Here is a 57671-nt window from a genome sequence, read left to right as displayed (position 1 = left end):
CTGGAAGCGGTGGCACGCAGTGCGACCTTGTCGGTGAAGGCGTAGCGCGCCGACAGCTTGCCCGAGAAGCGATCACCGAAGTCCGAGTAATCCTCGTAGCGACCGGTGATGCCGGCCGAGAACTTGTCGGTCAGGTCTGCTTCCAGGCCGGCGTAGACCGCGTAGTTGTGGCGGTCGGCATGCACTTCATTGGTGGGGGTGAAGCCGCCGAAGCCCTGCGCGCCGCTGCCGGTGTAGGAGTTCAGCTCGCCCGGGTTCTGGTCCCACTTTTCCTTGCGGTACTCACCGCCGAAGGACAAGGTGACCGGATAGGCCAGGCCCCAGTCCAGCGACTTGGTGATATCGGCATTGAACACGTCCTGCTGGTACTTCAGCGTGCCGTCGTAGAACGAGCGCGGGCTGGTCGCACCGAGGCTGTAGTTGATGCTGTTGCGGGTGTGGAAGTCCAGGGTGTTCTCGCCGTGGTTCAGGCTGAGGTCCCAGGTCCAGCCACTGTCGGTGTTGCCCTTGACCCCGGCCACCACCGAGCGGTCCTTGGAATACTGGTTGATTTCCGGCACGAAGCCGTCCGGGTAGACCTGGGCCAGCAGCGCGCTCTGGCCGTTGTGGTTGCGCGAGCGGTAGAACGCGAACGAGGTGATGTCGCGGTTGCTGAGGATCGCGTTGGCGTAGCCGGTGATGTGGTCGCTGAAGTCGAAGCTGGCGTTGGCCGACACGGCGGTGGCGTCCACCTTCGGGTCGCCCACCACGAAGGTGGTTTCGCCGATGGACGGGTAGTTCACCGTGTTCGGGGTGGTGCCGCGGTACGGGCCGGCGCGGTTGCTTTCATCCTGCTGGCTGATCTGGCCGGCCACGTGCACGCGGCCACGGCCGCCGCCGAACTCCAGGCCGGTATCGCCGGAGAGCTGGTACTTGTTGCCGTCACCGGCCGAGTACTGGCCGTAGTCGACCGCCAGGCTGCCGCCACTGCCGCTGCCCTTCAGCACGATGTTGATGACGCCGGCGATGGCGTCCGAGCCGTACTGCGCCGACGCACCGTCGCGCAGCACTTCCACGCGCTCGATGGCGGCGATCGGAATGGCGTTGATATCCACCGCCGACGAACCGCGGCCGATGGTGCCGTTGACGTTGATCATGGCCGAGGTATGGCGGCGCTTGCCGTTCACCAGCACCAGGACCTGGTCGGGCGACAGGCCGCGCAGCTGCGCCGGGCGCACGCCGCTGGTGCCGTCGGTCAGGGCCGGGCGCGGGAAGTTCAGCGAGGGCAGGGCGCGCGACAGCGCCGTGGCCAGTTCACCGCTGCCGGTGGACTGCAGGATTTCCGGGGTGATGATGTCGATGGGCGACTGCGATTCGGCCACGGTACGGTCGGCCACGCGGGTACCGGTGACGATCACCGTGTCCAGGGTGTTGGCGGCGGTGCCGGTCTGCTGGGCCAGGGCGGCGAACGAGGAACCACCGAGGGCGACAGCGACGGCGGCGGCGATCAGGCTGGTCTTGCGGGTCATCGGGAGGGGGCTCCGGTTGGCGGGGGCGGGCACCGGAATCGACATCACAGGGTGAGGCGGACGACGGTTGTTGCGGTGCGCAATGCAGGAATTAACGGGATATTCAGTGCCTGTCAAATGGTGGTAACAGGAAAAAATGTTGCCGTGGCAACCATTTAGCTGTGACAGGCAGTGAAGCGGGGGGAGGGGCCGGGGGCTGCGCGGGGCCGACGCGGGAGAGAGTTGGCCTGCCACCGCGCATCCCGGGGCGCGTCAAGTATTCGTTAACGCTAGAATTGCGTCGCAGGAACAGTGCTCACCAGCACATTCCATTCGGTTATATGGACGCCTTCCCCCATGATTTCGCTTCGTAATTTCGCCTTGCGCCGCGGCGAGCGGCTGCTGTTGTCCAACGTCGACCTGACCCTGCACGCCGGTTACCGGGTGGGCGTGGTTGGCCGTAACGGGGCCGGCAAGTCCAGCCTGTTCGCTGCAGTGAAGGGCGAACTGGAAGCCGACAAGGGCGATGTGGACCTGCCCGGCAAGGTGCGCATCGCCAGCGTGGCCCAGGAAACCCCGTCGCTGCCCGACCCGGCGCTGAGCTTCGTGCTGGGTGGCGATACCGAAGTGGCCGCGGTGCTGGCCGCCGAGGCCGATGCCACCGCCCGCGAAGACTGGGAAGCGGTGGCCGAAGCGCATACGCGCATGGCTGAGCTGAACGCCTACGACGCCGAAGCGCGCGCCGGCAAGCTGCTGCACGGCCTGGGCTTCCCGGCCGAGACCCACCACCGCGCGGTGTCCTCGTTCTCCGGCGGCTGGCGCGTGCGCCTGAACCTGGCGCGCGCGCTGATGATGCCCAGCGACCTGCTGCTGCTGGACGAACCGACCAACCACCTGGATCTGGACGCGGTGTACTGGCTGGAACAGTGGCTGCTGAAGTACCCGGGCACCCTGCTGCTGATCTCGCACGACCGCGAGTTCCTGGACAACGTGGCCACCCACACCCTGCACCTGCACGGTGGCGGGGCCAAGCTGTACCCCGGTGGCTACACCGACTTCGAGCGCCAGCGCGCCGAACAGCTGCGCCAGCAGCAGATCGCGCACGAGAAGGAACAGGCCGAGCGCGCCCACCTGCAGAGCTTCATCGACCGCTTCAAGGCGCAGGCCAGCAAGGCGGCGCAGGCGCAGAGCCGCATGAAGCGACTGGCCAAGCTGGCCGGTACCGAAGCGGTGCGTGCCGAGCGTGAATTCCGCATCGAATTCGCACCGCCGGCCAGGCTGCCGTTCTCGCTGATCCGCCTGAACCATGTCGAGGCTGGTTATGGCAGCGACGCGGTGATCCTCAACAACGTGGGCTTCGGCCTGGAAGCGGGCCAGCGCATCGGCCTGCTGGGCCCCAACGGCGCCGGTAAGACCACCCTGGTGAAGACCCTGGTGGGTGAGCTGAAGCCGATTGCCGGCGAGCGCTCGGCGCACCCGGACCTGCGCATCGGCTACTTCGCCCAGCACACGGTGGAATCGCTGCACGAAGGGCAGTCGCCGATCGAGCATTTCCGCGAGATCGCCCCGGACGCGCCGAACCAGGCCTTCCGCGATTTCCTGGGTAAGTGGAATTTCCCCGGTGACCGCGCCTTCGAGCCGGTCGACGGTTTTTCCGGTGGCGAGCGCGCGCGCCTGGCGCTGGCCCTGATCGCCTGGCAGCAGCCGAACGTGCTGCTGCTGGACGAACCGACCAACCACCTGGATCTGGAGATGCGCGAGGCGCTGGCCGAAGCGCTGGCCACCTTCGAGGGCGCCATCGTGATGGTGTCGCATGACCGCCATCTGATCGGCCTGGTCTGCGATACCTACTGGCGCGTGGCCGATGGTGTGGTCGAGCCGTTCGATGGCGACCTGGATGCCTACGCCGCCTGGCTGCGCACCCGTCCGCAGGCACAGGGCACCAAGGCGCGCATGGAGCAGGTGGAAGAGCCGGTGGTGGTCAAGACCGCACCGGTGGCGCAAGTGGTGCAGAAGAAGCCGGCCAACCCGCACAAGCTGGCCAGCGCGGAAGCCAAGGTGGCCGAGCTGGAAGCCAGCCTGGCCGAGCTGGACCGCCAGCTGGCCGACCCGGCCAACTACGCCGATGCCACCCGCATGGCCGTGCTGGGGCGCGAGCGCGAGACTGCTGCCGCGCAGCTGGAAAAAGCCGAAGCGGCGTGGATGGAATTGCTGGAAGCCTGATGGCGTCCGCCGGGCACGGCCCGGCGGCTTTCCCCGATCCGCTGCGCTCGCCGGGCATGGCCCGGCGCTACCGAGGCACCGCGAACGCGGGTAGCGCCGGGCCGTGCCCGGCGGCATCAGCGGTATTCGCGATCCATCGGTAGCGCCGGGCCGTGCCCGGCGGCATCAGCGGCGTACGCGATCCATCGGTAGCGCCGGGCCATGCCCGGCGGCATCAGCGGTATTCGCGATCCATCGGTAGCGCCGGGCCATGCCCGGCGGCATCAGCGGCGTACGCGATCCATCGGTAGCGCCGGGCCGTGCCCGGCGGCATCAGCGGCGTACGCGATCCATCGGTAGCGCCGGGCCATGCCCGGCGGCATCGGCGTACGCGATCCATCGGTAGCGCCGGGCCATGCCCGGCGGCATCACCCGCCCTGCGCCTGCAACCATTCGCGGAATCGCTTGGCCGGTTCGCGTTCGCTGCGCGAGCGCAGCCGGGTCAACCAGTAGCGGCCCAGCTCCAGCGTGGTGGCAAACGGCTGCAGCAGGCGCCCTTCGGCCAGTTCCTGTTCGAACATGCGCAGCGGCAGCAGCGCCACGCCGGCGCCACCGGCTGCAGCGGCAGCCAGGGTCAGCGAAGAGTCGAACACCGGGCCTCTGGCCTCCACGCCGCTGGTGGCGGCCGCCTGCAGCCAGCGCGGCCATTCGTCGCTGCGGTACGAGCGCAGCAGCGTCACCGCGGCCAGATCGCGGGGGTGCTTCAACCGGCGCGCCAGCGCGGGCGCACACAGCGGCGCGAAGGGTGCCTCCAGGATGGCCGTGCAGTGTTGCCCCTGCCAGTCGCCCTCACCGAAGCGGATGGCCAGGTCCAGTCCTTCGCCGGCCAGATCGATACGGTTGTTGTGGGTCTGCAGGCGCAGCTCGATATCCGGGTGCGCTGCCTCGAAGGCCGCCATGCGCGGCAGCAGCCAACCGGTGGCGAACGTGCCCACCACCCCGATCGTCAGCACCTCGCGCGCTGGCCCACCGGTGTAGCGGGCGATGCTGGCCGAGATGCGCTCGAACGCTTCATGCAGCACCGGGAACAGTGCGGCGCCCTCGTCGGTGAGTGCTACCCCGCGTGGCAGGCGGTGGAACAGGCGGATGCCCAGCCGGTCTTCCAGCCCACGGATCTGGTGGCTCAACGCGGCTTGGCTGACGCACAGCTCCAGCGCCGCACGGGTGAAGTTCTGGTGGCGGGCCGCGGCCTCGAAGGCGCGCAGGGCGTTGAGCGGCAGGGTGGGGTGCAGCATCGGGAGGTGTGAGGCAGGCTGATGGGTGCATCCTAGCGTGTTAACCCATGCAGCCGTCAAATAAAGGGTTGAACACGTCAGGCATTAGATTTGTTTATGTCTTGCCCTGAAAACTCGCGTTGGTCACGTGTGCACCACGCTTTCAATAATCCGGGTTCGTTTCCCGGAGCCCGCCCATGCACGCCCGCCGTCGATTCCTGCAACTCAGTGGTGCCGCCATCGCATCGTCCCTGCTTGCGCCCGCCTTGGCGCGGGCCGCCGCGCCTGCCCCTGCCAGCCCGGCCATGTCCGCCGCCATTGCCGGTGCGGTGGATTTCGCCGCGCTGGAAAAAGCCAGCGGCGGCCGCCTTGGCGTGACCGTGCTGGATACCGGCAGCGGCCGTCGCCTGGGCGGGCACCGCCAGGACGAGCGCTTCCCGATGTGCAGTACGTTCAAATCGATGCTGGTGGCCCACATCCTGAGCCTGGCCGATGCCGGTCGCCTTTCGCTGGACACCCGCGTGCCGATCACCGAACGGGATCTGTTGTCCTACGCCCCGGTAGCCCGCCGCCATGTCGGCAAGGACCTGAGTGTGCGCGACCTGTGCCGGGGCACGCTGACCACCAGTGACAACACCGCCGCCAACCTGCTGCTGGGGGTGAACGGGGGGCCGGCGGCGCTGACCGCCTTCCTGCGCGCGCAGGGCGACACGGTCACCCGCAATGATCGCTACGAGCCGGACATGAACCGTTTCGCGAAGGGCGACCCGCGCGACACCACCAGCCCGGCGGCGATGGCAGCCAGTCTGGCCCGGTTCGCGGTGGGCGATGGCCTTCCTCCGCCCTCGCGGCTGCAGTTCGCCGATTGGCTGGTCGACAACCAGACCGGCGATGCCTGCCTGCGCGCGGGCCTGGGCCCGCGCTGGCGGGTGGGTGACAAGACCGGCAGCAATGGTGAGGACACGCGCAATGACATCGCCGTGCTGTGGCCACGTGCGGGCGGTACGCCGTGGGTCATCACCGCGTATCTGCAGGGCGCCAGCGTGGACGAGGCGCAGCGCGCTGCAGTGCTGGCGCGTGTCGGCGCACTGGCCGATGCACTGATCGGCTGAAGTGCAGCGGCGCGGTGCGGGGTCGGAGCCGCTTCCGGTGTAAACGGATTCGACCCCAGTGCGTCAGCTGGCTGGTGTGTCGCTGCCTTCTACCGCGGCCAGGAAATCACGGCCCCAGCGGTCCACGTCGTAGTACTCCACGATGCCCTGCAACTGGCGCAGGCGCGCGCTGGCCTCTTCTTCGGGCATGGACAGCGCCTGCAGCAGGCCGGCGGCCAGATCGGCCGGGTCGTGCGGATTGGTCAGCACCGCGCCCTTCAACTCGGCCGCCGCGCCGGCGAACTCGCTCAGCACCAGCACGCCGGGCGTGCCTTCAATGCCCTGGGTGGCGACGAATTCCTTGGCCACCAGGTTCAGGCCATCACGCAGCGGGGTGATCCACATCACCTGCGCGGCGGCGTAGTGCGCCACCACCTGTTCGAACGGCAGGGCCTGGGCGAAGAAGCGCACCGGCGTCCAGTCCAGCCGCGAGAAGCGGCCATTGATGCGGCCAACCGCCTGTTCGATCTGGTTCTGCAGCGTGCGGTAGACGGTCATCTCGCGCGCGGCTGGCACGCAGACCATCAGCAGGGTGACCTTGCCGCAGTGCTCGGGGTGCTGTTCCAGCACGCGTTCGAAGGCTTCCAGTTTGGCCAGGGTGCCCTTGGTGTAGTCCAGCCGTTCCACCGACAGCACCAGCTTGCGTGCGCCGATCTCGCGGCGCAGCTTGAACAGATCGTTGCGCACCTCGGCACGCGCCAGCAGGTTGCGGATGCGGCGCACGTCGGTGCCCACCGGGTGCGCGCCCAGCGCCACATCGCGGTCGCCCACGCGCAGGCGGGTGGTCATGGTGTCCAGGCCCACCGCGCAGCCATAGGTCAAAAAGCGCGGCGCGCAGCTTTCCCAGGCCAGGCGCTCGGCCGGCATGGCGCCACGCACCACGTCCACGAAGTTTTCCACCTGGCGCGGAATATGGAAGCCGATGTAGTCGCAGCACAGCAGGCTGCCGATGATCTCGCGCCGCCACGGCACCACGTTGAACACATCGGCGGAGGGGAAGTAGGTGTGGTGGAAGAAGGCGATCTTCAGGTCCGGGCGCAGTTCGCGCAGCGCGGCCGGCACCATCCACAGGTTGTAGTCGTGGATCCACACCGTGGCGCCGTGCGCGGCTTCGTCGGCCACGGCCTCGGCGAAACGGCGGTTCACCTTCAGGAACACCTGCCAATCGTCTTCGCGGAACCGCGCGCGTTCCCAGAACACGTGCAGCATCGGCCAGAACGCTTCCTTGGAAAACCGCTTGTAGAAGATGTCCACGTCCTGGCGACTGAGCGGTACGCGGGTGGCGCGCAGGGTCGGGTAGCGCTGCGCGTCCACCTGCACATGGCGCTGGAACGGGCGGTGCTTGGGGTCGTCGATGCCCCAGGCCACCCAGCTGCCGCGCTGGCCACCTTCGAAGAAGCTCAGCAGCGAGGGGATGATGCCGTTCGGCGAACGCGGCGGTCGCTGCACCAGCTTGCCGTCCTCGATGGCTTCATCGAAGGGCAGGCGGTGATAGACCATCACCAGTTCGGCGCCCTGCGCGCGTGCGGCGGCCGGCGCATGCAGGTACGGGTCATCGGCGGCCAGCAGGCCGAAGTGTTCGATGGCTTCCACAATGCCGCCGCAGCCGGGTTCGCGGGCGTGGTAGGTGTTGGCCAGATCAGCGGTGGCTGCAGTCAGCGCTGGCTCCGATTCGCCCACGCACACGCCACGGAAACCGGCCTGGTACATGGACAGGTCGTTCAAGGTATCGCCGGCCACCAGGATGCGCTCGCGCGGCAGTTCCAGCAGGCGCGCCAGCGCGGCCAGGGTGCGGCCCTTGTCGGTGTCCGGCGGCAGGATGTCCAGGTAGCGGTCGGCCGAATACAGCACGTCGCAGCCCAGTTCCGCCGCGGTCTGCTGGATCTGCGCGCGCAACGGGGCCAGCGTGGCCGGATCGCAGAAATAGGAGCAGCGGCGTTCCTGCGGAACATCCTGGCGCTGCAGTGCGGTGAACGGCCGCATCGCTTCGGCCACCACCTGTTCGCCGGGCCAGTGCGCGTCGATCATCGACTGCAGCGGCTGCAAGGGCTGCAGGGTGTGGCCATGCACCACGGTGGCGCCCACGTCGCAGACGATGTAATCGGGGCGGGGAATGGCCGGGTCGGACAACAGCGGCATCACCGCTTCCAGGCCGCGCCCGGTAATGAACACCAGGGCGATGCCCGGGTGCTGGTCCACCAGCCGGTACAGGCGGTGGCGCTGGGCGGCGCTGCCGGCCAGGAAGGTGCCATCCAGGTCGGTGGCCAGGATCAGCTGTGGCCCGGTGGCCGTGCTGCTGGAAAGAAGGGGGTTCGGAATCAGGGTCGGGGACTCGACAGTCAATGCACTTCCTTCGTGGGTACGGTGGGAGATTCGGTTTCCGGCATCAGCTCCAGGGCCGCAGGCGTGGTCCGCAGCATGGGACGGAACGGTGCCGGGTGGGTGCGCAGGCGCGCATGGCGCAGCAGGCGCAGGGCGGTGAAGGCGGCCAGCGCGGTCAGCACGGCGGTGAAGTACAGCGGCAGCGCTGGGGCGCCGTAGCGCTGCATCAGCGCACCGGCCAGCGCCGGCCCGATGGCGGCGCCGATGCCGTGTACCAGCAGCAGGCTGCTGCAGCCGGACAACAGGTCCGGCGTGGGCAGGTAGTCCAGCATATGCGCCACGGCGAACGGATAGAGCGCGAACGCCAGGCCGCCATAGCAGAACACCAGCACGAACATCAGGTGCACCTGCTGCGACAGCGGCGGCAATGCGGCCAGCGCGGCCACGGCGGCGGCCAGCACGCTCAGGCACAGCAGGCCCAGCCGACGGTCATGGCCATCGCTGATCCGGCCCAGCGGCCATTGCAGCAACGCACCGCCGGCAATTGCCGTCAGCATGAACAGCGGCACCTGCGCATCGCGCAGGCCGATCTGTTCGGCATACACCGGCAGCAGGCCCCAGAACGGCCCCATCGCCAGGCCGGACAGCGCGGCGGCGACGGTGGCCACCGGCGCCAGCGCGTACAGGCGCTGCAGCGTCAGCCGCGGCACGCTGGGCACCTCCGGCTGCTGCAGGCGGGTGGCGGTAACCGGCAGCATGGCCGCGCACACCAGCAGGGCAGTGAGCGAAAACATGGTGGCCGCGCCGGTATCGCCGGCCAGCAGCAGCACCTGGCCCAGCGCCAGCGCCGACAGGTTCACCATCATGTAGACCGAAAACACCCGGCTGCGCCGCTGCGGGTCGGGCTCGGCGTTGAGCCAGCTTTCGATCACCGTGTACAGGCCCACCAGTGCTATGCCGGTCACCACGCGCAGCACGATCCAGCCGGCGGCGCTGATCCACAATGGGTGCAGCAGCACGGCCATGGTGGCCAGCGCGGCGTGGAAGGCAAATGCCCGGCTGTGGCCGATGCGGCGGATCAACGGCGGGGCGGTGAAGGTGCCGATGAAATAGCCGGCGAAGTAGGCCGACATGATCCAGCCCAAGGTGCCGGCACTGAAGCCTTCCTGCCCACCGCGAACGGCCAGCAGGGTGCCCAGCAGCCCGCTGCCAGTCAGCAGCAGCGCCACGCCGAGTAACAGGGCCGTCAGCCGCCACATGGGTGCGGCCTCGATGGAATAGGTGGAGAAAACACCTGTCCCACCCTAACACACCCGCATTTCAGCCTCGTTCGATTTGCAGCGCGGCGCAGCCACGCGCATGCTGCGCGCGTTCGTTCCACACGGAAGTCACGATGAGCCATGAACTGATCTACCTGCTGCTGATCTTCGCGCTGCTGGTCATACCGCGCGCGCTGCAGCGCTTCAGCCTGCCGGCGCCGCTTACGTGCCTGCTGTTCGGCATCATCGCCATGCTGTGGCTGGGCGAGCGTTCGCACGATGCGGTGATCGGCCTGCTGGCAACGCTGGGTATTTCTTCGCTGTTCCTGTTCGCCGGGCTGGAAGTGGATCTGGCCGCGCTGCGGCGTGGGCTGTGGCCGCTGCTGGCGCACCTGGTCATCCGCAGTGCCACGCTGTTCGGTGTGGGCTGGCTGGCCTGGCGCTATGCGGGCCTGCCGTGGCAGGCCGCAGGTCTGCTGGCGCTGGCCCTGCTCACCCCGTCCACCGGTTTCATCATGGATTCGCTGTCTCGGCTGGGCCTGAGCGAAGACGAGCGTTTCTGGGTGACCAGCAAGGCCATTGCCGGTGAACTGCTGGCGCTGGCGGCGCTGTTCGTGGTGCTGCAGGCCGGCGATCCGTGGCACATGGCCATGTCCAGCAGCGCATTGCTGGCGATGATGGTCGGCCTGCCGCTGCTGTTCATCGCCCTGGGTCGCTGGGTGGCGCCGCATGCGCCCGGTTCGGAATTTTCGCTGCTGGTGATGGTGGGCATGGTGGCGGCCTACATCACCTACCTGCTGGGCGTGTACTACCTGGTGGGCGCGTTCATCGCCGGCCTGGTCGCGCGCCTGCTGCACCAGCGCATGCCGCTGCTGGCTTCGCACGAGAACCTGCACGCGCTGCGCCTGTTCGCCTCGTTCTTCGTGCCGTTCTACTTCTTCAATGCCGGCACCAAGGTGCCCAGCGAAGCGCTGAGCTTCGAGGCGCTGGGGCTGGGCGTGGTGATTACCATGGTGGTGCTGCCGCTGCGCATCGCCGTGGTGTGGCTGCAGCGCCGGGTCATGTTCGGCGAAAGCTTCCGCAGCAGCCTGCGGGTGTCGCTGGCGCTGGCACCCACCCTGATCTTCACCCTGGTGCTGGCGGCGATCATGCGCGAGCGCTTCCAGATTCCGGCGGTGTTGTTCGGTGCGCTGCTGTTGTACGCCGCGCTGACCACGCTGCTGCCGTCGCTGGTGTTCCGCACGCCGTTCGATGTCGATCCGGTGGAGCAGGAACCTGCCGGTGAAGGCGAGGGTGCGCCGGTGGCGGCGACTGAAGTGATCGAGCCGACACCGGCGCGCGACACAAACGCAGGCACGCCAGCGCCGTTGCCATAGTGTTCGGGCACAGCGGGTGGGGCGGTGCCCGCTGCCCGCGGTTTGCGCGCGCTGGCCATGGCCGTTAGGGTGGGGCCATGACTGTCCGTTCCGCCTCGATGTCCGCCGTGCTGCTGCTGGCCCTTGCGGCCTGTTCGCAGCAACAGCCCCCGATCAGCCACGATGTGGCCACTGCGCCTTCCGATGCCTTCATGGCCGCCGTGGCCGCGCACTGCGGCCAGGCGTTCGCCGGCCGGGTAGTGGAAGACACTCCGGCCCCCGCGGGTGACGATCCGTTTGCCGGCAAGCCTCTGGTGATGCACGTGCGCGGCTGCGACGACCCCGGCCATGAGCTGCGCATTCCGTTCCATGTGGGCGATGACCATTCGCGCACCTGGATCCTGACCCGCACCGAGCATGGGCTGAAGCTGAAGCACGACCACCGGCACGCCGATGGCAGCCCCGATGTCATCACCCTGTACGGCGGCGACAGCACGCCACCGGGCACCGCCCAGCGCCAGCAGTTCCCGGCAGATGCCGATTCGGTGGCGATGTTCCGCCGCGCCGACATGCTCGCCTCCACCCACAACGTGTGGGCGATGGAGATCGAGCCGGACCAGCGCTTCGTCTATGAACTGACCCGCCCCGGCGGGCGCCGTTTCCGCGTCGAATTCGACCTGGGCAAGCCGGTGGCGCTGCCGCCGGCGCCGTGGGGTTCCGAGCAGGCACCGGCCCGGCCCTGAGCGGATTGGGGTCGGATCCCCTGCCGCAGGCAGGGGCTCTGACCCTGTCGAGCAGCCAGCGCAGGGGTCAGAGCCCTGGCCGATGGCCAGGGATCCGACCCCGCCCCGTCGGCACCCTGAGCGGATCGGGGTCGGACCCCCTGCCGCAGGCAGGGGCTCCGACCCCATGCCTCAGCGGGTACCGAAGCGTGCCCGGCAACCGTTGCTGACCCACACGCTGCCGCGCGAGTAGCCCCAGCTGCGGCCTTCCTGGCAGGCACTGCCGGACAGCTGCTGCTGCAGGACCGGTCGGCCCTGGCGCTCATCCCAGTTGCAGTTCTGGGTACGGTTGTTGTTGCTGCTGCAGGTAACGGTGTAGTTGCTGTTGCCGCCGCCCCAGCCGCCGCCATTGCCACCGCCCCAGCCGCCGCGGCTTTCGGCGAATTCACCGCGGCAACCGCGGTTGACCCAGATGGCGCCGCGACGCACGCCCCAGGTCTGCCCTTCCACGCAGGCCGAGCCGGAGATCTGCCGCACCAGGGTGGCCCCGCGCCAGTTCACCGGACAGGTGCGCTCGCGGTTGTCCTGGCTTTCGCAGCGGATGGTGCTGCCGCCCCAACCGCCGCCGTGGTTGCCGCCCCAGCCGCCGCGGCCTTCGACGAATTCGGCGCGGCAGCCGCCGTTGACCCAGATGCTGCCGTTGCGGCTGCCCCAGGTGCGGCCCTCCACGCAGGCCGAGCCGGACAGCTGGCGTACCAGCTGGGCGTCGCGCCAGCCGGTGCTGCAGACCCGTTCACGGTTGTTCTGGCTTTCGCAGCGGACCACGCCGGTCTGCGCGGCGGCGGGGGCGGGGGACAGGGTCAGCCCGGCAAGGGCGCCCAGGGTAAGGGTGGTGGCCAGACTGGCCAGGGACAGCGCTTTCATGGCAAATCCCCATACGGTGTGTGGTGCGCGACTATAAGGACGGGGTGGATAAAGCCCGCGTGACCGTCCGCATTTGCCCCAGCCGGGCCCTCGGCCGCAGAATACGAGGCTTTCCGGCCCCCGTCGGGTGCCGGCGTTCTCCAGCGGAGCTTTCCCCCCATGCGTACCCACTTCTGCGGCCTGGTCAACGAGACCCTGATTGGCCAGACTGTCACCCTCGCCGGCTGGACCGACGTGGCCCGTAACCAGGGCGGCGTCTGCTTCATCGATCTTCGCGATCATGAAGGCATCGTGCAGGTGACCGTGGAGGTGGACAACGCCGAAGTGTTCGCCGTGGCTGCCAGCCTGGGCTACGAAGACGTGCTGCAGGTGGAAGGCGTGGTGCGCGCGCGCCATGCGGTGAACGACAAGATCGCCACCGGCAAGGTGGAAGTGATCGCCACCGCCATCACCGTGCTGAACAAGGCCGCGCCGCTGCCGTTCCACGCCCACGAGAACCCGGGCGAAGACACCCGCCTGAAGTACCGCTACCTGGACCTGCGCCGGCCGGAAATGCAGCGCATGCAGCGCACCCGCATCAAGCTGGTGCAGGCCCTGCGCCGCCACCTGGACGAGCGCGGCTTCCAGGACATCGAAACCCCGATCCTGACCAAGGCCACCCCGGAAGGCGCGCGCGACTTCCTGGTGCCGGCGCGCATGCACCCGGGCGAGTTCTACGCCCTGCCGCAGAGCCCGCAGCTGTTCAAGCAGATCCTGATGGTGGCCGGCTTCGACCGCTACTACCAGATCGCGCGCTGCTTCCGCGACGAAGCCCTGCGCGCCGACCGCCAGCTGGAATTCACCCAGCTGGACATGGAATTCGCCTTCGTGCGCGAGCGCGACGTGCAGGATTTCGTTGAAGACATGATCCGCGCCATCTTCAAGGAAGTGGTGGACGTGCCGCTGGCGGCCAGCTTCCCGCGCATGACCTGGGCCGAGGCCATGCGCCGCTACGGCTCGGACAAGCCGGACCTGCGCATCGCGCTGGAGCTGGTGGACGTGGCCGAACTGGTCAAGGACAGCGAGTTCCCGGTGTTCACCGGCCCGGCCAACGATGCCGACGGCCGCGTGGCCGCGCTGCGCATTCCGGGCGGTGCCACCCTGTCGCGCAAGCAGATCGACGAATACGCCGCGCACGCCGCCAAGTACGGCGCCAAGGGCCTGGCCTACATCAAGATCGCCGACAACGGCGAAGTCAGCTCGCCCATCCAGAAGTTCTTCAGCGAAGAGCGTTTCGCTGCGCTGGTGGCCCACGTCGGCGCCGGCAACGGCGACATCGTGTTCTTCGGTGCCGGTGGCTACAACAAGGTGTCCGACTTCATGGGCGCGCTGCGCCTGAAGGCTGGCAAGGACTTCGGCCTGGTCGCCGACGGTTGGGCGCCGCTGTGGGTCACCGACTTCCCGATGTTCGAATGGGACGAGGAAGAGCAGCGCTACGTCGCCCTGCATCACCCCTTCACCGCGCCGGCCGTGGACGATATCGCCGACCTGCGCGCCAACGCCCGTACCGCGGTTTCGCGCGGCTACGACATGGTGCTCAACGGCAATGAAATCGGCGGCGGTTCGATCCGTATCCACCGCCCGGACATGCAGAGCGCAGTGTTCGAGCTGCTGGGCATCGGCGCCGAAGAAGCCCGTGCCAAGTTCGGCTTCCTGCTGGACGCGCTGAACTACGGCGCCCCGCCGCACGGCGGCATCGCCTTCGGCATCGACCGCATTGCCGCGCTGATGGCCGGTACCGAATCCATCCGCGACGTCATTCCGTTCCCGAAGACCACCGGTGCGCAGGATCTGATGACCGATGCGCCGTCGCCGATCGTCGACGTGCAGCTGGCCGAAGTGCATATCCAGGTTCGCCCCAAGACCAACTGATCAGGAGATCCACGCAATGACCGAGTTCGCGTTTTCGCTGGAGTGGGAAAAGCTGGGCAATGAAGGCTCCGAGGCCACTCTGGTCACCGAGCGTGCACGTGTTTTCGGTGGTTGGCTGGTCCGCGTCGGCACCAACCCGGCGGCGATGGCACTGACCTTCGTCGCCGACGGCGAAGGTCGCTGGGACGGTGAAGACTTCGGCGTCGAGGATTACGAAGACGACGAAGAGGAAGAGTTCGACGAGGACGAGGAAGAAGAAGGCGAGGACGAGGACGAAGAGGAATACGAGGAAGAGGACGAGGAAGACGAGGACGAAACCGAGTCGTCGGAACGGGCTTGACCCCGACCGTCGTCCTGGCGTCCACTCGACCCATGTATTCGATCCGCCGCGCCACCGTGGACGACGCGCCGACCCTGTCGGCGCTGGCCGCGCGCACGTTCACTGAAACCTTCGGCCATCTGTACCCGCCGCAGGACCTGCAGGCCTTCCTGGAGGAGGCCTACACGGTCGAGCGCCAGCGCATCATCCTGGCCCACCCCGACTATGCGGTGTGGCTGCTGGAACGGGACGGGGAGGCGGTCGGCCATGCCGCCGCCGGCCCCTGTGGCCTGCCGCACCCGGACGTGAAGCCCGGCGATGGCGAGCTCAAGCGCCTGTATCTGGTGAAGACCGAGCAGAGCTGTGGCTGGGGCAGCCGCCTGCTGGAAACCGCGCTGGCCTGGCTGGAGCGCGACGGCCCGCGCACGCTGTGGCTGGGCGTGTGGTCGGAAAACTTCGGCGCACAGCGCTTCTATGCCCGCTATGGCTTCCAGAAGGCCGGTGAGTACCTGTTCCCGGTCGGCCAGATCAACGATCTCGAATTCATCCTGCGCCGCGAACCGCGCCCGGCCTGAGCGCGTTCACTGGCGCTTGCCCCGCGATTTCGTTCAATCACTGCAGATTCCGCCCCGCCCAACGCCAGGCTGTCACGCATGAATCCCCCTGTTTTGCTGCTGCATGGCATCTGGAATGCCCGCGCCTGGGTCGGGCCGTTGGCCTGGCGCCTGCGCGCGCGTGGGTTCCAGGTGCACACCTTCGGTTACGCCTCGATCTTCGGCGGGCCGGACGTGGCCGTGCCGCAGTTGCTGGAACGGCTGGCCGGCACCGGCCCGCTGTCGCTGGTCGGCCACAGCCTGGGCGGGCTGGTGGCGCTGGAAGCCCTGCGCCGGCAGCCGCAGTTGCCGGTGCAGCGGGTGGTCTGCCTGGGCTCGCCGCTGCGCGGCAGTGGCACCGCGCGCTCGCTGTCCGAACACGGCTGGGGCCTGGCCCTGGGCCGCAGCAGCGAACTGCTGCTTGATGGCCTGCCAGACTGGCAGGGCAGGGCGAAGGTCGGGCTGATCGCCGGGTCGGTGCCGCATGGCCTGGGCAGCCTGCTGGGGGCCATGGGGGAAGCGTCCGACGGTACGGTGGCGCTGGACGAGACCCGCCTGCCGGGCCTGGCCGACCACTGCGTGGTGCGCACCAGCCACAGCGGCCTGGTGGTATCGCCCGATGCCGCGCGGCAGACCGCGCATTTCCTGCAGCACGGCCAGTTCGACCACAGCCGCGACGCCGCCGCCGCGTAGATTGGTGGGTGCGACCGACCGGCACGGGTGGGTGCGAACCGACCTGCCCTGGTGGGTGCGAACCGACCTGCCTTGGTGGGTGCGAACCTTGGTTCGCACGCTCTTCGCTAGGCCACACCCGGCACCCTCCATCCACCCTAGACACGGTTGCCGCCCCCGATCAGGTAGAATCCGCGCCTTGATCCTGAAGCAGCCAGACGGTAGCACCCATGGGTAGAGGCCCCTCCATCGAAGCCCGCAAGAACGCGTCCGACGCGAAGCGTGGCAAGATTTTCACCAAGATCATCCGCGAGATCGGCGTTGCCGCGCGCGGCGGTGGAGGCGACCCCAACAACAACCCGCGCCTGCGCGTGGCCATGGACAAGGGCCTGGGCGTGAACATGTCCAAGGACGTGATCGAACGCGCCATCAAGAAGGCCACCGGTGAACTGGAAGGCGTCGATTACGAGGAAATCCGCTACGAGGGCTACGCCCCCGGTGGCGTGGCCGTGATCGTCGACTGCCTGACCGACAACCGCGTGCGTACCGTGGCCGATGTGCGCCACGCGTTCAGCAAGTGCGGCGGCAACATGGGCACCGAAGGCTCGGTCGCCTTCATGTTCAAGCGCCTGGGCGTGCTCAGCTTCGCTCCGGGCGCCGACGAAGAGGCGATCACCGAGGCGGCCATCGAGGCCGGCGCCGATGACATCGTGGTCTACCCGGACGACGGTTCGATCGACGTGGTCACCAGCCCTGACGCGTTCAACGCGGTCAAGGATGCGATGGCGGCCGCCGGGCACGTGCCCGGGCACGCGGAAATCACCTTCCGCGCCGACAACGACATCAAGGTCGAAGGCGATGTGGCCCTGCAGGTGAAGAAGCTGCTGGACATGCTGGAAGACCTGGACGACGTGCAGGACGTGTATTCCAACGCCGAACTCGGCGCCGACGCCTACGCCTGAGCCGTCTTCGACGGTCTGGGCGCGGGCCGTTGAACGGTCACCGCGGACAGTCATGAGCCCATACGCCTGCCAGCGCTTCCCGTTCCACCCGGCCAGGAGTGCCGCATGACCCGCATCCTCGGCATCGACCCCGGTTCCCAGCGGACCGGGGTCGGCATCATTGATGTCGACGCCGCCGGCAAGGTCAGCCACGTGCACCACCAGCCGCTGGTGCTGCTGGGCGCCGACGATTTCCCCCAGCGCATGAAGCTGCTGGTGCTGGGCCTGGCCGATCTGTGCCGGGAGTTCCAGCCGCAGGAAGTGGCCATCGAAAAAGTGTTCATGGCGCGCAACCCGGATTCGGCGCTGAAGCTGGGCCAGGCGCGCGGCGCGGCCATTTCCGCGGTGGTGCTGCGCGACCTGCCGGTGCACGAATACGCCGCCAGCGAGATCAAGCTGGCCGTGGTTGGCCGTGGCGGCGCGGAAAAACAACAGGTCCAACACATGGTCGGGCTCATGCTGAACCTGAAAACCAAGCTGCAGGCCGACGCGGCCGACGCGTTGGCGGTAGCCATCACCCATGCCCACGTAAGGGCAACGGCCAACCGCCTGGGGCTCAGTGCCCGCCAGGCGTGGGGCCGCAAATGAGGAGCTGCACGCAATGATCGGTCGACTGCGCGGGATCGTCGCCTACAAGGCGCCGCCGTGGCTGGTGGTGGATGTGAACGGGGTGGGCTACGAGCTGGAGGCGCCGATGAGCACCTTCTACGACCTGCCCGAGCTCGGCCGCGAGGTGATCCTGTACACCCATTATTCGCAGAAGGAAGACAGCGTTTCGCTGTACGGCTTCCTGCGCGAGGGCGAGCGCCGGCTGTTCCGCGATGTGCAGAAGGTCAGCGGCATTGGCGCGAAGATCGCGCTGGCCGTGCTGTCCGGGGTCACCGTGGAAGAGTTCGCGCGCATGGTCCAGGCCGGCGACATCACCGCCTTGACCCGCATTCCGGGCATCGGCAAGAAGACCGCCGAGCGCATGGTGCTGGAGCTGCGTGACCGCGCCGCCCAGTTCGGTGCCGGCGGTGCGCTGCCCACCGGCAGCGGCCCGGCACCGGCCGATCCGCTGGCCGATGCCACCGTGGCCCTGCAGCAGCTGGGCTACAAGCCCACCGAAGCGGCCCGCATGGCGCGCGATGCCTTCACTGAAGGCGACGAAGTGGCCACGGTCATCCGCAAGGCCCTGCAATCGGCGCTGCGCTGAGCCGCGCCTTCCATTCCCTACACCACGCCTGAGCCCCGCCAGGAGCCCCATGTCCAGCAGTCAAACTCCGCACGATGCCGCCCACGGCGGCCACGGTCACGCTCCCCCGGCCGGGGGTCTGGCGCTGATCATCGGTGCGATCGGCGTGGTGTTCGGCGATATCGGCACCAGCCCGCTGTACACCCTGAAAGAGGCGTTCTCGCCGCACTACGGGCTCACCAGTGACCACGACACCGTGCTGGGCGTGCTGTCGCTGGCGTTCTGGGCACTGAACATCGTGGTCACCCTGAAGTACGTGACCATCATCATGCGTGCCGACAACGATGGCGAAGGCGGCATCATGGCGCTGATGGCGCTGACCCAGCGCACCCTGCGCAACGGGTCGCGCTCGGCCTACGTGGTGGGCATCCTCGGCATCTTCGGCGCCTCGCTGTTCTTCGGCGACGGCGTGATCACGCCGGCCATTTCCGTGCTCGGCGCGGTGGAAGGCCTGGAAGTGGCCGCGCCGGGCCTGCATGCGTTCATCGTGCCGATCACCGTGATGGTGCTGCTGGCGGTGTTCGCGGTGCAGCGCTTTGGTACCGAAAAGATCGGCAAGCTGTTCGGGCCGATCACCTCGATCTGGTTCATCTCGCTGGCGGCGATCGGCATCTACAACATCGTCGATTCGCCGGAAGTGCTGAAGGCGTTCAACCCCTGGTGGGCCATCCGCTTCTTCATGGACCACAGCTGGCACGGCATCTTCATCCTGGGCGCGGTGGTGCTGGCGGTGACCGGCGGCGAAGCGCTGTACGCAGACATGGGCCACTTCGGTGCCAAGCCCATCCGCCATGCCTGGTACTTCTTCGTGCTGCCGTGCCTGGTGCTGAACTACCTGGGGCAGGGCGCGCTGGTGCTCAACCACCCCGAAGCGGTGAAGAACCCGTTCTTCGAAGCGGTGCCGTCGTGGGCGCTGTACCCGATGATCATCCTGGCCACCATGGCCGCGGTGATCGCTTCGCAGTCGGTTATCACCGGCGCGTTCTCGGTGTCGCGCCAGGCCATGCAGCTGGGCTACATCCCGCGCATGCGCATCAAGCACACCTCGCACGACACCATCGGCCAGATCTACATTCCCGGCATCAACTGGGGCATCGCGGTGATGGTGATCGGGCTGGTGCTGGCCTTCCGCAGCTCGTCCAACCTGGCCGTGGCCTACGGCATCTCGGTGTCGGCCACCATGCTGATCGACACCCTGCTGCTGGCCCTGGTGGCGCGTTCGCTGTGGCCCAAGGCGCGCAACTGGATCCTGCCGCTGTGCGTGGTGTTCTTCATCATCGATCTGGGCTTTGTCATCGCCAACGGCGCCAAGCTGCTGCAGGGTGCGTGGTTCCCGGTGGTGCTGGGCATCTTCCTGTTCACCATGATGCGCACCTGGCGCCGCGGCCGCGAACTGCTGCGCGATGAGATCCGCAAGGACGGTATCCGCATCGACACCTTCCTGCCGGGCCTGATGCTGGCGCCGCCGGTACGCGTGCCGGGCACCGCGGTGTTCCTGACCGCCGACCCGACCGTGGCCCCGCATGCGCTCATGCACAACCTGAAGCACAACAAGGTGCTGCACGAGCGCAACGTGTTCCTGCACGTGGAAACCCTGCCCATTCCCTATGCGGTGGAAGGGCAGCGGCTGAAGATCGAATCGGTGGGCGATGAGTTCTACCGGGTCTACGTGCGCTTCGGTTTCATGGAAACCCCGGACGTACCGCTGGCGCTGATGCGCTCGTGCGACCACGGCGGCATCTACTTCGACCCGATGGACACCACCTTCTTCGCCAGCCGCGAAACCATCGTGGCCACCGCCAACCGTGGCATGCCGATCTGGCGCGACAAGCTGTTCGCGCTGATGCATCGCAACGCCGCCCCGGCCACCGGCTTCTTCCGCATTCCCGGCAACCGCCTGGTCGAACTCGGCGCGCAGGTCGAAATCTGATCGCAGGGGTCGGATCCCTTTCCGTAGGAAAGAGCTCTGACCCCATGCGTCGCGCATCCGGCAGTGGGGTCAGAGCCGTTTTCCGTTGGAAAACGGATCCGACCCCGTGTCGACCAAGGTCGACACCTACCGACAGATCTCGCCCAGGTCGAAATCCGACCCCATGCCGCCGCATCCAGATGCGGGGTCGGATCCCTTTTCCACAGGAAAAGGGCTCTGACCCCATGTTGCCGGTGTCCCGGTTCGGGGTCAGAGCCGTTTTCCGCCGGAAAACGGATCCGACCCCATGCACTTTTGCCGCATAATCAGCAGATGACCGACGACCGCATCATTGGCGCCGGCGCCACCCGCGAGGATGACGCCGCCGACGCCAGCATCCGCCCCAAGCGACTGGCCGATTACCTGGGCCAGGCGCCGGTGCGCGAGCAGATGGAAATCTACATCCAGGCCGCCAAGGCCCGTGGCGATGCGCTGGACCACGTGCTGATCTTCGGGCCCCCGGGCCTGGGCAAGACCACCCTGAGCCACGTGATCGCCAACGAACTGGGCGTGGCCCTGCGGGTCACCTCCGGCCCGGTGATCGAAAAGGCCGGCGACCTGGCCGCGCTGCTGACCAACCTGCAGCCGCACGATGTGCTGTTCATCGACGAAATCCACCGTCTTTCGCCCGTGGTGGAAGAAGTGCTGTACCCGGCGATGGAAGACTTCCAGATCGACATCATGATCGGCGAGGGCCCCGCGGCCCGCTCGATCAAGATCGACCTGCCGCCGTTCACCCTGATCGGTGCCACCACCCGCGCCGGCCTGCTGACCGCGCCGCTGCGCGACCGCTTCGGCATCGTGCAGCGCCTGGAGTTCTACAGCGTTGAGGAACTGACCCGCATCGTGCGCCGCTCGGCCGCCATCCTTGGCATCGACTGCACCGCCGACGGGGCAGGGGAGATCGCCCGCCGCGCGCGTGGCACCCCGCGTATCGCCAACCGCCTGCTGCGCCGCGTGCGCGACTACGCCCAGGTCAAGGCCGGCGGCCATATCGACGAAGCCGTGGCCCAGGCCGCCATGCAGATGCTGAAGGTCGACCCGGAAGGCTTCGACGAACTGGACCGGCGCCTGCTCAAAACCATGGTCGACTACTTCGACGGTGGCCCGGTGGGCATCGAATCGCTGGCCGCGGCGCTGTCCGAAGAGCGCGGCACGCTGGAAGACGTGGTTGAACCCTACCTGATCCAGCAGGGCTTCCTGGTGCGCACCGCGCGCGGCCGCATGGCCACCCACAAGGCGTACCGGCACATGGGGCTGAAGCCGAAAAACCCGCCGCAGGACCTGTTCGCGGAGGTTCCCGATGTCGGTTGAACCGCGATTCAGTTGGCCGACACGCATTTACTGGGAAGATACGGACGCTGGTGGGGTGGTCTACCACGCCCGCTACGTGGCCTTCATGGAACGGGCCCGGACCGAATGGATGCGCGCACTGGGCTACGGCCAGGAGCGCATGCGTGCCGAACACGGGCTGGTCTTTGCGGTGCGTTCGATGCAGATGGACTTCCTCAAGCCGGCCCGGCTGGATGATGCCCTGCAGGTGAGCGCCACCCTGGTCCAGCTGAAGAAGGCCAGCATGGTCTTCGACCAGCAGGTCCTGCGCGAGGGCCAGCTGCTGCTGTCCGCGCAGGTCCGCATTGCCGCACTGGACGCGGCCAGTTTCCGCCCGCGTGGCATGGACGATGCCGTCCTGGCCGCGCTGCACCCCCACCTCCACCCTGAATCCGAACACTGAGGAACAACGGATGATCGCAACGCTCCTGGCCCTGCAGGCCACGGTCACCGAGGCACTGCCGGCAGACGTCAGCAACGCCGCGACCCAGACCCTTGCCCAGGCCACCACCGGCGGCGGCATCAACTACCTCGAACTGATGGCCAAGGCCAGCCTGCCGGTGAAGATCATCGTGCTGCTGCTGCTGATCGGTTCGTTCGTCAGCTGGGTCATCATTTTCCGCAAGGCCCGCGTGTTCAAGCAGGCCACCCGCGAGGCGGACGAGTTCGAGAACCGCTTCTGGTCCGGCGCCGACCTGGGCAAGCTGTACAGCTCGGCCACCGACCGCAGCCGCAATGTGGGCGGCCTGGAAGCCATCTTCGAAGCCGGTTTCCGCGAATACACCCGCCTGCGCGACAAGCGCCGCCTGGATGGCCGCGCGCAGCTGGAAGGCGCCCAGCGCGCCATGCGCACCACCTACACCCGCGAAGTGGACCAGCTGGAACGCAACCTGGAACTGCTGGCCAACATCGGCTCCACCGCCCCGTACGTGGGCCTGGTCGGCACCGTGTTCGGCATCATGGTGACCATGCACGACATGATCAGCAGCGGCGCCCAGGCCGGTATCGCCTCGGTGGCCCCGGGTATTTCCGAAGCGCTGTTCGCCACCGCCATCGGCCTGTTCGTGGCCATTCCGGCGGTGTGGGCCTACAACCGCTTCACCACCCGCGTTGAGCGCATGTCGGTGCGGTTCGAGACCTTCGCCGAGGAGTTCAGCTCCATCCTGCAGCGCCAGAGCGCTGGCGACGAGTAAGCGCCTGACCCGGGAGTCCAAGCCATGTCCGCTGCCATCGGTCGCCGCAAGCGCCGCAAGCTGAAATCGGAAATCAACGTCGTTCCCTATATCGACGTCATGCTGGTGCTGCTGATCATCTTCATGGTCACCGCGCCGCTGCTCACCCTCAGTTTCGATGTCGATCTGCCCACCTCCAACGCCAAGGCGCTGGAAAGCAAGCAGGACCCGGTCATCGTGTCGGTGCGCCAGGACGGCCAGCTGAGCCTGAAGCTGCCCGACGCCAAGGAACCGACCGCCGTCACCGCCGAGGAACTGGAAGGCCGCCTGTCCGGCATTGCCGCGCAGGACAAGGACGTGCGCGTGATCGTGGCCGCCGACCGTGCCGTGGCCTATGAAAAGGTCATCGCCGCGATGGACGTGATCAAGCGTTCGAAAGTGGACAAGGTAGGCCTGGCCACCGATGCACGCTGACGCCCTGCCACCGCCGCACAAGCAGGAACCGGGCTGGGGCTTGCCCCTGGTCCTGGCCGTGCTGGTGCACCTGCTGGTCGCGCTGGTCTTCATCGGCGCCTGGCTGTGGTCGCCCCAGCGCAACACTGAAGCGGCCGCCGGCGATCCGTCGGTCGAGGCCAGCCTGGCCGTGTCGTCGTCAGAAGCCGCCGCCGCCCGCCAGGCCCTGCGCCAGTCGGAAAAGCTGGAAGAGCTGCCCGAGCCGGTGGCCGAGCCCATTCCGGTGCCCGAAGACACCATTCCGCCGCCGCAGCCGATCGAGGAACCACGCCCGCAGGACGCGCCCACGCCGCAGCAGCAACAGGCGCAGGAACGCGTGGCCCAGCCCGATACGCAGGACCAGGAAGCGGTCAATGCCCTGGCCATTTCGCAGGAAAAGGCCAAGCAGGAACAGGAAGCCAAGCGCCGCCAGGAACAGATCGACCTGACCGAGCGCAAGCGCCAGGAAGAGGCCGAGCAGAAGGCACGCCTGGCCAAGCAGCAGGAAGAGGACGCCAAGAAGAAGATTGCCGAGCAGCAGCGCGTGGCGGCCGACAAGGCCGAAGCGGACCGGCAGAAGAAGATCGCCGAGATCCGCGCCAAGCGTGAGCAGGCCGAAAAGGAAGCCAAGCTGGCCGAGCAGAAGCTTCGCCAGGTGGCCGCCGCACGCAACGCCGCCGGCAGCGCCAACGCCGGCAGCACTGGCCAGACGCAGCCGGCCGGTGGCGGTGGTGGCACCAGCGATGATCTGTCGGCCAAGTACGCCGCCGCGCTGGTGAACAAGATCCGCGGTTCGTGGACCCGTCCCGACAGCGTGCCGCTGGGGCAGAAGTGCCAGATCACCATCACCCAGATTCCGGGTGGGCAGGTGCTGCAGGCCAAGGTGGGTGCCAACTGCCCCTATGACGAGGCCGGCAAGCGCTCGATCGAGGCCGCCGTGCTCAACGCCCAGCCGCTGCCGTACCGCGGCTTCGAACAGGTGTTCGCGCGCACGCTCAACCTGACCTTCACCCCGCAGGACTAAGCCCCGGGTGTGCACAGATGCCCTCGTCCGCCGCATCGGGCGGGGGCGCCAGGTCAACGCCGCGTGATGGCGTGGGCTGGCACTGACCCGGAATTCACGTACCCTTGGTTCATGATTGCGAAGCGGTTCACTCGCCGTTTGCTATCCCTCGTACCGGTTTCCCCTCATTGAGCGCTCCATGAAGAAGATGCCTCGCTGGCTTGCCGTGTTTGCGGCCCTGTTGCTGCCCTTCGCTGCCTTCGCGCAGCAGAGGAGCCTTGACCTTGAAATCATCGGCGGCAATGCCTCCGCGCTGCCGATCACCATCGTGCCCATGCCTTACCAGGGTTCGGCCGGTGCCCCGCAGACCGACGTGGCCGGCGTGGTCCGCGCCGATCTGGAGCGTTCGGGCCAGTTCCGCACGCTGCCCGAAGCGCAGATCGTGGAAAAGCCCACCCGTGGCGGTGACATCCAGTTCGCCACCTGGCGCGCGCTGAAGCAGAACTACATCGTGGTCGGCCGGGTGATGGACGCCGGTGCCGGCGCCTACCGCGTGGAATACGAACTGTTCGACGTGCCCAAGGGCGAGCGCCTGCTGGGCCTGGCCATGACCGCCCGTGGCAACGCCATGCGCGATGTGGCCCACCAGATGGCCGATGCCATCTATGAAAAGATCACCGGTGTACGCGGCGCCTTCTGGACCCGCATCGCCTACATCACCGCCAGCGGCAAGGGCGACGCCATGCGCTATGCGCTGATGGTGGCCGATTCGGATGGCTACAACCCGCAGACCATCGTGCGTTCGGCCGAGCCGCTGCTGTCGCCCTCGTGGAGCCCGGACGGCGGCAAGCTGGCCTACGTCAGCTTCGAGCGTGGCAATTCGGCCATCTACATCCAGAACATTTCCACCGGCGCGCGCGAGCTGGTCACCAGCTTCCGTGGCATCAACAGCGCCCCGGCGTTCTCGCCGGACGGCCGCAAGCTGGCCCTGACCCTGTCGCGTTCGGGTAATCCGGAAATCTACGTGATGGACCTGGGCAGCAAGCAGCTGACCCAGCTGACCAACCACTTCGCCATCGATACCGAGCCGACCTGGGCCGCCGATGGCAGCGCGGTGTACTTCACCTCCGACCGTGGCGGTCGCCCGCAGGTCTACAAGGTCGGTGCCGGCGGCGGCAGCGCCGAGCGCGTCACCTTCCAGGGCAACTACAACGCCAAGCCCTCGGTGTCCTACGACGGCAAGAAGATCGTGGTGGCGCAGGGTTCGGGCAACAGCTACAAGATCGCCATGATGGACAGCTCGCTGGGCTCGCCGCGCTGGAGCACCCTGTCCCCGGGCTCGCTGGACGAATCGCCCAGCTTCGCCCCGAACGCCAGCATGGTGTTGTACGCCGCCCGCGAGGGTGGCCGTGGTGTGCTGTACGCCGTTTCGGCCGATGCACGGGTGCGCCAGCGCCTGGTCCTGGCTGACGGTGATGTGCGCGAACCGGCATGGTCCCCCTACCGTACCCAGCGCTAAAAGAGTGTTAATATTTCCGCTGTTTTGAACCCCTCATCGGCCTAGGAGCCACAAAGGTATTGCCATGAACAAGACCACCCGCGTTCTGCTTGTTTCCCTGCTGTCTGTGGCCGTCCTGGCCGGTTGCTCGAAGAAGGTGAAGGAAGAGCCGGCAGCCCCGGTCGACACCGGTTCGACCACCCAGCCGACCGGCCCGGCTACCTCCGGCCTGTACGGCCCGGGCGACCTGGACACCGATGCTTGCCTGCGCCAGCGCGTTGTCTACTTCGACCTGGACAAGGAAGACGTGAAGCCGGAATTCCAGGCCATCATGGCTTGCCACGCCAAGTACCTGCGTGACCGTCCGTCCTCGCGCATCACCCTGCAGGGCCACACCGACGAGCGCGGTTCGCGCGCGTACAACCAGGCCCTGGGCGAGCGTCGTGGCAACGGCGTGAACTCGGCCCTGCAGGCCAACGGTGGCTCGGCTTCGCAGCTGACCGTCGTGTCCTACGGTGAAGAGCGTCCGGTCTGCACCGAGTCGAACGAGTCCTGCTGGTCGCAGAACCGTCGCGTCGAAATCGTCTACACCGCGCAGTAATCCATGCGCATCGGCATCAAACTGATGCTGGTCGTTGCGGCAGCCCTCGTGGCTGCCGCACCGGCGCAGGCACAGCGACAGAGCCTGGCAGATCGTGTCGGCGCGCTCGAGCAGCAGATGTACAACAACAGTGCCAACCAGGACCTGTTGAACCAGATCAATCAGCTGCGCCAGCAGGTCACCAGCCTGCAGGCTTCCATCGAGCAACTGCAGCACGACAACGCCCAGCTGAAGCAGTCCGCCCAGGACCAGTACCTGGATCTGGACAGCCGCCTGAACCGGTTGGAAGGGGGCTCTGCCGCCCCGGCCCTGCCGCCCGTTCCGGCTGGTGCTTCCACCGCGCCCAAGGCCCCCGCGGCCCCGGCCAAGCCCACTGCAGCGGCCACTTCCGAGCGGCCGCCTTCGGTGCATGGCGATCCGGGCAGCCTGGCCGCCACCGGCGATGAACGTACCGCCTACAACGTCGCTTTCGATGCGTTGAAGGCCGGCAAGTACGACGATTCGGCGCAGCTGTTCCTCAGCTTCCTCGAGCTGTACCCCAATGGCGTCTACGCCCCCAATGCCTTGTATTGGCTGGGCGAAAGCTATTACGCCACCCGCAATTTCCCGATGGCCGAGTCCCAGTTCCGCGAACTGCTCTCGCGCTATCCCACCCACGACAAGGCGTCTGGCGGCCTGCTGAAGGTCGGCCTCTCGCAGTATGGCGAGGGCAAGGTTGACCAGGCCCAGCAGACCCTGGAAACCGTCGTGGCGCAGTACCCGGGTTCGGATGCCGCGCGCACCGCCCAGGACCGCCTGCAGTCCATCCGCCTGGGCCAGCAGATCCGCTGAGCCGGCGTACAATACGGGTCCCCTAGCGCCGAGCCCAGCTCGGCTGCTGTCGTTTCCGGCACGCTCGACCCGCCGCGATACGGTAGCGCCGGGCCATGCCCGGCGACCTTCTTTCTGTAGAGCCGAGCCATGCCCGGCTGCGTTCCCCACCGCCACGTGTCCCCCAAGAAGTTCCTGCCATGACCGCCGTCCCCCTGTCCGCCGCCGTCGCCACGCCCAGCGAGATCGTGCAGTCACCCTTGCCCCGGCTGAAGATCACCGAGATCTTCACCTCGCTGCAGGGTGAAGCCGATACCGCCGGTTGGCCGACCGTGTTCGTGCGCCTGACCGGCTGCCCGCTGCGCTGCCAGTACTGCGACACGGCCTACGCCTTCCACGGCGGCACCTGGTGGGATATCGACGACATCGTGGCCGAGGTGCTGGCCCAGGGCGTGCACCACGTCTGCGTGACCGGCGGCGAGCCGCTGGCGCAGAAGCGCTGCCTGATCCTGCTGGAAAAACTCTGCGACGCCGGCCTGGACGTCTCGCTGGAAACCTCCGGCGCGCTGGATGTGAGCGCGGTCGATCCGCGCGTGTCCCGCGTGGTCGACATCAAGACCCCCGGTTCGGCCGAAGTGGCGCGCAACCGCTGGGAAAACCTTCCGCTGCTGACCCGCCGCGACCAGATCAAGTTCGTCATCTGCAGCCGCGAAGATTACGACTGGGCCAAGGGCCTGCTGGCCGAGCACGATCTTGTGAAGCGCTGCACCGTGTTCTTCTCGCCCAGCAAGGGCGAGATCACCGCCCGCCAACTGGCCGACTGGATCGTGGAAGACCGCCTGCCGGTGCGCTTCCAGATGCAGTTGCATAAAATCCTGTGGAACGACGAACCGGGCCGATGAGCCCGGGCGTGGTGCCCTGATGTAGTTCCGGCGCGGGACAGCGTGCTGGCTTTCCCCTCCCAACCGGAAGATTTCCCCATGAAGAAGGCAGTCGTGCTTCTCTCCGGCGGCATGGATTCAGCCGCCGTCATCGCCATGGCCCAGGAACAGGGCTTCGCCGTACACGCCCTGAGCGTGCGCTACGGCCAGCGCCATACCTCTGAACTGGACGCCGCCGCACGCGTGGCCAAGGCCATGGGCGTGGTCGCGCACAAGACCGTGGACGTGGACCTGCGCAGCATCGGCGGTTCGGCACTGACCGACGATATCGACGTGCCCGAAGCGGGCGGCGAGGGCATCCCGGTCACCTACGTGCCGGCACGCAACACCATCATGCTGTCGCTGGCCCTGGGCTGGGCCGAAGTGCTGGGCGCCAACGACCTGTTCTGTGGCGTGAACGCCGTGGACTACTCGGGCTACCCGGACTGCCGGCCTGAGTTCATCGCCGCCTTCCAGGCGCTGGCCAACCTGGCCACCAAGGCCGGCGTGGAAGGCGCGGGCATCCGCGTGCACGCACCGCTGCAGTTCCTCAGCAAGGCGCAGATCGTGAGCGAAGGCGTGCGCCTGGGCGTGGATTTCGGCCTGACCGTGTCCTGCTACAACGCCGATGCCAACGGCGCCGCCTGCGGCCACTGCGATGCCTGCCGCCTGCGCGCCCAAGGCTTCGCCGACGCCGGCGTAGCCGACCCGACCCTCTACGCCTGACCGGCTTGCTTTGGTAGGTGCGAACCTTGGTTCGCACTGCTCTGGTGGGGGCGACCACCCGAATGGTGGGTGCGAACCGTTGGTTCGCACGCTTTTGCCTTCCCACCAAGCCATCAAAGTAGGGTAAAATGCCGACCCCGCCGAAAGGTTGGGCATGCATGGGCCGTTAGCTCAGTCGGTAGAGCAGAAGACTTTTAATCTTTTGGTCGATGGTTCGAATCCATCACGGCCCACCAATGCAGCAATGACTAAGGCGCCCGATGGGCGCCTTTTTCATTTCGCCTAATTCGCCTCAGCGCGCTTGGCCCGCGCGGCCTCGCGCTCCGCCGCCGCATGAGCGGCCACGTCGGCCGCCCTGGCCGCAGCTTCCGCTGCGCGCTGGACAGCCATGCGATCCGCATCGAACTGCACTTGGCGCTGCGCAGCCTGGCGACGCTCCAGTTCCAGCGAAGCCGCGAAGCTCTCCGGGTGCTTGGCGGCGCAGGCCTGCTGCACCAGATTCACCGCGCGATCGGACAGGCCGGGCTGGATGTTGCCGAGCAGGCAGTCGGCGTAGGGCGCGGAAGGGGACGAAGCAGCGGCCAGCGCGGCCATGATCAAGACATTCAACATGTGTACCTCCTTGTAGGGTGCAGATAGAGCGCGTTACGGCCCGGCCGAAGTATGGCCCGCTTTGCGGCGCATGCGGCTACGTCGGCTGGATCTCCGCACACACCTTCTCCGCCAACCCGCGCTCTGAGTCATTTCCGTCGAACGGTTCAAAGATGCGCAGCCCAGATGCCATGCGTGCGTTGACCTGCTTCTGCGCAGATTGATCACGCTGCGCCGCGCCGCGCCGCGCCGCGCCGCGAAGTCGATAGGCAGCCTATTCAGGCAAGAGTGGAAATCGAAGCTTGATCGAACGGCATACTTGCCCCCCCATGTCGTAGCAAGGAGCAGAAATTACATGACGTTTGTTGAATTGAAACGCGTTGGCGCCCTTCTTCTCGCCACTGTGGCCCTGGGCAGTACGTCGGTCCAGGCAGCCGAAAAAGCGGGCACAGCACAGGGGAATGCAGGCACGCAGGCATCAGCCAGGGCAGACGGAGTCAAATCACCCGAGCGCTGGTATTACCTGGGCAGCAGTGCGTCATCCAAGACCTATATCGACAGGCAGCAGAAGCTGCAACGTGAGGGTGACACCGTTACGCTGTCGATCCGCCAGGTGCTTGATGACGTACCCGACGATCTCAAGGTTCACCCCCGGACCCGATACATGGATGTTCGATCACGCTATGACTGCAAGAAGCACACCGTGGCCCATCTCTCGAGTCTGGAACTCAGCGCAGACAACGAGTATCTCGGGGGCGAGCCCAGGCCGCTCGATCCTGTGCCGGTGCATCCGGGCACACTGAATGCTGCGGTATTGGACGTCGCCTGCTCGGCGGGTTGAGCCCGCGCCAGGCTTCAGCGTTGCGCGGCAATCCGCCGCGCAACGCCGCTCAAGATCAGTTCAAGGCCCGCCATGATGTCCGCACGGTCATCGTGGCACAGACCCATCCGGCCTGGTAGATCACCGGTGTGGCGCGGCCCTTTTTCGCGTCTGCACCCTTCCATTGCCTCGCATTCTGGCGAGCCGCACATGTGGCCTTCGATCTCCGTGAGGGCTCCAAGGTTGCGCCGAGACGCGAGCACTACGCGGGCGGCCGGATCTCCCCACACACCTTCTCCGCCAAGCCACGCAGGGCCAGGAACAAGCCGTCCACCACACCTTCATCCATGTGCTGCGCAGGTGTACCGGTCAGCCGACAGCGCTCGGCGGCATGCAGTACTTCGGCGACGGTCAGCAGCCCAACGGCGGCACGTTCTGTCCGCGCCAGCGCCTGCTGCCGACCGGGTGGCAAGCCAGCTTCCGGCCACGGCTGCCCATCTGCGGCATCGCCACGGCGAATGCCCTTCAGGCATCCCCAGACGGTGCTGAGTTCGGGGGTGGGGTTGTCGTCGTCATTCACGCTGTCGTGGTGGGCGTACAGCGGATGCGGCGGCGGTAGGGTCATGTCGGCGTCCTCGGCAAAAGGGCAGGCGTGCCACCGCGCGGGGCGGGTGGCGGGCGGTGCGTGGCTGCAAGCCGGGATGACCTTGAGCAGTTAACCGGCGGGTTCGAAAACCCCCACGCACCGCCCACCATGAAGGCCGACGGATCACCCGCCGGCACCATCCACAGACGGTGCCGACGGGCGAGCGTAAACAACATGCTCACAGGACATCACGGGCTTGCAGGCCCGGTGCCACCCGTTGTCGGTGGCGCTGCATGTTGGTTACGCTTGCGCTTGGGTTTCAATCAGAATTGTCTGAAACAGAGATCCAACCCCAAGGCGCACCTGCATTGTTGCAGGTGCAGCCAGCGCAGCACGCGACAGCACAGGACGCTTCTGCGCCAGTGGCTAGTGGAATGCGCTCAAATATGTCGCAAAGCGCGAAGTAATGCGCGACTGCTGTGAGCGCCTTCCATGATCCAAGCAAAGGCGCTGGTGCGGGGCGAGCGCGGCGCGTCGGTCCAAACGCGACACGCGCGACCCGAATCCGCTCAAGCCAGATAACGCTGGAACCACGCCAGCGTGCGCTCCCACGCAAGATCGGCCGCGGCCTTGTCGTAGCGCGGTGTCGAATCGTTGTGGAAGCCGTGGTTGGTACCCGGGTACACATACGCCTGGTAATGCGTGCCGGCCTGTTTCAGCGCGGCCTCGTACGCCGGCCACGTGGCATTGACGTTGTCATCCTTCTCGGCGAAGTGCAGCAGCAGCGGCGCCTTGATGCGTGGCACGTCCTTCGGGTCGGCCTGGCGCCCGTAGAACGGCACCGCCGCATCGAGTTCCGGGTAGGCCACAGCCGCCGCATTGCTGACGCCGCCGCCATAGCAGAAGCCGGTAATGCCGACCTTGCCGCTGGCCTGTGCATGCGCGCGCAGATATTCGATGGCCGCGAAGAAATCGTTCATCAGTTTCTGCGGATCGACCTGCTTCTGCAGTTCGCGGCCGCGATCATCATTGCCCGGATAACCGCCCACCGAACTCAAGCCATCCGGTGCGAGTGCGATGTAACCGGCCTTGGCCACGCGGCGCGCCACGTCTTCGATATAGGGGTTCAAACCACGGTTCTCGTGCGCCACCACCACCGCCGGCAGGCGTTTTTCCAGCTTGGCCGGGCGTACGAAATAGCCGCGCACCTGGCCATGTCCGTTGGGCGAGGGGTAGCTGAGGTATTCGGCGTGGATATCGGGATCGGTGAAGGACACCTGCTGCGCCAACGCGTAGTCGGGCGTGAGCGCGGCCAGCAGCGTGCCGGCGGTGACGCCAGCCACGGCGAAGGCCGCGGCGCGATCCAGGAAGTCGCGGCGGCTCATGCGCCCATGCACGTAACCGTCGTACAGCTCCAGCAGTTCGGCGGGAAAGTCCTTGGCGGTCAGTCGGGTCATGCGGGCACTCCAAGCGCAGGGGCGAACGCCGAATCTAGCACTGTCCTGCCGCAGGCCGTTATGCTCGAAGAATTTCCGGTGAAGGATTCCACCATGCGCGTGTTCGTGCTTCCGTTCCTGCTTCTGGCCGCCTGTGCCGCACCGCTGCACGCGGCCGAACCGGCGCCGCCCACGCAGTCGACCGCCGCCGCGCCGCTGGCCATCGGCGAAACCTTCACCGTCGAGTCGAAGGCGCTGGGCGAAACCCGCCGCATCAACGTCTACCGGCCGCAGCCCTGGGGGCTGGACCCGAAGACGCCGCTGCCGGTGTTGTACATGCCCGACGGTGGCATCGGCGAAGACTTCCTGCACGTGGCGGGGCTGGTGCAGGTGCTGACCGGCAACGGCAGCATGCGCCCGTTCCTGTTGGTGGGCATCGAAAACACCGAGCGCCGGCGCGACATGACCAGCCCCAGCAGCGACCCGCAGGACCAGAAGATTGCCCCGCGCATTGGCGGTTCGGCGGCCTACCGCAGCTTCCTGCGCGACGAACTGATGCCGCAGGTGCGGCAGCGCTACGCCACCACCGACGAACGCGCGCTGATGGGTGAATCGCTGGCCGGCCTGTTCGTGGTCGAAACGCTGCTGCAGGAACCGGGGCTGTTCAACAGCTATATCGCGCTGGACCCCAGCCTGTGGTGGAACAAGGGCGCGCTGCTGGCGGCGGCGCCGAAGCGCTTTCCGGCCGTGGCCAAGGCGGGCCCGCGCGTGTTCCTGGCCAGCAGTGGCCAGCCGGAACTGGCCGATGCCAGCGCGAAACTTGCCGCGCTGCTGCAGCAGGCCTCGCCGTCACCGTTGGTGAAGTACCAGCCGCTGCCGGATGAAACCCACGCCACGATCTATCACCCGGCCGCGCTGCAGGCACTGCGCACCTTGTTCCCGCTGCCCGCCGCAGCGCCGGCCGTTGCCGAAGTCGCGCCGGCGCAGCCGTATGTGGCACTGCCCGATACCCAGACGCTGCGTGTGCACGATCCGGCGGGCCGCGATTATCCCATCTGGGTGGCCTTGCCGGCCGGTTATGCCGAACACCCGCAGAAGCGCTACCCGGTGCTGTACGTGACCGATGCGCTGTACAGCTTCCCGCTGGTGCGCAGCGTGCGCAACCTGGTGGGGCAGCAGGGGCAGAACATCGAGGACTTCATCCTGGTCGGGTTGCCGCCGCAGGAAGGCCTGACGTCCAAGCAGAGCCGCTCGCGCGACTACACGCCCAGCAACCCGGCGCGCATTCCTGCCGACTACTACAGCAGCGATGTGACCTACGGCGGCGCCGCGCACTACCGCGATTTCCTGGCCACGCAGGTGCTGCCGCTGGTCGATGCGCGCTACCGCACCGATGCGGCCCGACGCACGTTCGCCGGCCATTCCTATGGCGCCCTGTTCGGCGCCTATGTGCTGACCACCCAGCCGGACCTGTTCAGCACTTACATCCTGTCCAGCCCTTCGCTGTGGTTCGACCAGGGGCTGCTGCCGCGCCTGCAGGACGCCGCCGTCATTCCCGCGCAGCCGACCCGCGTGCTGCTGTCGGTTGGCGGCTACGAAACCATCAAGCCTGGCCCGCGCTATTCCACCGGCAATGACATGCTGCGGCAGGCGGCCGATTTCACCACCCAGCTGCAGCGCCCTGGCCGCAACCTGCAGGTGGATAACGTGGTGATCGATGGTGAAGACCATCTGACCGTGTACCCGCGGGTGATCACCCGTGCGCTGTTGGACGTGCTGCCGGGGGAGGGGCCTTACACCGGTGGCTGACGGTTGCCGCCATCCACGCATGGCGTGGATCTACTGACGGCGGAGCCGTGGCGTGGATGCAGGTAGATCCACGCCATGCGTGGATGAATGACTTACGCCGCCTGCGCGTCCGGCCCGGTCAGCACGCCGGCGTCGGCATGGCGGAAGCACAGCCGGATCGCATCCAGCAGCTCGCTCATGTTGTACGGCTTGGGCAGGAAATGAATGCCTGCGCGCAGCTGCGGCAGCACGCTGTGCTGGTCCATGCCCGAGGTGACCAGGATCGGCAGCTGCGGGTACAGCCCGCGCACCTGGTTGGCGGCCTCGATGCCACTGACCCGGCCCAGGTTGACGTCGGTGAACAGCAGATCGAAGCGTTCACCGGCGGCCAGCAGGCCCAGCGCGGCCTCGGCGCTGCTGACGCCCACCACGTGGCAGGCCTGGCTTTCCAGCGCCATGCGGCTCAGCTCGCGGGTTTCTTCGGCATCCTCGATCAGCAGGACGCGCGGTTCAACGTGGCGCTTGGACAGCAACATGACGCGACAACTCCGGACAGCAGCGGTGAAAAGGCGCGCAAGTATGCTCGACCGTAGGGTGATATCCATGTGCAGGACGGGCTAAGACAACGTTACAGCGCGTCTGCGGCGTGCGTGCAGGCCCAATACGGCCACGGCCAGCAGGGCGGTGCCGACGCGCAGGCTGGTGGCCTGCCAGCCCAGCGCCATCGCATCGTCCAGGCTGAACACATTCCAGGCCAGGTTCATCGAAACGTGCAGGGCCAGACCGCACCACAGGGTGTTGCCGTCCAGATGGTCGAGCCAGGCGAAGATGAACCCGCCGAACGCGATGACCACCCCGACGAACACGGCGGTGGTGCCGCCGCCGAAACCGCCGAACCCCAGCCAGTGCACCAGCCCGAACAGCAGCGCCTGCGGCAGCGCCAGCAGCGCCCAAGGGCCGCGCACGATCTTTACCAGCAGCACGAAGCCGAGCCCGCGGAACAGCACTTCCTCGGCCAGCGGAAACAACACGGCCAGCATCGTGGCGTCCACTGCGGTCAGCGCGGTGTTGGGTGTGCCCAGTGCGCCCAGACCCAGCCAGCACGTGAGACTGGCCAGCAACACCCAGAGCGGGCCGCGCCCGCCGTTCCAGCGCAGGCCCAGGCTGGCCGCCAGCCCCATGCCACGGGGGCGCAGCAGGGCCGCCAGCAGCAGCGCCACCAGCACCGCCAAGGCGTTGTCGAGCAGGCTGCCGCCATACGGAATGGGCAAGGCGGGGATGGGAAGGCCCGCTGCCGCACTGAGGTCACGCAGGTTCAGGCCGAGGCCGACGCCCAGCAGCGCCAGCAACAGGCGGCCGGCGGCGGGCAGGTGGAAAGCGGGGTTCATGCGCGCGCTCCTTGCGGGATGAACCTGCAGTGTGTGTGGCCAGCCACGCGTGCGCGCGCCCCGTTAGTCCCTGTGCCATCGGTCATGTTGCCGAACAGTCATCGATAGACAGGTACAGTCAAGGACAGACTGAAAGGAGCGACGCCCATGCAGTGCCCCGTGTGTACCACCCAGACCCTGCAGATGGCCGAGCGCCATGGCATTGAAATCGACTACTGCCCCAGTTGCCGCGGCGTGTGGCTGGACCGTGGTGAACTGGACAAGATCATCGAGCGGGCCGGCGCTGCTGCGGGCGCTGCCGTGCCGCCGCCGGCACCGGTGCAGGCGCAGCCGCAGGTGGCCGCGCAGGTGGTGCATCGTGATACCCGCCATCTGGGCCAGCGCTATGAAGACAGCCGCGGGCAGCATGGCCAGGGTTACAAGAAAAAGAAGAAGGAAAGCTTCCTGTCGGAGCTGTTTGATTTCTGAGAACGGCAGGTAGAGTCGAGCTTGCTCGACTGCAGGGAAAGCAGTCGAGCAAGCTCGACTCTACAAAGAGCGGAAAGGCGAGAAGCAGTCGAGCAAGCTCGACTCTACGAGAGCACGCGGTCGGCGTTACGGGCGGCGCAGGATGTGTTCGCGGTCGTGGGTGCTGCCGACGATGAAGTCGTACTCGCCGGCTTTTTCGCAGCCGTAGCGTGCGTAGAAGCGCTGGGCGGCGAGGTTTTCTTCCCACACGCCCACCCACAGGGTGCGGCGATGCGGCTGGTCCAGCCAGGCGATGAAGGCGTCCATCAGGCGCGCGCCGTGGCCGCGGTTGTGGTGCGCGGCCAGGATGTACAGGCGCTTCAGTTCGATATCGCCATCGCGCGCTTCGGCGTGCGGCAGGGTGTTGGCGCCGGCCGCCAGATAGCCGACCACCTGTTCGCCGTCCAGCAGCAACCAGACGGCGCTGTGCGGGTAGGACAGTTCCTCGCGCTGCGGCGCCAGGCCGTAGTGTTCCTGCAGGAAGACGTCCAGTTCCTGCGGCGGGTACGAGTCGCCCCAGGTTTCGGTGTACGTGGCAATGGCAATGGCCGAAAGCGCTTCGGCATCGGCCAGGGTGGCGCGGCGGATCTGCAGGGACATGGTGGTGGCAGTGTTCAAGCGTGGCGCAGTGTAGCCGGCCCCGGCGCGAACCGGGGCCTTGCAGTGCCTTAGAACCACATGCGCACGCCGGCGACCCAGCGCGTGTCGCGCGCATGGTCGCCGGCATGGTCGGCGGCATCACCGAAGCTGCGCTCGTGGCTGATGCCGATGTACGGCGCGAAGCGGCGGTTGAACTCGTAGCGCAGGCGCAGGCCGGCCTCGACCTTGTTCAGGCCCTGGCCGATGCCGTGCTCCGGTTCGTCCTTGGCCGCCAGCGTGGCTTCCACCAGCGGTTGCAGGATCAGCCGGTTGGTCAGCAGTACGTCGTACTCCACTTCGGCCTTGGCCAGCACTTGCCCGCCGGAACCCAGGTACAGCGTGGCCGAGCTTTCGAACTTGTACGGCGCCAGGCCCTGGATGCCGATCGCCGCCCAGGTGCGCGAATCGGCGGGGCGGAAATCCTGGCGGACGCCGACCAGCACGTCCCACCACGGCGAGACGCTGCGGCCGTACAACGCTTCCAGCGACGAGGATTCGGTGCGGCCGCCACTGCGTTCACCATCGCTGCGCAGCCACAGGCGGTTGATGTCGCCGCCGATCCAGCCACTGGCTTCCCAGGCCTGGCCCTTTCCGTCCTGGCCATCCCAGTGTTCCAGGCGGTCGATCAGCAGCAGGCTGTTGATCTGCGGCGCATGTTCCATCGCATCGTGATTGATGGGCGGGAAGGCCGCGGCGCGGTCAGCGTCGGTCGACACCGGGATGGGGTCGCGGGGTTCGCTGGGCGCGGGCATCGTGTGGCCCATCGCGGCGTGGTCCATCTGCGCGTGGTCCATCGTTGAATGGTCCATCTTCGAATGATCCATCTTCGAATGATCGACCGGTGCCGCTGCGGGCATGGCCATGTCATGGCCGGCGTGCGACTGCGCGAAGGCGGGCAGGGCAGTGGCCAGGCCCACGGCCAACAGACTGCGGGAGACGAGGCGGCTCATTCTTCGATCCTCACTTCACGCATCATGCCCGCTTCCATGTGGTACAGCAGATGGCAGTGGTAGGCCCAGCGGCCCAGTGCATCGGCACGGACGCGGTAGCTGCGGCGGGTGCCAGGCGGCATGTCCACGGTGTGCTTGCGCACCTGGAACTCACCGGCGGCGTTTTCCACATCGCTCCACACACCGTGCAGGTGGATCGGGTGCTGCATCATGGTGTCGTTCACCAGCACGATGCGCATGCGCTCGCCGTAGTTCAGCCGCAGCGGTTCGGCACTGGCGAAGGGAACGCCGTCGAACGACCAGGCGAATTTCTCCATGTGCCCGGTCAGGTGCAGCTCGATCTCGCGGCCGGGCTCGCGGCCATCCGGGTCGTCGAACAGGCTGTGCATTGCACCGTAGGTCAGTACCTGGCGGCCGTTGTCGCGCAGGCCGATGCCAGGGTCATCCAGCTTGGGTTCGGTGGCGCCGCTGCGCATGTCCACCAGCGGGCTGGCCAGTTCGCTGGCCGAATGCTTCGGCGCCTTGCTCGCCGCAGCGGTGCCATGCGCGCTGTGGTCCATGTGGGCGCCGCAGCCACCCTCCATGCTTTTCATGGCCGCCATGTCATGCCCGTCGTGGCCCGCCATGTCATGCCCCGACATGTCATGCCCCATGTCGCTCATCGTCAGCAGCGGGCGCGGGTCGCGCTGCGGAATCGGCGCCTGCAGGCCATGACGCACGGCCAGGGTGCCGGCGGCAAAGCCGGTGCGGCCCATGTCCTGGCAGAAAATGGTGAAGGCGTCCTGGCCGCTGGGTTCCACCAGCACGTCGTAGGTCTCGGCCGGGGCAATGCGGAATTCATCGATGCTGACCGGGTGGATGTACTGGCCATCGGCGGCCACCACGGTCATCTTCAGGCCGGGAATGCGCACGTCGAAATAGGTCATCGAGGCGCCGTTGATGAAGCGCAGCAGCACCTTTTCGCCACTGCGGAACAGCCCGGTCCAGTTGCCGGCCGGCGCCGTGCCGTTCATCAGGTAGGTGTAGGTGTGCGCATTGACGTCGGAAATGTCGGTGGGGGTCATGCGCATGCGGCCCCACATGCCGCGGTCGGACAGTGCCGCCGACCAGCCGTCGCGGCGCACGTCGCGCACGAAGTCGGGCAGGGTGCGCTTGTAGTAGTTGTCATGCTCGGCCAGCTTCTTCATGCGCCGGAACAGCGCGCCCGGGTCCATGTCCGTCCAGTCCGACAGCAGGATCACGTGCTCGCGGTCGTGCTGGTAGGGCGCCGGTTCGGCCGGGTCGATGATCAGCGCGCCGTACAGGCCGGCCTGTTCCTGGAACATCGAATGGCTGTGGTACCAGTAGGTGCCCGACTGCTTCAGCTGGAAGTGGTAGTGGTAGGTCTCGCCGGGGCCGATGCCGTTGAAGCTGAGCCCGGGCACGCCGTCCATGTTGGCCGGCAGCAGGATGCCGTGCCAGTGGATGGAGGTGGGGTGGCGCTCCAGCGTGTTGCGCACGAACAGGTCCACGGTCTGGCCTTCGCGCCAGCGCAGGATGGGCGCCGGCAGCGAGCCGTTCACGGTGATCGCCGGGCGGGTGCGGCCGGTGAAGTTGGCCAGCGATTCGCCGATGGCCAGTTCAACGCGGGTGTCGGTGAGCACGGCCGGTGCGCCGGCCAGGCGCGGCGTGGCGCTGGCAGCGGCAAGCGCGCGCTGCGGCACGCCGATGGCGGTGGCGCCAGCGACCACGCCGCCAGCGGCCAGGCCCTGTACGAACAGGCGGCGCGACGGCATGGGCAGGGCGCCCGGGCCGGGGGGAATACGGGTATTCATGGGTGACTCCGGAACACGGGTACGACCGGCACGGGGCCGGCAGCGAAGCGCGATGCGCCCGCAGGCGCGCGGAATCAGCCGATGGGAGGGCGTGAGATGGGCGGCAGCGGCGGCGCGGGCCGCCCGCTGGCGTGTACGGGCGGCGGCGCCAGCGACCAGGCCGGGCCGACCGGCAGGGCCAGCGGCTGCACGGCCAGCAGGGGCTGCTGGGCACAGCTGCGCACGCAGTCCTTCATCTGGCAGTGGCTGTCGTGGGCCGGGGCCTGGGTTTCCGGGGCCGGTTCAGCCTGCATGCCCGCATGGTGGTGGCAGTCGGGTTCATCTGCCGCCGCGCTGGCGTTTTCATGCGCCATCGGGCCCATCTGCGCGTGCCCACTGGCCATGGCCGCGTTCACCCCGTTGAGCAACAGGCTGAGCATGAGCACGACACGCAGCAGGGTGGAGGCGACGGACATGGGCATCAATCTAACGGCAAGCGGGGCGCGATGCACTTCTTGCTGAATGGCGTGTTCAAGGTTGGAGCAGGGCGAGGGTGGCGTCGAGCACCGCGGCGAGGGTAGCGCCGGGCCACGCCCGGCGAGCGCGATGCGCGCCAACGCCGAACGCCTAGCCTTCCTCGCGCACGATCTCCACCAGGCGCGGGCCGTAGCGGCTGAGCTTGGTGCCGCCGATGCCGCCCACCCGGGCCAGTTCATCCAGCGAGGTCGGGCGCTGTTCGGCAATGTTGCGCAGGGTGCTGTCGTGGAAGATCACGAAGGCCGGCACGTTCTGTTCGCGGGCCAGTTCGGCACGCAGGCCGCGCAGGGCGTTGAACAGGGCCAGATCCTGCGGCAGCACCGACAGGCCGGTACGCTGCGCGCTGCGCTCGCGGCCTGCGGTGGCGCTGGCGGCATCGCGGCGCATGCTGATCTGGCGGCGCCCGGTCAGCACTGCGCGGCTGGCGTCGGTCAGGCGCAGGCCGCCATGGCCCTCGCTGTCCACTTCCAGCAGGCTGGCCGCCACCAGTTGCCGGAACACGCTGCGCCAGGTGCGCGCATCCAGGTCGCGGCCGATGGCGTAGGTGCTCAGCTTGTCGTGGCCCTGCTGCTTGATCTTCTCGTTCTCGCTGCCACGCAGGATATCGATCAGGTGGCCCACGCCGAAGCGCTGGCCGCTGCGGTACACGCAGCTCAGGGCCTTCTGCGCGGGAATGGTGGCGTCCCAGGCGGCCGGCGGGGTCAGGCAGTTGTCACAGTTGCCGCAGGGTTGCGGATAGGTTTCGCCGAAACCGGCCAGCAGCACCTGGCGGCGGCACTGCATGGATTCGCAGTAGCCCAGCAGATGGTCCAGCTTGGACCGTTCCAGCTGCTTGCGCTCTTCGCTGGCTTCGGACTGCTCGATCATCTGCTTCAGCAGCACCACATCGCCCAGGCCGTAGCACAGCCAGGCCTCGGCGGCCTCGCCATCGCGGCCGGCGCGGCCGGTTTCCTGGTAGTAGCCTTCCATCGATTTGGGCAGGTCGGTATGCGCCACGAAGCGCACATCCGGCTTGTCGATGCCCATGCCGAAGGCGATGGTCGCGCACATGACAATGCCGTCTTCGCGCAGGAAGCGGCGCTGGTTGTTGGCGCGCACTTCCGGCGGCAGGCCGGCGTGGTAGGGCAAGGCATTGAAGCCCTGGCCGCAGAGGAATTCGGCGGTCTCTTCCACCTTGCGCCGCGACATGCAGTAGACGATGCCGGCCTCGCTGCGGTGGCCGCGCAGGAAATCGGTCAGCTGCTTGCGCGCGTTGTCCTTCTGCACCACGGTGTAGCGGATGTTGGGGCGGTCGAAGGAGCTGACGAAGTGGCGGGCCTGGGCCAGGTCCAGGCGCTCGGCGATCTCGCGCTGGGTGGGCGGATCGGCGGTGGCGGTCAGGGCGATGCGCGGAATGTCCGGCCAGCGCTCGTGCAGCACCGTCAACTGGCGGTATTCGGGGCGGAAATCGTGGCCCCACTGCGACACACAGTGCGCTTCGTCGATGGCGAACAGCGCGATGTGGCTGCGCGAGAGCAGGGACAGGAAGCGGCCGGTCAGCAGGCGCTCGGGGGCGACATAGAGCATGTCCAGTTCGCCGGCCAGCAGTTCGCGTTCGACCCGGGCGGCGGTTTCGCCATCCAGGGTGGAATTCAGGTATTCGGCGCGCACGCCGAGCTGGCGCAGGGCTTCGACCTGGTCCTGCATGAGGGCGATGAGCGGGGAGATGACGATGCCGCAACCGTCACGCAGCAGGGCCGGGACCTGGTAGCAGAGCGACTTGCCGCCGCCGGTGGGCATCAGCACCAGGGCGTCATGGCCGGCAGCCACATGCTCCACGATGTCCTGCTGGGGACCACGGAAATCGTCGTAACCAAAGACGCGTTGGAGCAGATCGTGCGCAGGACGGGAAGCCATCCGCCTAGTTTACCCCGGCCGGGGTGGTAGGGGTTCGGCAGGGCTGCGCCCTGCACATGCTTGGAGCAACGTCAACGTCAACGTCCAGAGCGGGCTCTGCGTGGGATGGCGGGGCGGTGTCGGATTGCGGGGACGCCGCAAGTACGTCCGTGTAGGCTTGGCCGCGGCATCCATGCCGCGGACACCCCGCAATCCGACACCGCCCCGCCTCTGACAGGTTCACGCGGCTGTGGGTAGGTGTCGACCTTGGTCGACACATCTGTCAGATATCGAATGAACAAAATGGGGTCGGAGCCGTTTTCCTGCGGAAAACGGCTCCGACCCCAAGCTTTGCCGACAGATGGCGGGAAACTGTCGAAGGCGGGGTGGGTCCGGTTGAGGGGGTATCCGCGCCATGGATGGCGGCTGTGGGTAGGTGTCGACCTTGGTCGACACATCTGTCAGACATCGAATGAATCATCCACGCGTGGCGTGGCTCTACTGTGTCGACCAAGGTCGACACCTGCCAGAGCATTGGGCCGTTCCGGCAGATCGCGGAGGTCTGTCGAAGGCGGGGTGGGTCCGGTTGAGGGGGTATCCGCGCCATGGATGGCGCGGCTAAGCTCCATGGATCGGTTTACGGCGTCCCCCTCAACCGGACCCACCCCGCCAACCCTCAGCAAACCAGCTTCTGCTGTTGCTCTGGCTTCGGCTTGAAGCAGGTGCAGGGCTGCAAGCCCTGCCGAAAAACCCCCAAACACTTACTGGAGCAGGGAGCGCAGCATCCAGGCGTACTTCTCGTGGGTCTGCAGGCGCTGGGTCATCAGATCCTCGGTCGGGGCGTCGTCGGCATCGTCGGCCACGTCCAGCACTTCACGTGCCGTACGGCACACCGCTTCGTTGGCGACCACCAACTGGCGTACCATTTCCCGCCAGTCCGCGCTGTCGGTCAGGCCCGGCTCCTCGGCAATCGAGGTCAGCGCAGCGAATTCCCGGTAGGAGCCCGGGGCATTGAACCCCAGGGCGCGGATGCGCTCGGCCACATCGTCCAGGGCTGCCCACTGCTCGGTGTACTGGGTCTCGAACATGGTGTGCAGCGAATTGAACATCGACCCGGTCACGTTCCAGTGGAAGTTGTGGGTCTTCAGGTAGAGCGTGAACGCATCGGCCTGGAACCGCGACAGACCGTCGGCGATCTTCTTGCGGTTGCCCTGGGTGATCCCGATATCGATGTTGGGTGCCGACGGCGCCGCCGCCGCAAGCTTCTGCTTGCCGGTCTTGGGCTTGGTCGTGCTCTTGGTCTTCGCCATGGGGTTCCTCCTTGTGGAATCGTTGGCCTTCACAGTAAATCAGTCGTGATGACTGGTCGCTTTCAAAGTTTTGAACGAACCGATTGATGAACGCTATCAATAAAAATATGCCGCCCCGCCTGCGCCAACAGCGCGCCGCCATCGATGGCGCCATGAGCCGCGACCGGGGCCGTCTGCTGGGCATGCTGTCGCGTTGCCAGGCCAAGCCCGAAGATGCGGCCCTGGCCGCCACGTTCGAGCAGGCCCTGCAGGCATCGGTGCAGCGCCGCCAGCAGCGGGCGCAGCAGCAGCCATCCATTACTCTGGACCCGCAGCTGCCGATTGCGCGTGAAGCCGAGGCGATCATCGGCCTGATCCGCGACCACCAGGTGGTGGTGATCGCCGGCGAAACCGGTTCGGGCAAGACCACCCAGCTGCCGAAGCTGTGCCTGGCTGCGGGCCGTGGCCAGGCCGGCATGATCGGCTGCACCCAGCCGCGACGGATTGCCGCACGTGCGGTGGCCAGCCGCGTGGCGCAGGAACTGCACAGCGAACTGGGCCAGCTGGTCGGCTACCAGGTGCGTTTCAACGACAAGGTCAGCGACGACAGCCGCATCAAGTTCATGACCGACGGCATCCTGCTGGCGGAGATCGCCAGCGACCGCTGGCTGTCGAACTACGACACGATCATCGTGGACGAGGCGCACGAACGCAGCCTCAACATCGACTTCCTGCTGGGCTACCTGAAGCAGCTGCTGCGCAAGCGCCCGGACCTGAAGCTGATCGTCACCTCGGCCACCATCGATACCGAACGCTTCGCCCAGCATTTCGACAATGCGCCGGTGATCAGCGTGGAAGGGCGCACCTTCCCGGTGGAAGTGCGCTACCGCGCGCTGGAAGGCGAGGGCGAACAGGAGGGCGAGCGCACGGTGAACGATGCCATCGTGTCGGCCATCGACGAGATCACCCGCCTGGATGCGCGGGGCGACGTGCTGATCTTCCTGCCCGGTGAACGCGAGATCCGCGATGCGCACCAGTCGCTGGAGCGCCGCAAGTACCGCAATACCGAGGTGCTGCCGCTGTACGCGCGGCTGTCCAACCAGGACCAGGACCGGGTGTTCAACCCGGGCCCGAACCGGCGCATCGTGCTGGCCACCAACGTGGCCGAGACCTCGCTGACGGTGCCGCGCATCCGCTACGTGGTCGATCCGGGCTTCGCCCGCGTCAAGCGCTACAGCCCGCGCAACAAGCTGGACCGCCTGCATATCGAGCCGATCTCGCAGGCCAGTGCCAACCAGCGCAAGGGCCGCTGCGGCCGTATTGCCGAGGGCATCTGCTACCGCCTGTATGCCGAAGCCGATTTCCAGGCGCGGCCGGAGTTCACCGATCCGGAAATCCGCCGCTCCAGCCTGGCCGGGGTGATCCTGCGCATGCTGCAGCTGGGCCTGGGCCGCATCGAGGACTTCCCGTTCCTGGAAGCGCCGGACGAGCGCGCGGTGGCCGATGGTTGGCAGCAGCTGACCGAACTGGGCGCGATCGATGCCGAGCGGCGCATGACCACCATCGGCAAGCAGATGGCACGCCTGCCGGTGGACGTGAAGCTGGCGCGCATGCTGGTGGCCGCGCAGGCGGCAGGTTGCCTGCGGCCGATGCTGGTGATCGCCTCGTTCCTGGGCATCCAGGACCCGCGCGAACGTCCGCCCGAAGCGCGTGGTGCGGCTGACAGTGCGCATGCGCAGTTCGCCGATGGGCGCTCTGAACTCGTGGGCGTGCTGCGCCTGTGGGATGGCTATCGCACGGCCCACGAAGACCTGACCCAATCGAAACTGCGCGACTGGTGCGGCCGCCATTTCCTGGGCTTCCTGCGCATGCGCGAATGGCGCGAGCTGCACCGCCAGCTGCGCTTGCTGTGCGAAGAGCTGGGCTGGAAGGAAGAAGCCAGCGATGCGGCGATGGCACCGCTGCTGGCCGGCAGCAGTGCGCCGGCCCCAGCGCGTGACGACGCGGCCGCGGTGAAGGCCACCCGTGGCCAGTTGCACCGCGCTGCGCGCCTGGCCCGCGAAGGCAAGACCGAGGCCGTGCCGGCACCGGTGGCGGCGCGTGCGCAGAAGGACGAAGTGCCTGCCGGGGGTGGCTTCAGCGAGCGTGTGCGCGCTAGCGCCTACCAGACCCTGCACCGTGCGTTGATCGCCGGCCTGCCCACGCAGGTGGGCCACCGCACCGACAAGGGCGATTTCCAGGCGCCGCGCCAGCGCCGCTTCCTGCCGTTCCCGGGTTCGGCGCTGTCCAAGCGCCCGCCGCCGTGGCTGCTGGCGGCCAACCTGCTGGACACGCAGAAGGTCTGGGGCATGACTCTGGCGGCCATCGAGCCGGACTGGGTGATTGCCGAACTGCCGCACCTGCTGCTGCGCAAGCACTTCGACCCGCACTGGTCGCGCGCGCAGGGCCAGGTGCTGGCCTCGGAACAGATCAGCCTGTTCGGCCTGGTGCTGGCCCCGAAGAAGCCGGTGCACTACGGCCGCATCGAACCGGGCGAGGCGCATGACATCTTCGTGCGCCAGGCGCTGGTGACCGGCGAAATCAACACCCGCGCCAGTTTCGTGGCCGACAACCACAAGGTGCTGGAACAGGCCCGCGAGGAAGAGGCCAAGCTGCGCCGCGCCGGTATCGTGGCCGACGAGGACTGGCAGGCGCGCTGGTACCTGGACCGCGTACCGCCGCAGATCCATTCGGCATCGGGCCTGGATGCGTGGTGGAAGACCCTGCCGCCGGAACAGCGCAAGGGCCTGCACTGGTCGCTGGTCGACCTGTTGCCCGGCGAAGGCAGCGAGCAGGAGCGCTACCCCAAGTATCTGGCGCTGGGCCAGGCGCGGCTGCCGCTGCACTACCGCTTCGAGCCGGGCAGCGACGACGACGGCGTAACCCTGGACGTGCCGCTGCACCTGTTGAACGCGCTGGATCCGGTGCAGTTGGGCTGGCTGGCGCCGGGCTTCGTGGCCGACAAGGCCGCGGCGCTGATCCGCAGCCTGCCCAAGGCCATGCGCCGCAACTACGTGCCCGCACCGGATTTCGCCCGGGCATTCTTCGAGGCCTTCCCACAACCCAGCGCCGACGCGATCACCGGCGAGCTGGCGCGCTTCCTGTCGCGTGCCACCGGCGCGCAGGTGGCGGCCACCGATTTCGAGCCCACCTCGATCGAGCCGCACCTGCACATGAACCTGCGGCTGCGCGATGAGCACGGCAAGGTGCTGGCCAGTTCGCGCGATCTGGACGCGCTGCGCGCGAAGTTCGGCAGCCGTGCCGGCGATGCCTTTGCTGCACGCGCCGGCCGCGAGATGGCGGCCGACGGCCTGCGCAGCTTCCCGTCCACGCCGATTCCCTTGCAGGTGCCCGGTGAAGCCGGCGTGCCGGCCTACCCGGCGCTGCTGGATGAAGGGGACAGCGTGGCGCTGCGCATCTTCGCCGACCGCCAGCAGGCCGAGGAAGCGCATCCGCTGGGCGTGCGCCGCTTGCTGGAAATCGCCCTGTCGGACAAGGTGAAGCAGGCCCGCAAGCAGTTGCCGGTGGGCGCCAAGACCGGCCTGCTGTATGCCGCCATTGAATCGCAGGAACGCCTGCGTGGCGATCTGGTGGATGCGGCAATGAACGCGGTGTTGGCCGAGGGTCTGGGCGACATCCGCGATGCCGGCGCGTTCGAGCAGCGACGCGAGCAGGTGGCCAAGGCGCTGTTCGGCGAGGCGATGCAGCGGCTGAAACTGGCCGAGACCATCCTGGGCCTGGTGGGCGAACTGAAGCCGCTGCTGGAAGCGCCGTTGATGGGCTGGGCGCGCGGCAACCTGGATGACATGGAAGCGCAGCTGGTGGGCCTGATCCACCCCGGCTTCCTGCGCGATACGCCGGCCGATGCACTGGCCCAGTACCCGCGCTACCTGAAGGCGATGATTCTGCGCACCGAACGCGCCAAGCGCGATCCGCCGCGCGACCAGGCGCGCATGCTGGAACTGCATCCGTTCCTGGATGCGTTGCGCACCGGCGAGGAGCAGGGACTGCGCGAGCGCCCGCAATGGCAGGCCCTGCGCTGGGACCTGGAAGAGCTGCGTGTTTCCCTGTTCGCCCAGGAGCTGGGCGCACGCACCGGCATTTCAGCCAAGAAGCTGGCGCAGCGGGTAACCGCATTGCGCCAGCTGTAATCGGACAGCGCCGTGCCAGGCCCGGCGCTGCCGTCATTTGGTACGGCGCACCTTGGGCTGGGTGTTCACGCCTTCGACCTTCATGTACCACACGCCCATCATGCCGGGGCTGATGCTCACGCTCGGGTTCTGCTTGCGCACGCCGCTCACGCTGCTGGCATCGATCTGTTCCCACTGCTGGCCGTTGTCCAGTGCGTAGACCCGGCCCTTGCCGAAGCCACGGAACTCGCCCTGCAGGATCGCGTTGATCGGCTCCTTGCTGCCGAAGTCGAAGAAGCCGCGGTTCTTCACGATCACTTCCTGGCGGCCTTCCTCGCGGGCCTCTTCGCGCACGGCGGCCACGGCCTGGGTGGTGGCCGCTTCCACCTTGCCCTGCAGCCAGCGGTTCAGCGAGGCCAGCTCGGTAGCGGACAGCTTGTCCAGGCCGGCGGCCTGGAACTCGGCCGGGCTCATCTGCTGCTGCAGGTCGCCTTCCACCACGCGCTGGGCCAGCGCAGGGGTGGACAGGGACAGCAGCAACGCGGCGCTGGCCCACAGGCGCAGCTGTGCACGGGGAAGAGGGCGGGAAACCATGGGCGGGACTCTCGTTTTGGATGACCGCGAGTGTAACGGCATGTGTTCATGCCCGGTCGTGCGCAGCGCGGCGATTGTTCCTGAACGGCGCCGGCGCTAGTGTAGAGGTCTCATTGTCCAACGTTCGATGCTGTGAACCGCGCTTCTGTCCCCGGCCTGGATGCCTTGTTGAACCGTCCCTCTGCAGCGGTCCTGCCGGCCCCGCTGCGCCAGGCCCTGCGCGAGCGATGGCCGGGCGCGGACGCAGAGCCGTCCATGCGTGCGAACTGGTCGGTGCTGGGTGACACCCTGGATGCGCTGGCCATGCTCACTTCGGATGAGAGCGTGGTGCTGGCCGCGCTGTTGTTCGATCTGCCGGCCCTGCGCGAGCACCTGGACGCATTGCCGCTGGGCAACCATGCAACGGCCGTGGCCGGTCTGCTGGACGGCGAGGACGCGGCCGATCCGGTCTGGGCGCTGCACGCCGGCCGCGAAGCGGGCCGCAACAGCGAAGGCCTGCGCCGTCTGCTGCTGGCCATCATCCGCGACCTGCGGGTGGTGCCGATCCTGCTGGCCCGGCAACTGGCGCGCATGCGCGCGGCCGACAAGCTGGACGAACCGCAGCGCCGTGCGCTGGCCCAGCTGACCCGCGACATCCATGCGCCGCTGGCCAACCGGCTGGGCATCTGGCAGTTGAAGTGGGAACTGGAAGACCTGGCGTTCCGCCATCTGGAGCCGGACACCTACCGCCGCATTGCGCGCGAGGTGGACGAGACCCGTATCGCCCGCGAGCGGTATGTGGAAAACGTGAAAAAGGTGCTGTCGCGCGAACTGGCAGCACAGGGCCTGCAGGCCGAAGTCAGCGGCCGCCCGAAGCACATCTACAGCATCTGGCGGAAGATGCAGAAGAAGCGGCTGGCCTTCGACCAGTTGTACGACATCCGCGCGGTGCGGGTGATGGTGGACGACGTGGCCGCCTGCTACGCCGCGCTGGGCGTGGTGCACGCGCTGTGGGCACCGGTGCCCAGCGAGTTCGACGATTACATCGCCCGGCCCAAGGCCAACGACTACCGTTCGCTGCATACCGCCGTGGTCGGCCCGGAAGGGCGCACGATCGAAGTGCAGATCCGCACCCACGACATGCACGCCCAGGCCGAACTGGGCGTGGCCGCGCACTGGAAGTACAAGGAAGGCGGCAAGGGTGCGGAAAAGGCCTTCGACCGCAAGATCACCTGGATGCGCCAGTTGCTGGAGCAGGCGCAGGACGGCCAGGGCAATGAACTGGCCGGGGCGCTGGATGCCGAATTGACCGAAGACCGGGTCTATGCGCTCAGCCCGAAGGATGAAGTGCTGGACCTGCCGCAGGGCGCCACGCCGCTGGATTTCGCCTACCAGGTGCACACCATGGTCGGGCACCGCTGCCGTGGCGCGAAGGTCAACGGGCGCATCGTGCCGCTGACCTACCGGCTGCGCAGCGGTGACCGTGTCGAGATCCTCACCGGCAAGGAGGCCGACCCGCGCCGTGACTGGCTGATGCCCGCGCTGGGCTTCCTGGCCAGCAACCGCTCGCGCGAAAAGGTGCGCAGCTGGTTCCACAAGCTGGACCGGGCGCGCAACGTGCATGCCGGGCGCGAGCTGCTGGAACGCGAACTGAAGCGGCTGGGCCTGCAGCATGCCGACCTGGCCGGCGCGGCGAAGAAATTCCATGCCGACAGCGTGGATGATCTGTACATCCAGGTGGCGCTGGGCGATACCGGGCCCAACCAGGTCAGCCGTGCATTGCTGGAAGCCGAACGTGCGGCCAGCCAGCCGGCCCCGGCGCCGGCCCTGCCGCGGCCGACCGCGCGCCGGGAAAACCTGGGCAAATCCAAGTTCACCGTGCAGGGCGTGGGCAACCTGCTGGTGCAGCTGGCGCGCTGCTGCCAGCCGGTGGCCGGCGAACCCATCGTCGGTTACCTGACCCGCAGCCGGGGCGTGACCGTGCACCGCGCCGACTGCGCGGCACTGGCCCGACTGGCCGCGACCAGTCCGCAGCGGATCCTGCCGGTGGAATGGGGCCAGGCCGGCGGTGGCTACGAGGTGGACGTGGTGGTCGATGCGGTGGACCGCCGCTGGCTGCTGAAGGACATCACCAACCTGATCGCGCAGGAAGATGCCTACGTGCTGGATATCCACAGCGACAACGTGCGCAACAGCGGCCGCGCGCATCTGCGGCTGCGCCTGAAGGTGACCGACTATGGCCAGCTGTCCAACCTGCTGGGCAAGCTGGATGCGCTGCCGGGCGTGAGCGAGGCGCGTCGTCTGGGCTGAGCTTCACGCTGCCCCGGCTACCCTGCACGCATGGAACGCGAGCCCCCGCACCCCGCACACGGCACGGCGCACCCGGCGCTGGACCGTGTCCGTCGCGAGGGCCGCTGGTGGTGGCTGCAGGCCCGGCATGCACGCCGGGTGTGGCGCTGGGCGCTGCTCGCCGCAGTAGCGGTGTTCCTGCTGCTGGTGCTGGTACGCAGGCCGTTGGCCGACTGGTTCTGGGATGATTCGCAGATCGAGCAGTTGCTGGCCGAGGGCGACCGCGCGCTGGCTGCCGGGCGCCTGACAGCGGCCGACGGCAGCGGCGCACGCGAGCGCTACCAGGCCGTGCTGGCGCTCGATGGCGACCGTCCGTTGGCGCGACAGGGGCTGGCGCAGACCGGTGCGGCAGCGCTGCAGCAGGCCCGCGAGCGACTGCAGGCCGGTGATCTGGACGGCTGTACGCAGCTGCTGGCGTTGGCCCGCGAACTGCAGGTGCCACAGGCCCAGACCGATGCGGTGGCGCAGCAGCTGCTGGCGCGGCGGCGTGCCGGGGCCGGCGTAGGCGCGCTGCTGGCGCAGGCCCGCAATGCCTTCGCGGCGGGGCGCCTGGACGAGGGCGAAAACAGCGCACTGCCGCTGTTCCAGCGGGTGCTGGCCTTGCAGCCGGACAATCTGTCGGCGCTGGAAGGGCGCGAAGACGCGCTGAGCGATCTGTTGCAGGAAGCGCGCGTGCAGGCCGGGCAGGGCGCGTTGGCCGCCGCGTCGGAGACCGTGCAGCGGGCGCGCCGTTTCGATCCCGGGCATTCGGACCTGCCAGCCACCCAGGAGGCGCTGGCCGAGGCCACCGAACAACGCCTGCGGCAGGCCCAGCGTGCGCTGCAGCGGCAGCAGCTGGATGCCGCTGCCGAGGGTTTCCTGGCCGTGCTGGCGGTGACCGCTGATGATGCTGCGGCGATCCGTGGCCGCGAGCAGACCCTGCAGGCGCTGCTGCTGCGAAGCCAGCGCCATGCCGAAGATTTCCAGTTCCAGGCCGCCGAACATGATCGCGGCCTGGCCACCGCGCTGGGCGCTTCGCCACTGGCCCTGCAGCAGGACCTGCAACGCGTGCAGCGCGCCCGCCAGGCCGAACAGGCGCTGCAGCTGCCGGGGCAGGGGCGTGCGCAGCGCGAGCGACTGCTGCGTGGGCATCTGGCCCGGATCGAACGCGCTGAACGTGCGCAGCAGTGGATCAGCCCGCCGGGGCACAGTGCCTACGATGCATTGCGCGAGGCGCAGTCACTGGCGCCGCGCGACCCCCGGGTGCGAGCGGCGGCGGCACGGCTGCTGCCGGCCAGCCAGCGCTGCTTCGACGACAACCTGCGGCAGAACCGCGTGCAGGCTGCCGGGGCCTGCCTGCAGGCGTGGCAGACCCTGGCGCCCACCGCATCGGCCTTGCCCGGCGCGCGGGTGCGCTTGGCCCAGCGCTGGCTGGCGATCGGCAGCGAACGCCTGGGGCGCGGCGATGTGCAGTTCGCTGCCGGCGCGGTCGAGCAGGTGCGGCGGCTGCAACCGGACCTGCCTGAACTGGCCGCCTTCGAACAGCGGCTGCGCCAGGCCGGTGGCCAGGCGGACTAGCGGAAGAACACGCGCTGCACGGTGGCGCGTGCGGCATCCAGCGAAAAATGCCGGGCGACATTGTCCAGCCCCGCGTCGGACAACTGCTGCCACAGCTGCGGGTCCTGGTACAGGCGCGCGACGGCGTCGGCAAAGGCTTCGGCGGTGTCGGCCACCAGCACGTCGCGACCGGCCTGCAGGTGCATGCCTTCCACCGCGCAGGTGGTGCCGACCACGGGCTGGCCGTGGGCCATGCTCAGGTTGATCTTGCCCTTCACCCCGGCGCCGAAGCGCAGCGGCGCGATGGCGATGCGCGCGCCGTCCATGTACGGGGTGATGTCTTCGACGAAGCCGTGCATCTGCACGCCCGGCTGGGTGGCCGCCAGCGCCTTCAGGCTGTCCGGGGCGCCGGCACCGATCACGTGCAGCTGCACCTGCGGCAACCGCGCGCGCAGAATGGCAAACACGTCACCGATGAACCACGCCATCGCATCCAGGTTCGGCGGATGGCCGAACCCGCCCACGAACACCAGATCGTGGCGCTGGGCCCAGGGCGCGCCGGCACCTGCGACTTCGTGCAGGTTGGAAATCAATTCGACCTGCACCTGCGGCGCATCGGCCTGCAGCTGCTCGCGCTCGGCGGCGCTGACCAGCACCGTCACGTCACACTGGTCCATCACCGCCAGTTCGCTGGCGCGGGTGCGTTCGGCGTTGCGCAACAGGCCGGCATCACCGGCCACTTCGGCACCGCGGCGTTCGCGCAGGTAGTGCAGATCGACCGTGTCGAACACGGTGTGTGCCTGCGGCGCGTAGCGCTTGACCAGCGGCAGGCAGGCGTTGGCGACGTGGTGGCGCACCAGCATCACCACATCGAATCGTGCGCCGTGGGTACGCAGCCAGCCGGCCACGCCGTCCAGGAACGGTGCATACCAGACTTCCACGCCCATCCGCTGCAGGGCTTCGGTGGCCTCGCCGGCATGCTCGCGGCGGGTCGGTACGAACACCACGTGGGCGCCGCCCTGCAGCAGCAGGCGGATCAGGTTCATCTGCCGCAGCGAGCCGGAATCGCGCTCGGGGCGGGGCACTTCCTCATCCAGGATCAGCACCTGGCGGCGACCGCGCAGCAGCAGGGCCGGCGAGGGCACCTCACCCACCGCCGGGTGCGTGGCCAGTTCAGCGGCCCACTTGCTGGCAAAAATGCCCTGGTTGCGCACCTGGTAGGCCTTCACCCCGCTGCCGGTGTCGGTGCCATTGCTGGTGCCTTCGTCATGCACCACACGGCTGGCCGGTTGCACCAGCACGCGCAGGCCCTGCGCACGCACGCTGAAGGCCAGATCGGTGTCTTCGTAGTAGGCCGGCTTGTAGCGGGTATCGAAGCCGCCCAGCTGCTGCCACAGGGTGCGCGGCAGCATCAGCGCGGCACCCGAGCAGTAGTCGACATCGCGCAGGCTGGCGTAGCGCGGATCGTCGGCGGCTTCGAAACGGCCGTAGCTCCAGCCACTGCCATCGCGGAAAATCACCCCGCCCGATTCCTGCAGGCGGCCGTCCGGGTAGAGCAGCTGGCTGCCCACCAGGCCCGCGTCGGGCACGCTGTGGAAGGTGTCCAGCAGTGCGTCCAGCCAGCCGGGCTGCGGCACCGTGTCGTTGTTCAGCAGCACCACATGGTCGCCGCGCGCACGCGACACGCCGTCGTTGCAGGCTTCGATGAAGCCGCCGTTCTGCGCGCGCACTTCGTAGCGCAGGCCGCTGATGCGGGGCATCCACTGCGTGGTCTGGTCGCTGCTGCCGTCATCGACCACCAGGATCTCGCAGGGCACCGCCGGTGGGTGCGCCGCTAGTGCGCGCAGGCAGGCCAGCGTGTGCTGCACATGGTTGTAGACGGGAATGACGATGCTGACCTGCGGCGCATCGCTGCTGGGAACGCTGAACGGCGCGAAGGCCTGCGCCGCGGGCAGGTACAGGGGCGTGCGCGGTGCCGGCACGGCGCGCTGGGTGTGCACGCGGATGCGCTGCCAGGTGGCCCGCCAGCCGCGGGTACGCAGACTGGCCAGGCTGCGCTGCGCCAGGCCGGTCAGGCGGTTCAGCAGGTAGCGCCATTCGGCCAGGGACATCGCCATCCGGTAACAACTCCAGCTTAAGCAGGGAATCGGCGGGAATTCGCCAGCCACAGCGGCTGGGGTAGACTCGCCAGACCCTACATTGTCGCATTCCCGTGCCCCGACGCTACGATTCCGACGACATCGACGATCTCGACGACGACACCCCGACCGGTGACGGCCCCTCCTGGCGCAGCCGCCTGATCACCTGGAGCATGGCCGCCTTCGCGCTGGGCCTGGGCTTCCTGATTCCGTACACGCTGTACCTGAACCAACAGGTGACCCAGCGTTTCGGTGAACTGCGCTGGCAGATTCCTACGCGGGTCTATGCGCGCCCGCTGGTCGTGGTGCCCGGCAAGGCGATGGACGCGGCCACCCTGAAGACCGAACTGGCGGCCTCGGCCTACCGCGATGACGGCCAGGGCAAGGAGCCGGCCACCTACGCGGTGCAGGGCGGTCGCTTCACCATTTCCAGCCGCGGCTACAACGATGTGGATGGCCGGGTGGCGCCGCGCCGGGTGGAACTGACCCTGTCCGGCGGCAGCATCGCCTCCCTGCGCGACGCCGACAGCCGCAAGGCACTGAAGGCCGCGCGCCTGGATCCGGCGCGAATCGCCACCCTGTACGGGCAGAAGCAGGAAGAGCGGCGCCTGGTGCGCATGGATGAAGCGCCCGACCTGCTGGTGACCGGCCTGCAGGCGGTGGAGGACAAGGACTTCAACCGCCACCACGGCATCGATCTTTCCGGCATTGCCCGCGCCGTGTGGGTCACGATCCGTTCCGGTGGGCAGAGCCGCCAGGGTGCTTCCACGCTTACCCAGCAGCTGGCCCGCAGCGGCCTGCTGGGCATCGGCAAGGAACAGACCGTCACCCGCAAGTTCAATGAAGTGCTGTACGCGCTCATCATGGAAGCGCGCTACGACAAGCGCACCATCTTCGAGGCCTACCTGAACCAGGTGTACCTGGGCCAGCGCGGAAGCCAGGCGATCCACGGCATGTCCTCGGGCGCGGAATTCTGGTTCGGCCGCGATCTGTCGTCGCTGGAAACCGAACAGGTCGCGCTGCTGATCGGTCTGGTGAAAGGACCGTCGTACTACGACCCGCGGCGCAACCCGGAACGCGCGCTGGACCGCCGCAACTTCGTGCTGGGCAAGCTGCACGAGGCGGCGCTGATCGACGACGCCGAGTACCAGCGTGCGCTGAAGGCGCCGCTGGGCGTGCCGAAGACGCCCGGCCTGGTGGCGGCCAACCGCTTCCCGGCGTACGTGGATCTGGTGCGCCGCCAGCTGGGCCACGATTACCCCGAAGCCGCCCTGCAGGGCGCCGGGCTGAGCGTGATGACCGGCATGTCACCGTCGGCCCAGGCCTATGCCGAGGGCGCAGTGACGCGCACCATCAAGTCGCTGGAAAGCAAGCGCCGCCCGGAACTGCAGGCCGGCATGGTGCTGACCGACGTGCACAACGGCGACGTGCTGGCCGTGATCGGCAGCCGCGAGGTGTCCGAGGTCGGCTTCAACCGTGCCATCGAGGCACAGCGTCCGGTGGGTTCGTTGCTGAAGCCGTTCGTCTATCTGCTGGCGCTGGCCCAGCCGGACCGCTATTCGCTGGCGACCTGGGTGGATGATTCACCGGTGACGGTGCAGCTGGGCCGTGGCCGCAACTGGAGCCCCGGCAACGCTGACAACCGCAGCCATGGCACGGTGCGCCTGATCGACGCGCTGGCCCATTCCTACAACCAGGCCACGGTGCGCGTGGGCATGCAGGTGGGGCCGGAGCGGGTGACCCAGCTGATCCACGTGCTGGCCGGCCTGAAGGCCGAGGCCAACCCGGCGGTCATCCTGGGCTCGACCGACCAGAGCCCCTACGCCATGGCCCAGCTGTACCAGTTCCTGGCTTCGGGTGGCGAGATCCAGCCGCTGCACGCCGTGCGTGGCGTGCTGGACCCACAGGGCAAGCTGCTCAAGCGCTATGACAAGACCCCGGCGCCGGCGCAGGAAGGCGATTCGATTGCCGCCAACCTGATCAGCATCGGCCTGCAGCAGGTGGTGGCCAGCGGCACCGCGCAGCGCCTGAATGCCGATGGCCTGGGCCGCCTGCAGCCGGCCGGCAAGACCGGCACCACCAACGATGGCCGCGACAGCTGGTATGCCGGTTACACCGGTGACCACCTGGCGGTGATCTGGATGGGCAACGACAAGAACGAGCAGGCCGGCCTGTACGGTGCCACCGGCGCCATGCGGGTGTGGTCGGGCATCTTCCAGCGCCTGCCCAGTGCCCCGCTGAAGGTCAGCAACAAGGGTCTGGACTGGCAGCCGGTGGCCGCCACCGGCACCAACAGCACCGATGAAGGCTGCCCCGGCGCGCGTCGTTTCCCGTTCGTGGTGGGCTATGCCCCGGCTTACGCGCCCTGTGCGCCGGCCAGCGTGCCCGAAGAGCAGGGCGGCGAAAGCGAAGGTGGCGGCTGGCGCAGCTGGTTCGGCCTGGACCGCAAGCCCGATCCGCCCGCCGAACCGGCCGCTGCCCCGGCCGCCACGACCCCTTCCCCCAGCCGGTGATGCCGATGAACCTTCGAACCCTGTATGCGCCGGTGGCCGTGGCCACCCTCAGCCTTGCCCTGGCGGCCTGCATGAGCAGTGCGCCGCAGGTGGTCAAGCCGGTGGACACCACCACCCCGGCGCAGCGTCTGGCCGCCGTGGATGCGGCTGCGGGCCCGGACGACAAGGAACTGTCGGTGCAGCCGCTGCGTGATTCGCAGGTGGAAGACCTGCGCCAGGCGGCGTTGGCACAGCGCCAGGGCAATGATCTGGCCGCTGCGGCCGGCAGCCTGGACCAGGCGCTGCAGATCGTGGCCGGCGACCCGTCGGTGCTGCAGGAACGGGCCGAGGTTGCGTTGCTGCAGGGCCAGTGGGGCGAGGCTGAGACGTTCGCGCGCAAGGCGGTGGACCTGGGATCGAAGACCGGGCCGCTGTGCCGGCGCCACTGGGCGACCATCGAGCAGGCACGACTGGCGCGTGGCGAGAAGGAAAACGCGGTATCGGCGCATGCGCAGCTGGAAGGCTGCACCGTGCCGGGGATCAAGCGGTACTGAGTCATTCCCCTCCATCGGGCGCTGCCCCCTCTGCGGCGCGCGCTCACCGATGGTGGGTCGTGATGGGCCGGGTGGGTGGGGCGTGCAGGACACGCCGTAAACCCATCCATGAAGTGACCCCCTGAAGTTGGACAGGTGGGGGATCAGGCGGCCAGCGCGGCCTGCTCCCGGTACTGTACGGGGCTCAAGCCCTTTAGTTTCAAGCGGATACGATTCTCGTTGTAGTACCGGATGTACTCCACCAGCCCAGCTTCCAGGCTATCGATGCTGTCAAAGGTGTTCAGGTAGAAAAATTCCGACTTCAGGGTCCCGAAGAAGCTTTCCATGGCCGCGTTGTCCAGGCAGTTGCCACGCCGGGACATGCTCTGTTTCAGCGAGTGCTTTTCGAGCTTGTGGCGGTAGTTTTCGTGCTGGTAGTGCCAGCCTTGGTCGGAGTGGATCATCGGACGATCTTCCGGTGAAAGCCTCCTGATCGCTTGGTCCAGCATTTCACCCACCAGGTCAAACACGGGCCGGCGCTTCATCTGGTATGCCACGATTTCGCCGTTGTAGAGGTCCATGATCGGCGAAAGATAGAGCTTCATGCCCTGCACCTTGAACTCGGTTACATCGGTCACCCACTTGCGATTGGGCATCTCAGCCTCAAACTGGCGGCCCAGGTCGTTGGGAACCACGACATTGGCCGCTCCCTTGAACGCGCGATAGCGCTTGA

The 57671-nt window shown here is 67.6% G+C and carries 49 protein-coding genes, 1 tRNA gene and 1 pseudogene (1 of these 51 cut by a window edge); 32 read left to right on the top strand and 19 right to left on the bottom strand.

The features are described from left to right. Positions 1–1508, bottom strand: partial view of a TonB-dependent receptor gene (locus C1931_RS15560; protein ID WP_108756983.1) — the 5' portion only. Its footprint begins 880 nt before the window's first position; only the first 1508 of its 2388 coding nucleotides appear in the window; the start codon lies at positions 1506–1508; its stop codon lies off the left edge, out of view. A gap of 336 nt (positions 1509–1844) precedes the next feature. On the opposite strand from C1931_RS15560, the gene C1931_RS15555 reads away from it, so the two are divergent. Beyond that, positions 1845–3710 carry an ABC-F family ATP-binding cassette domain-containing protein gene (locus C1931_RS15555; RefSeq protein ID WP_108756982.1) on the top strand — a complete coding sequence of 622 codons (1866 nt, stop codon included), beginning with the start codon at positions 1845–1847 and terminating at the stop codon, positions 3708–3710. 407 nt (positions 3711–4117) lie between these two features. Here C1931_RS15555 and ampR read toward each other — a convergent pair whose 3' ends face one another. Next, on the bottom strand, positions 4118–4984 hold the full coding sequence (ampR, locus tag C1931_RS15550) for a LysR family transcriptional regulator AmpR (protein ID WP_108756981.1): 867 nt from the start codon (positions 4982–4984) through the stop codon (positions 4118–4120). Between the two features lie 176 nt (positions 4985–5160). Between ampR and blaL2 the strand changes: the two genes are divergently transcribed. Continuing rightward, positions 5161–6075, top strand: a complete 915-nt coding sequence (blaL2, locus tag C1931_RS15545; RefSeq protein WP_108756980.1) for a L2 family extended-spectrum class A beta-lactamase — start codon at positions 5161–5163, stop codon at positions 6073–6075. Between the two features lie 63 nt (positions 6076–6138). Here blaL2 and ggpS read toward each other — a convergent pair whose 3' ends face one another. Together ggpS and C1931_RS15535 are read right to left on the bottom strand one after the other, a co-directional pair. Continuing rightward, on the bottom strand, positions 6139–8388 hold the full coding sequence (gene ggpS, locus C1931_RS15540; RefSeq protein WP_108757782.1) for a glucosylglycerol-phosphate synthase: 2250 nt from the start codon (positions 8386–8388) through the stop codon (positions 6139–6141). A gap of 65 nt (positions 8389–8453) precedes the next feature. Next, positions 8454–9695 (bottom strand): MFS transporter, encoded by a 1242-nt coding sequence (locus C1931_RS15535; protein WP_108756979.1) that lies wholly within the window; start codon positions 9693–9695, stop codon positions 8454–8456. A 134-nt stretch (positions 9696–9829) separates the two neighbouring features. On the opposite strand from C1931_RS15535, the gene C1931_RS15530 reads away from it, so the two are divergent. Both C1931_RS15530 and C1931_RS15525 read left to right on the top strand, forming a co-directional pair. After that, a complete protein-coding gene (locus tag C1931_RS15530) occupies positions 9830–11071 on the top strand; it encodes a cation:proton antiporter (RefSeq protein ID WP_108756978.1) in 1242 nt (413 codons plus the stop codon). A gap of 77 nt (positions 11072–11148) precedes the next feature. After that, positions 11149–11793 carry a hypothetical protein gene (locus C1931_RS15525; protein WP_108756977.1) on the top strand — a complete coding sequence of 215 codons (645 nt, stop codon included), beginning with the start codon at positions 11149–11151 and terminating at the stop codon, positions 11791–11793. Positions 11794–11964: 171 nt separating this feature from the next. Here the strand turns inward: C1931_RS15525 and C1931_RS15520 are convergent, their stop codons facing one another. Then, positions 11965–12696, bottom strand: a complete 732-nt coding sequence (locus C1931_RS15520; protein ID WP_108756976.1) for a DUF3011 domain-containing protein — start codon at positions 12694–12696, stop codon at positions 11965–11967. Positions 12697–12855: 159 nt separating this feature from the next. On the opposite strand from C1931_RS15520, the gene aspS reads away from it, so the two are divergent. From aspS to C1931_RS15425, 19 genes are all read left to right on the top strand, one after another. Next, positions 12856–14607 carry an aspartate--tRNA ligase gene (gene aspS / locus C1931_RS15515; protein WP_108756975.1) on the top strand — a complete coding sequence of 584 codons (1752 nt, stop codon included), beginning with the start codon at positions 12856–12858 and terminating at the stop codon, positions 14605–14607. Between the two features lie 16 nt (positions 14608–14623). Next, the gene (locus C1931_RS20445; RefSeq protein ID WP_108756974.1) at positions 14624–14947 is read left to right on the top strand and encodes a DNA primase; all 324 of its coding nucleotides are present in this window, start codon (positions 14624–14626) and stop codon (positions 14945–14947) included. 32 nt (positions 14948–14979) lie between these two features. Continuing rightward, positions 14980–15501, top strand: coding sequence for a GNAT family N-acetyltransferase (locus C1931_RS15505; protein ID WP_108756973.1), 522 nt, complete (start codon positions 14980–14982; stop codon positions 15499–15501). A gap of 78 nt (positions 15502–15579) precedes the next feature. Next, complete coding sequence (locus tag C1931_RS15500; RefSeq protein ID WP_108753924.1) at positions 15580–16212, top strand: cobalamin adenosyltransferase; 633 nt, start codon at positions 15580–15582, stop codon at positions 16210–16212. A gap of 209 nt (positions 16213–16421) precedes the next feature. Next, a complete protein-coding gene (locus C1931_RS15495) occupies positions 16422–17153 on the top strand; it encodes a YebC/PmpR family DNA-binding transcriptional regulator (protein WP_108753923.1) in 732 nt (243 codons plus the stop codon). 105 nt (positions 17154–17258) lie between these two features. Further along, positions 17259–17780 (top strand): crossover junction endodeoxyribonuclease RuvC, encoded by a 522-nt coding sequence (ruvC, locus tag C1931_RS15490; RefSeq protein WP_108750853.1) that lies wholly within the window; start codon positions 17259–17261, stop codon positions 17778–17780. A 13-nt stretch (positions 17781–17793) separates the two neighbouring features. Further along, positions 17794–18387, top strand: a complete 594-nt coding sequence (ruvA, locus tag C1931_RS15485; protein WP_108756972.1) for a Holliday junction branch migration protein RuvA — start codon at positions 17794–17796, stop codon at positions 18385–18387. A 49-nt stretch (positions 18388–18436) separates the two neighbouring features. Next, a complete protein-coding gene (locus C1931_RS15480; RefSeq protein WP_108750851.1) occupies positions 18437–20356 on the top strand; it encodes a potassium transporter Kup in 1920 nt (639 codons plus the stop codon). Between the two features lie 312 nt (positions 20357–20668). Continuing rightward, complete coding sequence (ruvB, locus tag C1931_RS15475) at positions 20669–21709, top strand: Holliday junction branch migration DNA helicase RuvB (RefSeq protein ID WP_108750850.1); 1041 nt, start codon at positions 20669–20671, stop codon at positions 21707–21709. Further along, a complete protein-coding gene (gene ybgC / locus C1931_RS15470; RefSeq protein WP_108750849.1) occupies positions 21699–22130 on the top strand; it encodes a tol-pal system-associated acyl-CoA thioesterase in 432 nt (143 codons plus the stop codon). The genes ruvB and ybgC overlap by 11 nt, the downstream gene beginning before the upstream one ends. A gap of 10 nt (positions 22131–22140) precedes the next feature. Beyond that, on the top strand, positions 22141–22920 hold the full coding sequence (gene tolQ, locus C1931_RS15465; RefSeq protein WP_108750848.1) for a protein TolQ: 780 nt from the start codon (positions 22141–22143) through the stop codon (positions 22918–22920). A gap of 24 nt (positions 22921–22944) precedes the next feature. After that, the gene (gene tolR, locus C1931_RS15460) at positions 22945–23373 is read left to right on the top strand and encodes a protein TolR (RefSeq protein ID WP_108753920.1); all 429 of its coding nucleotides are present in this window, start codon (positions 22945–22947) and stop codon (positions 23371–23373) included. Continuing rightward, positions 23363–24415, top strand: a complete 1053-nt coding sequence (tolA, locus tag C1931_RS15455; RefSeq protein WP_108756971.1) for a cell envelope integrity protein TolA — start codon at positions 23363–23365, stop codon at positions 24413–24415. Before tolR ends, tolA begins: the two co-directional genes overlap by 11 nt. 178 nt (positions 24416–24593) lie before the next feature. Next, the gene (gene tolB, locus C1931_RS15450; RefSeq protein ID WP_108753918.1) at positions 24594–25913 is read left to right on the top strand and encodes a Tol-Pal system beta propeller repeat protein TolB; all 1320 of its coding nucleotides are present in this window, start codon (positions 24594–24596) and stop codon (positions 25911–25913) included. 64 nt (positions 25914–25977) lie between these two features. Beyond that, on the top strand, positions 25978–26493 hold the full coding sequence (gene pal / locus C1931_RS15445; protein ID WP_108750844.1) for a peptidoglycan-associated lipoprotein Pal: 516 nt from the start codon (positions 25978–25980) through the stop codon (positions 26491–26493). Between the two features lie 3 nt (positions 26494–26496). Continuing rightward, positions 26497–27324, top strand: coding sequence for a tol-pal system protein YbgF (ybgF, locus tag C1931_RS15440; RefSeq protein ID WP_108756970.1), 828 nt, complete (start codon positions 26497–26499; stop codon positions 27322–27324). Positions 27325–27503: 179 nt separating this feature from the next. Next, positions 27504–28205, top strand: coding sequence for a 7-carboxy-7-deazaguanine synthase QueE (gene queE, locus C1931_RS15435; RefSeq protein WP_108750842.1), 702 nt, complete (start codon positions 27504–27506; stop codon positions 28203–28205). A gap of 78 nt (positions 28206–28283) precedes the next feature. Further along, positions 28284–28949 carry a 7-cyano-7-deazaguanine synthase QueC gene (gene queC, locus C1931_RS15430; RefSeq protein WP_108750841.1) on the top strand — a complete coding sequence of 222 codons (666 nt, stop codon included), beginning with the start codon at positions 28284–28286 and terminating at the stop codon, positions 28947–28949. A gap of 160 nt (positions 28950–29109) precedes the next feature. Continuing rightward, positions 29110–29185 (top strand) — tRNA-Lys (locus tag C1931_RS15425). A 46-nt stretch (positions 29186–29231) separates the two neighbouring features. Here C1931_RS15425 and C1931_RS15420 read toward each other — a convergent pair. Continuing rightward, positions 29232–29561 carry a hypothetical protein gene (locus C1931_RS15420; protein WP_108756969.1) on the bottom strand — a complete coding sequence of 110 codons (330 nt, stop codon included), beginning with the start codon at positions 29559–29561 and terminating at the stop codon, positions 29232–29234. Positions 29562–29895: 334 nt separating this feature from the next. Here C1931_RS15420 and C1931_RS15415 point away from each other — a divergent pair, with 334 nt between their 5' ends. Then, the gene (locus tag C1931_RS15415; RefSeq protein WP_108756968.1) at positions 29896–30381 is read left to right on the top strand and encodes a surface-adhesin E family protein; all 486 of its coding nucleotides are present in this window, start codon (positions 29896–29898) and stop codon (positions 30379–30381) included. 241 nt (positions 30382–30622) lie between these two features. On the opposite strand, the gene C1931_RS15410 is transcribed toward C1931_RS15415, so the two are convergent. Together C1931_RS15410 and yghX are read right to left on the bottom strand one after the other, a co-directional pair. Continuing rightward, positions 30623–30985 (bottom strand): hypothetical protein, encoded by a 363-nt coding sequence (locus C1931_RS15410; protein ID WP_108756967.1) that lies wholly within the window; start codon positions 30983–30985, stop codon positions 30623–30625. Positions 30986–31515: 530 nt separating this feature from the next. Beyond that, the gene (gene yghX, locus C1931_RS15405; protein WP_108756966.1) at positions 31516–32403 is read right to left on the bottom strand and encodes a YghX family hydrolase; all 888 of its coding nucleotides are present in this window, start codon (positions 32401–32403) and stop codon (positions 31516–31518) included. A 93-nt stretch (positions 32404–32496) separates the two neighbouring features. Here yghX and C1931_RS20570 point away from each other — a divergent pair. Together C1931_RS20570 and C1931_RS15400 are read left to right on the top strand one after the other, a co-directional pair. After that, positions 32497–33324 (top strand): annotated as a pseudogene (locus tag C1931_RS20570) (alpha/beta hydrolase-fold protein); the annotation flags it as partial. Then, a complete protein-coding gene (locus C1931_RS15400; RefSeq protein ID WP_325051587.1) occupies positions 33325–34191 on the top strand; it encodes an alpha/beta hydrolase-fold protein in 867 nt (288 codons plus the stop codon). A 92-nt stretch (positions 34192–34283) separates the two neighbouring features. Here the strand turns inward: C1931_RS15400 and C1931_RS15395 are convergent, their stop codons facing one another. Both C1931_RS15395 and C1931_RS15390 read right to left on the bottom strand, forming a co-directional pair. After that, a complete protein-coding gene (locus C1931_RS15395; RefSeq protein WP_108750836.1) occupies positions 34284–34706 on the bottom strand; it encodes a response regulator in 423 nt (140 codons plus the stop codon). A gap of 81 nt (positions 34707–34787) precedes the next feature. Next, positions 34788–35558 carry a CPBP family glutamic-type intramembrane protease gene (locus C1931_RS15390; protein ID WP_108756965.1) on the bottom strand — a complete coding sequence of 257 codons (771 nt, stop codon included), beginning with the start codon at positions 35556–35558 and terminating at the stop codon, positions 34788–34790. A gap of 147 nt (positions 35559–35705) precedes the next feature. Here C1931_RS15390 and C1931_RS15385 point away from each other — a divergent pair, with 147 nt between their 5' ends. After that, positions 35706–36026, top strand: coding sequence for a zf-TFIIB domain-containing protein (locus C1931_RS15385; protein WP_108753911.1), 321 nt, complete (start codon positions 35706–35708; stop codon positions 36024–36026). A 126-nt stretch (positions 36027–36152) separates the two neighbouring features. On the opposite strand, the gene C1931_RS15380 is transcribed toward C1931_RS15385, so the two are convergent. The 6 genes from C1931_RS15380 to C1931_RS15355 form a co-directional block, all read right to left on the bottom strand. Next, on the bottom strand, positions 36153–36665 hold the full coding sequence (locus tag C1931_RS15380; protein WP_108756964.1) for a GNAT family N-acetyltransferase: 513 nt from the start codon (positions 36663–36665) through the stop codon (positions 36153–36155). Positions 36666–36733: 68 nt separating this feature from the next. Then, the gene (locus C1931_RS15375; protein WP_108756963.1) at positions 36734–37654 is read right to left on the bottom strand and encodes a copper resistance protein B; all 921 of its coding nucleotides are present in this window, start codon (positions 37652–37654) and stop codon (positions 36734–36736) included. Further along, entirely contained in the window at positions 37651–39468 is a 1818-nt protein-coding gene (locus tag C1931_RS15370) for a copper resistance system multicopper oxidase (RefSeq protein ID WP_108756962.1), read from the bottom strand. The genes C1931_RS15375 and C1931_RS15370 overlap by 4 nt, the downstream gene beginning before the upstream one ends. Before the next feature lie 74 nt (positions 39469–39542). Continuing rightward, on the bottom strand, positions 39543–39923 hold the full coding sequence (locus C1931_RS15365; RefSeq protein WP_108756961.1) for a CopL family metal-binding regulatory protein: 381 nt from the start codon (positions 39921–39923) through the stop codon (positions 39543–39545). Positions 39924–40074: 151 nt separating this feature from the next. Further along, positions 40075–41880, bottom strand: coding sequence for a DNA helicase RecQ (gene recQ, locus C1931_RS15360; protein WP_108753906.1), 1806 nt, complete (start codon positions 41878–41880; stop codon positions 40075–40077). Positions 41881–42620: 740 nt separating this feature from the next. Then, positions 42621–43169: a Dps family protein gene (locus tag C1931_RS15355; protein ID WP_108753905.1), complete on the bottom strand. Its 549-nt coding sequence runs from the start codon at positions 43167–43169 to the stop codon at positions 42621–42623. A gap of 86 nt (positions 43170–43255) precedes the next feature. On the opposite strand from C1931_RS15355, the gene hrpA reads away from it, so the two are divergent. Next, a complete protein-coding gene (hrpA, locus tag C1931_RS15350; RefSeq protein WP_108756960.1) occupies positions 43256–47338 on the top strand; it encodes an ATP-dependent RNA helicase HrpA in 4083 nt (1360 codons plus the stop codon). 33 nt (positions 47339–47371) lie between these two features. Here the strand turns inward: hrpA and C1931_RS15345 are convergent, their stop codons facing one another. After that, entirely contained in the window at positions 47372–47911 is a 540-nt protein-coding gene (locus tag C1931_RS15345) for a hypothetical protein (RefSeq protein ID WP_108756959.1), read from the bottom strand. Between the two features lie 132 nt (positions 47912–48043). Here C1931_RS15345 and C1931_RS15340 point away from each other — a divergent pair, with 132 nt between their 5' ends. Further along, positions 48044–50200, top strand: coding sequence for a bifunctional (p)ppGpp synthetase/guanosine-3',5'-bis(diphosphate) 3'-pyrophosphohydrolase (locus C1931_RS15340; RefSeq protein ID WP_108756958.1), 2157 nt, complete (start codon positions 48044–48046; stop codon positions 50198–50200). Between the two features lie 30 nt (positions 50201–50230). Continuing rightward, positions 50231–51796 carry a hypothetical protein gene (locus C1931_RS15335; protein WP_108756957.1) on the top strand — a complete coding sequence of 522 codons (1566 nt, stop codon included), beginning with the start codon at positions 50231–50233 and terminating at the stop codon, positions 51794–51796. Here the strand turns inward: C1931_RS15335 and C1931_RS15330 are convergent. Continuing rightward, entirely contained in the window at positions 51793–53892 is a 2100-nt protein-coding gene (locus C1931_RS15330) for a glycosyltransferase (protein ID WP_108756956.1), read from the bottom strand. The genes C1931_RS15335 and C1931_RS15330 overlap by 4 nt on opposite strands. Before the next feature lie 95 nt (positions 53893–53987). Between C1931_RS15330 and mrcB the strand changes: the two genes are divergently transcribed. Together mrcB and C1931_RS15320 are read left to right on the top strand one after the other, a co-directional pair. Next, on the top strand, positions 53988–56426 hold the full coding sequence (mrcB, locus tag C1931_RS15325; RefSeq protein ID WP_108756955.1) for a penicillin-binding protein 1B: 2439 nt from the start codon (positions 53988–53990) through the stop codon (positions 56424–56426). Then, complete coding sequence (locus tag C1931_RS15320; protein ID WP_108756954.1) at positions 56426–56959, top strand: hypothetical protein; 534 nt, start codon at positions 56426–56428, stop codon at positions 56957–56959. The genes mrcB and C1931_RS15320 overlap by 1 nt, the downstream gene beginning before the upstream one ends. Before the next feature lie 143 nt (positions 56960–57102). Here the strand turns inward: C1931_RS15320 and C1931_RS20565 are convergent. Then, a partial coding sequence (locus C1931_RS20565) for an IS3 family transposase (RefSeq protein WP_234412834.1) occupies positions 57103–57671 on the bottom strand: 569 nt, incomplete at its 5' end.

The organism is Stenotrophomonas sp. YAU14A_MKIMI4_1, assembly GCF_003086855.1.
Classification (GTDB): Bacteria; Pseudomonadota; Gammaproteobacteria; order Xanthomonadales; family Xanthomonadaceae; genus Stenotrophomonas.
This window is presented reverse-complemented; position numbering and strand designations above follow the sequence as displayed.

Coding starts and splice junctions, on each gene's coding strand:
- C1931_RS15555 (WP_108756982.1), top strand. CDS start 1,845: ATGATTTCGCTTCGTAATTTCGCCTTGCGCCGCGGCGAGCGGCTGCTG.
- ampR (WP_108756981.1), bottom strand. CDS start 4,984: ATGCTGCACCCCACCCTGCCGCTCAACGCCCTGCGCGCCTTCGAGGCC.
- blaL2 (WP_108756980.1), top strand. CDS start 5,161: ATGCACGCCCGCCGTCGATTCCTGCAACTCAGTGGTGCCGCCATCGCA.
- C1931_RS15535 (WP_108756979.1), bottom strand. CDS start 9,695: ATGTGGCGGCTGACGGCCCTGTTACTCGGCGTGGCGCTGCTGCTGACT.
- C1931_RS15530 (WP_108756978.1), top strand. CDS start 9,830: ATGAGCCATGAACTGATCTACCTGCTGCTGATCTTCGCGCTGCTGGTC.
- C1931_RS15525 (WP_108756977.1), top strand. CDS start 11,149: ATGACTGTCCGTTCCGCCTCGATGTCCGCCGTGCTGCTGCTGGCCCTT.
- C1931_RS15520 (WP_108756976.1), bottom strand. CDS start 12,696: ATGAAAGCGCTGTCCCTGGCCAGTCTGGCCACCACCCTTACCCTGGGC.
- aspS (WP_108756975.1), top strand. CDS start 12,856: ATGCGTACCCACTTCTGCGGCCTGGTCAACGAGACCCTGATTGGCCAG.
- C1931_RS20445 (WP_108756974.1), top strand. CDS start 14,624: ATGACCGAGTTCGCGTTTTCGCTGGAGTGGGAAAAGCTGGGCAATGAA.
- C1931_RS15505 (WP_108756973.1), top strand. CDS start 14,980: ATGTATTCGATCCGCCGCGCCACCGTGGACGACGCGCCGACCCTGTCG.
- C1931_RS15500 (WP_108753924.1), top strand. CDS start 15,580: ATGAATCCCCCTGTTTTGCTGCTGCATGGCATCTGGAATGCCCGCGCC.
- C1931_RS15495 (WP_108753923.1), top strand. CDS start 16,422: ATGGGTAGAGGCCCCTCCATCGAAGCCCGCAAGAACGCGTCCGACGCG.
- ruvC (WP_108750853.1), top strand. CDS start 17,259: ATGACCCGCATCCTCGGCATCGACCCCGGTTCCCAGCGGACCGGGGTC.
- ruvA (WP_108756972.1), top strand. CDS start 17,794: ATGATCGGTCGACTGCGCGGGATCGTCGCCTACAAGGCGCCGCCGTGG.
- C1931_RS15480 (WP_108750851.1), top strand. CDS start 18,437: ATGTCCAGCAGTCAAACTCCGCACGATGCCGCCCACGGCGGCCACGGT.
- ruvB (WP_108750850.1), top strand. CDS start 20,669: ATGACCGACGACCGCATCATTGGCGCCGGCGCCACCCGCGAGGATGAC.
- ybgC (WP_108750849.1), top strand. CDS start 21,699: ATGTCGGTTGAACCGCGATTCAGTTGGCCGACACGCATTTACTGGGAA.
- tolQ (WP_108750848.1), top strand. CDS start 22,141: ATGATCGCAACGCTCCTGGCCCTGCAGGCCACGGTCACCGAGGCACTG.
- tolR (WP_108753920.1), top strand. CDS start 22,945: ATGTCCGCTGCCATCGGTCGCCGCAAGCGCCGCAAGCTGAAATCGGAA.
- tolA (WP_108756971.1), top strand. CDS start 23,363: ATGCACGCTGACGCCCTGCCACCGCCGCACAAGCAGGAACCGGGCTGG.
- tolB (WP_108753918.1), top strand. CDS start 24,594: ATGAAGAAGATGCCTCGCTGGCTTGCCGTGTTTGCGGCCCTGTTGCTG.
- pal (WP_108750844.1), top strand. CDS start 25,978: ATGAACAAGACCACCCGCGTTCTGCTTGTTTCCCTGCTGTCTGTGGCC.
- ybgF (WP_108756970.1), top strand. CDS start 26,497: ATGCGCATCGGCATCAAACTGATGCTGGTCGTTGCGGCAGCCCTCGTG.
- queE (WP_108750842.1), top strand. CDS start 27,504: ATGACCGCCGTCCCCCTGTCCGCCGCCGTCGCCACGCCCAGCGAGATC.
- queC (WP_108750841.1), top strand. CDS start 28,284: ATGAAGAAGGCAGTCGTGCTTCTCTCCGGCGGCATGGATTCAGCCGCC.
- C1931_RS15420 (WP_108756969.1), bottom strand. CDS start 29,561: ATGTTGAATGTCTTGATCATGGCCGCGCTGGCCGCTGCTTCGTCCCCT.
- C1931_RS15415 (WP_108756968.1), top strand. CDS start 29,896: ATGACGTTTGTTGAATTGAAACGCGTTGGCGCCCTTCTTCTCGCCACT.
- C1931_RS15410 (WP_108756967.1), bottom strand. CDS start 30,985: ATGACCCTACCGCCGCCGCATCCGCTGTACGCCCACCACGACAGCGTG.
- yghX (WP_108756966.1), bottom strand. CDS start 32,403: ATGACCCGACTGACCGCCAAGGACTTTCCCGCCGAACTGCTGGAGCTG.
- C1931_RS15395 (WP_108750836.1), bottom strand. CDS start 34,706: ATGTTGCTGTCCAAGCGCCACGTTGAACCGCGCGTCCTGCTGATCGAG.
- C1931_RS15390 (WP_108756965.1), bottom strand. CDS start 35,558: ATGAACCCCGCTTTCCACCTGCCCGCCGCCGGCCGCCTGTTGCTGGCG.
- C1931_RS15385 (WP_108753911.1), top strand. CDS start 35,706: ATGCAGTGCCCCGTGTGTACCACCCAGACCCTGCAGATGGCCGAGCGC.
- C1931_RS15380 (WP_108756964.1), bottom strand. CDS start 36,665: ATGTCCCTGCAGATCCGCCGCGCCACCCTGGCCGATGCCGAAGCGCTT.
- C1931_RS15375 (WP_108756963.1), bottom strand. CDS start 37,654: ATGAGCCGCCTCGTCTCCCGCAGTCTGTTGGCCGTGGGCCTGGCCACT.
- C1931_RS15370 (WP_108756962.1), bottom strand. CDS start 39,468: ATGAATACCCGTATTCCCCCCGGCCCGGGCGCCCTGCCCATGCCGTCG.
- C1931_RS15365 (WP_108756961.1), bottom strand. CDS start 39,923: ATGTCCGTCGCCTCCACCCTGCTGCGTGTCGTGCTCATGCTCAGCCTG.
- recQ (WP_108753906.1), bottom strand. CDS start 41,880: ATGGCTTCCCGTCCTGCGCACGATCTGCTCCAACGCGTCTTTGGTTAC.
- C1931_RS15355 (WP_108753905.1), bottom strand. CDS start 43,169: ATGGCGAAGACCAAGAGCACGACCAAGCCCAAGACCGGCAAGCAGAAG.
- hrpA (WP_108756960.1), top strand. CDS start 43,256: ATGAACGCTATCAATAAAAATATGCCGCCCCGCCTGCGCCAACAGCGC.
- C1931_RS15345 (WP_108756959.1), bottom strand. CDS start 47,911: ATGGTTTCCCGCCCTCTTCCCCGTGCACAGCTGCGCCTGTGGGCCAGC.
- C1931_RS15335 (WP_108756957.1), top strand. CDS start 50,231: ATGGAACGCGAGCCCCCGCACCCCGCACACGGCACGGCGCACCCGGCG.
- C1931_RS15330 (WP_108756956.1), bottom strand. CDS start 53,892: ATGGCGATGTCCCTGGCCGAATGGCGCTACCTGCTGAACCGCCTGACC.
- C1931_RS15320 (WP_108756954.1), top strand. CDS start 56,426: ATGCCGATGAACCTTCGAACCCTGTATGCGCCGGTGGCCGTGGCCACC.